Origin of the sequence: Shewanella aestuarii (genome assembly GCF_014647215.1) — a bacterium.
GTDB classification, from domain to species: domain Bacteria; phylum Pseudomonadota; class Gammaproteobacteria; order Enterobacterales; family Shewanellaceae; genus Shewanella; species Shewanella aestuarii.
In genome coordinates this window covers 1-57,671 of the sequence record NZ_BMOT01000014.1, presented here as the reverse complement: position 1 = coordinate 57,671, position 57,671 = coordinate 1, and the positions used below count along the sequence as shown (strand labels likewise).

Annotated in this window: 42 protein-coding genes and 8 tRNA genes (1 of these 50 running past the window's edge); 17 read left to right on the top strand and 33 right to left on the bottom strand. The window is 40.2% G+C overall.

The annotated features are described in order from the left end of the window. Both IEY03_RS16030 and panP read left to right on the top strand, forming a co-directional pair. On the top strand, positions 1 to 267 hold the 3' end of the coding sequence (locus IEY03_RS16030) for a glycerate kinase (protein ID WP_188843537.1). The gene continues 897 nt to the left of window position 1, outside the view; only the last 267 of its 1,164 coding nucleotides appear in the window; the start codon falls outside the window, past its left edge; it ends in the stop codon at positions 265 to 267. Between the two features lie 146 nt (positions 268 to 413). Further along, positions 414 to 2,054 (top strand): pyridoxal-dependent aspartate 1-decarboxylase PanP, encoded by a 1,641-nt coding sequence (panP, locus tag IEY03_RS16025; protein WP_188843535.1) that lies wholly within the window; start codon positions 414 to 416, stop codon positions 2,052 to 2,054. Between the two features lie 579 nt (positions 2,055 to 2,633). Here panP and IEY03_RS16020 read toward each other — a convergent pair. The 7 genes from IEY03_RS16020 to IEY03_RS15990 all read right to left on the bottom strand — a co-directional run bounded on the left by IEY03_RS16020 (position 2,634) and on the right by IEY03_RS15990 (position 6,852). After that, positions 2,634 to 2,719 (bottom strand) — tRNA-Leu (locus IEY03_RS16020). 50 nt (positions 2,720 to 2,769) lie between these two features. Beyond that, positions 2,770 to 2,843, bottom strand: a tRNA-Cys gene (locus tag IEY03_RS16015). 18 nt (positions 2,844 to 2,861) lie between these two features. After that, positions 2,862 to 2,937 (bottom strand) — tRNA-Gly (locus IEY03_RS16010). A gap of 158 nt (positions 2,938 to 3,095) precedes the next feature. After that, complete coding sequence (gene pgsA / locus IEY03_RS16005; protein WP_188843533.1) at positions 3,096 to 3,644, bottom strand: CDP-diacylglycerol--glycerol-3-phosphate 3-phosphatidyltransferase; 549 nt, start codon at positions 3,642 to 3,644, stop codon at positions 3,096 to 3,098. A 44-nt stretch (positions 3,645 to 3,688) separates the two neighbouring features. Then, on the bottom strand, positions 3,689 to 5,521 hold the full coding sequence (uvrC, locus tag IEY03_RS16000; RefSeq protein WP_188843532.1) for an excinuclease ABC subunit UvrC: 1,833 nt from the start codon (positions 5,519 to 5,521) through the stop codon (positions 3,689 to 3,691). Positions 5,522 to 5,594: 73 nt separating this feature from the next. Further along, on the bottom strand, positions 5,595 to 6,239 hold the full coding sequence (uvrY, locus tag IEY03_RS15995) for a UvrY/SirA/GacA family response regulator transcription factor (protein WP_188843530.1): 645 nt from the start codon (positions 6,237 to 6,239) through the stop codon (positions 5,595 to 5,597). A 193-nt stretch (positions 6,240 to 6,432) separates the two neighbouring features. Then, positions 6,433 to 6,852 (bottom strand): secondary thiamine-phosphate synthase enzyme YjbQ, encoded by a 420-nt coding sequence (locus IEY03_RS15990; protein ID WP_188843566.1) that lies wholly within the window; start codon positions 6,850 to 6,852, stop codon positions 6,433 to 6,435. A gap of 220 nt (positions 6,853 to 7,072) precedes the next feature. On the opposite strand from IEY03_RS15990, the gene IEY03_RS15985 reads away from it, so the two are divergent. Next, on the top strand, positions 7,073 to 7,810 hold the full coding sequence (locus IEY03_RS15985; RefSeq protein ID WP_229778367.1) for a substrate-binding periplasmic protein: 738 nt from the start codon (positions 7,073 to 7,075) through the stop codon (positions 7,808 to 7,810). A gap of 145 nt (positions 7,811 to 7,955) precedes the next feature. On the opposite strand, the gene IEY03_RS15980 is transcribed toward IEY03_RS15985, so the two are convergent. From IEY03_RS15980 to IEY03_RS15965, 5 genes are all read right to left on the bottom strand, one after another. Next, positions 7,956 to 8,360, bottom strand: a complete 405-nt coding sequence (locus IEY03_RS15980; RefSeq protein WP_188843528.1) for a hypothetical protein — start codon at positions 8,358 to 8,360, stop codon at positions 7,956 to 7,958. 154 nt (positions 8,361 to 8,514) lie between these two features. Next, positions 8,515 to 9,546 (bottom strand): DUF1996 domain-containing protein, encoded by a 1,032-nt coding sequence (locus IEY03_RS15975; protein ID WP_229778366.1) that lies wholly within the window; start codon positions 9,544 to 9,546, stop codon positions 8,515 to 8,517. A gap of 107 nt (positions 9,547 to 9,653) precedes the next feature. After that, on the bottom strand, positions 9,654 to 9,983 hold the full coding sequence (locus IEY03_RS17105; protein ID WP_229778365.1) for a hypothetical protein: 330 nt from the start codon (positions 9,981 to 9,983) through the stop codon (positions 9,654 to 9,656). 491 nt (positions 9,984 to 10,474) lie between these two features. Beyond that, positions 10,475 to 11,098, bottom strand: coding sequence for a 2OG-Fe(II) oxygenase (locus IEY03_RS15970; RefSeq protein WP_188843527.1), 624 nt, complete (start codon positions 11,096 to 11,098; stop codon positions 10,475 to 10,477). Between the two features lie 429 nt (positions 11,099 to 11,527). Further along, on the bottom strand, positions 11,528 to 13,300 hold the full coding sequence (locus IEY03_RS15965) for a SulP family inorganic anion transporter (protein WP_188843526.1): 1,773 nt from the start codon (positions 13,298 to 13,300) through the stop codon (positions 11,528 to 11,530). A gap of 456 nt (positions 13,301 to 13,756) precedes the next feature. Between IEY03_RS15965 and IEY03_RS15960 the strand changes: the two genes are divergently transcribed. The 3 genes from IEY03_RS15960 (at position 13,757) to ilvN (ending at position 17,505) form a co-directional block, all read left to right on the top strand. After that, entirely contained in the window at positions 13,757 to 14,929 is a 1,173-nt protein-coding gene (locus IEY03_RS15960) for a multidrug effflux MFS transporter (RefSeq protein ID WP_444544455.1), read from the top strand. A gap of 363 nt (positions 14,930 to 15,292) precedes the next feature. Further along, positions 15,293 to 17,011 carry an acetolactate synthase 3 large subunit gene (locus tag IEY03_RS15955; protein WP_188843525.1) on the top strand — a complete coding sequence of 573 codons (1,719 nt, stop codon included), beginning with the start codon at positions 15,293 to 15,295 and terminating at the stop codon, positions 17,009 to 17,011. After that, complete coding sequence (gene ilvN / locus IEY03_RS15950; protein WP_188843524.1) at positions 17,011 to 17,505, top strand: acetolactate synthase small subunit; 495 nt, start codon at positions 17,011 to 17,013, stop codon at positions 17,503 to 17,505. The genes IEY03_RS15955 and ilvN overlap by 1 nt, the downstream gene beginning before the upstream one ends. A 90-nt stretch (positions 17,506 to 17,595) precedes the next feature. Here the strand turns inward: ilvN and IEY03_RS15945 are convergent, their stop codons facing one another. The 4 genes from IEY03_RS15945 to IEY03_RS15930 all read right to left on the bottom strand — a co-directional run bounded on the left by IEY03_RS15945 (position 17,596) and on the right by IEY03_RS15930 (position 22,582). Next, on the bottom strand, positions 17,596 to 19,221 hold the full coding sequence (locus tag IEY03_RS15945; RefSeq protein WP_188843523.1) for a methyl-accepting chemotaxis protein: 1,626 nt from the start codon (positions 19,219 to 19,221) through the stop codon (positions 17,596 to 17,598). A 381-nt stretch (positions 19,222 to 19,602) separates the two neighbouring features. Further along, positions 19,603 to 20,445 carry a sulfotransferase domain-containing protein gene (locus IEY03_RS15940; protein WP_188843522.1) on the bottom strand — a complete coding sequence of 281 codons (843 nt, stop codon included), beginning with the start codon at positions 20,443 to 20,445 and terminating at the stop codon, positions 19,603 to 19,605. A 187-nt stretch (positions 20,446 to 20,632) separates the two neighbouring features. Continuing rightward, entirely contained in the window at positions 20,633 to 21,841 is a 1,209-nt protein-coding gene (locus IEY03_RS15935; protein ID WP_188843521.1) for a class I SAM-dependent methyltransferase, read from the bottom strand. Between the two features lie 255 nt (positions 21,842 to 22,096). Continuing rightward, positions 22,097 to 22,582, bottom strand: a complete 486-nt coding sequence (locus tag IEY03_RS15930; RefSeq protein ID WP_188843520.1) for a VOC family protein — start codon at positions 22,580 to 22,582, stop codon at positions 22,097 to 22,099. 613 nt (positions 22,583 to 23,195) lie between these two features. Between IEY03_RS15930 and IEY03_RS15925 the strand changes: the two genes are divergently transcribed. Next, positions 23,196 to 24,245, top strand: coding sequence for a hypothetical protein (locus tag IEY03_RS15925; RefSeq protein ID WP_188843519.1), 1,050 nt, complete (start codon positions 23,196 to 23,198; stop codon positions 24,243 to 24,245). Between the two features lie 75 nt (positions 24,246 to 24,320). Further along, positions 24,321 to 25,313: a hypothetical protein gene (locus IEY03_RS15920; RefSeq protein ID WP_229778364.1), complete on the top strand. Its 993-nt coding sequence runs from the start codon at positions 24,321 to 24,323 to the stop codon at positions 25,311 to 25,313. Positions 25,314 to 25,928: 615 nt separating this feature from the next. On the opposite strand, the gene IEY03_RS15915 is transcribed toward IEY03_RS15920, so the two are convergent. The 5 genes from IEY03_RS15915 to IEY03_RS15895 form a co-directional block, all read right to left on the bottom strand. Then, a complete protein-coding gene (locus IEY03_RS15915) occupies positions 25,929 to 26,243 on the bottom strand; it encodes a helix-turn-helix domain-containing protein (protein ID WP_188843518.1) in 315 nt (104 codons plus the stop codon). Beyond that, positions 26,240 to 26,635 (bottom strand): type II toxin-antitoxin system RelE/ParE family toxin, encoded by a 396-nt coding sequence (locus IEY03_RS15910; protein ID WP_229778363.1) that lies wholly within the window; start codon positions 26,633 to 26,635, stop codon positions 26,240 to 26,242. Before IEY03_RS15910 ends, IEY03_RS15915 begins: the two co-directional genes overlap by 4 nt. A 162-nt stretch (positions 26,636 to 26,797) precedes the next feature. Continuing rightward, positions 26,798 to 29,077 (bottom strand): carboxypeptidase-like regulatory domain-containing protein, encoded by a 2,280-nt coding sequence (locus tag IEY03_RS15905; RefSeq protein WP_188843517.1) that lies wholly within the window; start codon positions 29,075 to 29,077, stop codon positions 26,798 to 26,800. 1,289 nt (positions 29,078 to 30,366) lie between these two features. Further along, positions 30,367 to 31,782, bottom strand: a complete 1,416-nt coding sequence (locus IEY03_RS15900) for a site-specific integrase (RefSeq protein WP_188843516.1) — start codon at positions 31,780 to 31,782, stop codon at positions 30,367 to 30,369. A 98-nt stretch (positions 31,783 to 31,880) separates the two neighbouring features. Further along, positions 31,881 to 31,970: transfer RNA gene (locus IEY03_RS15895), tRNA-Ser, on the bottom strand. A gap of 242 nt (positions 31,971 to 32,212) precedes the next feature. Here IEY03_RS15895 and IEY03_RS15890 point away from each other — a divergent pair. After that, a complete protein-coding gene (locus IEY03_RS15890; protein WP_188843515.1) occupies positions 32,213 to 33,967 on the top strand; it encodes a S16 family serine protease in 1,755 nt (584 codons plus the stop codon). Between the two features lie 75 nt (positions 33,968 to 34,042). Beyond that, positions 34,043 to 34,558: a bifunctional 3-hydroxydecanoyl-ACP dehydratase/trans-2-decenoyl-ACP isomerase gene (gene fabA / locus IEY03_RS15885; RefSeq protein ID WP_188843513.1), complete on the top strand. Its 516-nt coding sequence runs from the start codon at positions 34,043 to 34,045 to the stop codon at positions 34,556 to 34,558. Between the two features lie 74 nt (positions 34,559 to 34,632). On the opposite strand, the gene rmf is transcribed toward fabA, so the two are convergent. The 5 genes from rmf to rlmKL form a co-directional block, all read right to left on the bottom strand. Beyond that, a complete protein-coding gene (gene rmf / locus IEY03_RS15880) occupies positions 34,633 to 34,809 on the bottom strand; it encodes a ribosome modulation factor (protein ID WP_188843511.1) in 177 nt (58 codons plus the stop codon). Between the two features lie 218 nt (positions 34,810 to 35,027). Continuing rightward, positions 35,028 to 36,935 (bottom strand): DUF3466 family protein, encoded by a 1,908-nt coding sequence (locus tag IEY03_RS15875; protein WP_188843509.1) that lies wholly within the window; start codon positions 36,933 to 36,935, stop codon positions 35,028 to 35,030. A 26-nt stretch (positions 36,936 to 36,961) separates the two neighbouring features. Then, positions 36,962 to 38,878: an ABC transporter ATP-binding protein gene (locus tag IEY03_RS15870; RefSeq protein ID WP_188843507.1), complete on the bottom strand. Its 1,917-nt coding sequence runs from the start codon at positions 38,876 to 38,878 to the stop codon at positions 36,962 to 36,964. A 1-nt stretch (position 38,879) separates the two neighbouring features. Then, on the bottom strand, positions 38,880 to 39,110 hold the full coding sequence (locus tag IEY03_RS15865; protein WP_188843505.1) for a glutaredoxin family protein: 231 nt from the start codon (positions 39,108 to 39,110) through the stop codon (positions 38,880 to 38,882). After that, positions 39,100 to 41,235 carry a bifunctional 23S rRNA (guanine(2069)-N(7))-methyltransferase RlmK/23S rRNA (guanine(2445)-N(2))-methyltransferase RlmL gene (rlmKL, locus tag IEY03_RS15860; RefSeq protein WP_188843503.1) on the bottom strand — a complete coding sequence of 712 codons (2,136 nt, stop codon included), beginning with the start codon at positions 41,233 to 41,235 and terminating at the stop codon, positions 39,100 to 39,102. Before rlmKL ends, IEY03_RS15865 begins: the two co-directional genes overlap by 11 nt. Before the next feature lie 310 nt (positions 41,236 to 41,545). Between rlmKL and IEY03_RS15855 the strand changes: the two genes are divergently transcribed. The 4 genes from IEY03_RS15855 to IEY03_RS15840 all read left to right on the top strand — a co-directional run bounded on the left by IEY03_RS15855 (position 41,546) and on the right by IEY03_RS15840 (position 42,334). Continuing rightward, positions 41,546 to 41,622: transfer RNA gene (locus IEY03_RS15855), tRNA-Met, on the top strand. A 323-nt stretch (positions 41,623 to 41,945) separates the two neighbouring features. Beyond that, positions 41,946 to 42,022, top strand: a tRNA-Met gene (locus IEY03_RS15850). Between the two features lie 33 nt (positions 42,023 to 42,055). Next, positions 42,056 to 42,132 (top strand) — tRNA-Met (locus tag IEY03_RS15845). 125 nt (positions 42,133 to 42,257) lie between these two features. Next, positions 42,258 to 42,334 (top strand) — tRNA-Met (locus IEY03_RS15840). Between the two features lie 960 nt (positions 42,335 to 43,294). Here IEY03_RS15840 and IEY03_RS15835 read toward each other — a convergent pair. The 6 genes from IEY03_RS15835 to prmB all read right to left on the bottom strand — a co-directional run bounded on the left by IEY03_RS15835 (position 43,295) and on the right by prmB (position 48,724). Then, positions 43,295 to 43,906, bottom strand: coding sequence for an RNA methyltransferase (locus IEY03_RS15835; RefSeq protein WP_188843501.1), 612 nt, complete (start codon positions 43,904 to 43,906; stop codon positions 43,295 to 43,297). Between the two features lie 3 nt (positions 43,907 to 43,909). Next, complete coding sequence (locus IEY03_RS15830) at positions 43,910 to 44,188, bottom strand: YfcL family protein (RefSeq protein ID WP_188843499.1); 279 nt, start codon at positions 44,186 to 44,188, stop codon at positions 43,910 to 43,912. Between the two features lie 4 nt (positions 44,189 to 44,192). Then, entirely contained in the window at positions 44,193 to 45,386 is a 1,194-nt protein-coding gene (locus tag IEY03_RS15825; protein WP_188843497.1) for an ATP-NAD kinase family protein, read from the bottom strand. Positions 45,387 to 45,437: 51 nt separating this feature from the next. Continuing rightward, positions 45,438 to 46,622, bottom strand: a complete 1,185-nt coding sequence (locus IEY03_RS15820) for an MFS transporter (RefSeq protein WP_188843495.1) — start codon at positions 46,620 to 46,622, stop codon at positions 45,438 to 45,440. Beyond that, positions 46,623 to 47,717, bottom strand: coding sequence for a chorismate synthase (gene aroC, locus IEY03_RS15815; protein ID WP_188843493.1), 1,095 nt, complete (start codon positions 47,715 to 47,717; stop codon positions 46,623 to 46,625). It abuts the gene before it with no gap. Positions 47,718 to 47,779: 62 nt separating this feature from the next. Next, positions 47,780 to 48,724 (bottom strand): 50S ribosomal protein L3 N(5)-glutamine methyltransferase, encoded by a 945-nt coding sequence (gene prmB, locus IEY03_RS15810; RefSeq protein WP_188843491.1) that lies wholly within the window; start codon positions 48,722 to 48,724, stop codon positions 47,780 to 47,782. Between the two features lie 79 nt (positions 48,725 to 48,803). On the opposite strand from prmB, the gene smrB reads away from it, so the two are divergent. After that, positions 48,804 to 49,331: an endonuclease SmrB gene (gene smrB / locus IEY03_RS15805; RefSeq protein WP_188843489.1), complete on the top strand. Its 528-nt coding sequence runs from the start codon at positions 48,804 to 48,806 to the stop codon at positions 49,329 to 49,331. Between the two features lie 38 nt (positions 49,332 to 49,369). Here the strand turns inward: smrB and sixA are convergent, their stop codons facing one another. Next, on the bottom strand, positions 49,370 to 49,837 hold the full coding sequence (gene sixA, locus IEY03_RS15800) for a phosphohistidine phosphatase SixA (protein ID WP_188843487.1): 468 nt from the start codon (positions 49,835 to 49,837) through the stop codon (positions 49,370 to 49,372). 189 nt (positions 49,838 to 50,026) lie between these two features. Between sixA and IEY03_RS15795 the strand changes: the two genes are divergently transcribed. Next, positions 50,027 to 52,813 (top strand): insulinase family protein, encoded by a 2,787-nt coding sequence (locus IEY03_RS15795; protein WP_188843485.1) that lies wholly within the window; start codon positions 50,027 to 50,029, stop codon positions 52,811 to 52,813. A 281-nt stretch (positions 52,814 to 53,094) separates the two neighbouring features. After that, a complete protein-coding gene (locus tag IEY03_RS15790; RefSeq protein WP_194483537.1) occupies positions 53,095 to 57,417 on the top strand; it encodes an EAL domain-containing protein in 4,323 nt (1,440 codons plus the stop codon). Positions 57,418 to 57,671: the final 254 nt, after the last annotated feature.

Here is a 57,671-nt window from a genome sequence, read left to right as displayed (position 1 = left end):
ATTGATGGCCAAACAATATTTGGCAAAACGCCAATGGGTGTGCTGCAAACAGCGCAGCAATACCATGTACCTGTTATAGGTATAGCGGGGAGTTTAGGTGACAATGCCAATGCCATAATCAATCAAGGAATGACAGCCATATTTGCTATTATTCCCGGCGTTGCACCATTAGAGCAGGTGTTGGCTGATGCCGCGATAAATCTTACAAACACTTCAGCCAATGTTGCCGCCTTAATAAACTTATCCTTACCATTAAAAACGCAGTAGTTAACACTTGCTCTGTGACGATAAAAACTTGAAGCAAACTAAGCCATAAAGTAAAGTTAGCCCCCTTATTTCGCCAATGAGTATAAGTTGTAATTTAAGATACACTTTACTCATTGGGGCGCTTTTTATTATTACGGCAAGCCTAAATGACCTCAAATACACCCCGTCAAGCTGATGCATCTGAGCAAAGTTTACTGCGCATTTTTACTGTGCCAGAAGACAGTAATTCAACGTTAAGCATCATTGAACAAAAGCTTTCGCAAGATCTGGCTGGTTTTTTGGGAAACAGCATTGCCGCATTAGAAAAACCCCTATCTGAAATTGAAACAGATTTTCAAGCATTTGAAATTCCTGCAGCGCCACGTTTTGTATCTGATTACACAGATGAAATCATGCAAAACTTAGTGGCTCACTCAGTGCATACCTCAGCACCAAGCTTTATTGGTCACATGACCTCAGCACTGCCCTATTTTGTATTACCCCTATCCAAAATGATGGTGGGCTTGAATCAAAATTTAGTCAAAATTGAAACATCAAAAGCCTTTACCCCGCTAGAACGCCAAGTATTAGGCATGATGCACCATTTGACCTACGGCCAAAATGACCATTTTTATCAGCAGTGGATGCACAGTGCGAATCACTCATTAGGGGCATTTTGCTCGGGTGGTACTGTGGCAAACATCACTGCGCTGTGGATAGCTCGTAATCGAGTTCTTCAAGCCGATGGCGACTTTAAAGGTGTAGGCCGAGAAGGCATGCTTAAAGCCCTACGTCATTATGGTTATGATGATTTAGCAATTTTAGTCTCTGAACGGGGCCACTATTCATTAGGTAAAGCCGCCGATTTACTCAGCATAGGCCGAGATAATATTGTCAGTATTGCTACCGATGAAAACAACAAAGTCGATGTAAATGCGATGCGTGATACTGCATTAGCGCTACAACAAAAAAACATTAAAGTGATGGCTATTGTTGGGGTTGCGGGTACAACTGAAACCGGTAGTGTTGATCCTCTCAGTGAGTTAGCCACACTCGCCGCAGAACTTGATTGCCATTTCCACGTTGATGCTGCATGGGGCGGAGCAAGTTTATTGTCGAATAAATATCGTCATTTACTTAAAGGCATTGAATTAGCCGATTCGGTGACTATCGACGCTCACAAGCAAATGTATGTGCCTATGGGTGCTGGCATGGTGTTGTTTAAAGATCCTGAATTGGCCCATACCATAGCGCACCATGCGGAATATATTTTACGTGTTGGGTCAAAAGATTTAGGCAGTCAAACCCTTGAAGGCTCTCGCCCTGGCATGGCGATGCTAGTCCACGCTTGCCTACAAATTATTGGCCGTGAAGGCTATGAAATACTGATAAATAACAGCTTAGAAAAAGCCCGTTACTTTGCCGAGTTAATTGAACAACATTCAGAGTTTGAATTAGTCACTTATCCAGAGTTGTGCTTACTCACTTATCGATATGTGCCTAACTCAGTACAGTTAAAGCTGGCTGAAGCGATTGCCAGCAACAACTTTACTCTGGTTGCCAGAATAAATGAGCTTTTAGACGGTTTAACCCAGTTCATTCAAAAGCATCAGCGTGAACAAGGTAAGTCATTCGTATCACGTACCCGTATTCGTCCTGCAAGGTATCGAAGACAGCACACAACCGTATTTAGAGTGGTGTTAGCCAACCCATTAACCAGCCACGAGATCTTGGCAGAGGTGCTAACCGAGCAAACCCAAATAGCCCAATTGGATAATGAGTTTTATCCGCAGTTAATGACGTTATAGTTACTATCGCACACACGAAAGCCTCAACAGATTGTTGAGGCTTTTTTTTGAAAAAAACTGGAAATAACAATATTCAGACATAAAAAAGCCCCGACGCAATGTCGAGGCTGGTTTATCCATCACTTGCAAGCAAGTTTAATAATGGTACCCGAAGCCAGACTTACTCTTGTAGATAAAGAGTGGCACGCCTTTTTATCAAGAGCGCGAGGGATGTTAATAATTCAGTACCTCGTAAAAAAACAAGGTGTTTTTCAGACATAAAAAAGCCCCGACGCAATGTCGAGGCTGGTTTATCCATCACTTGCAAGCAAGTTTAATAATGGTACCCGAGGCCAGACTTACTCTTGTAGATAAAGAGTGGCACGCCTTTTTTATCAAGAGCGCGAGGGATGTTAATAATACCAATCGTAATAAATAACTGATCATTCTAGCTTGTGAAAATACCTGATAACTGCGTTAGATTTTTTGATTGTAGAATAACTACTTATCAAAAAAATCTGCCTTGTTTTTTCAGACATAAAAAAGCCCCGAAGCAATGTCGAGGCTTGTTTATCCATCACTTGCAAGCAAGTTTAATAATGGTACCCGAGGCCAGACTTGAACTGGCACGCTTATTCAGCGAGGGATTTTAAATCCCTTGTGTCTACCGATTCCACCACTCGGGCAAAGTGTTGTTTTAACCGCTTTAATATCAAAGCCATTAAACGCAATTTAGTGGAGGCGCGACCCGGAGTCGAACCGAGGTCGACGGATTTGCAATCCGCAGCATAGCCATTCTGCCATCGCGCCACAATGTAAATAAGGATTTGGAGCGACATATCGGGTTCGAACCGATGACCTATACCTTGGCAAGGTATCGCTCTACCAACTGAGCTAATGTCGCGTAAATGTGATTAACTCGCTTTAAGCACCAAGGCTGTATGGCTGTTAGTCTCTTGTCTACGGGGGTGCATTTTACCGATTTCATCCCCGGTGTCAATTGCTGTTTTTATTAAAACTTATCGTTTGCGCACTAAATAATCTTATTGAAGTATTTATGTGCTATTCCGCGGTTAAATCTTTCCAAGCCGCTGAAATGTAACTTATCATCGACCAAAAAGTCAGTAAAGCGGCCACATAGAACAATACATAAGCCACATCGGTTAAGAATGGCGTGGGCTGCCAAATTAAGCCGACTATCGCAACCATTTGCGCTGCGGTTTTATATTTTCCGATCCATGACACGGCGACAACACCACGTTTACCTATCTCTGCCATCCATTCACGTAATGCAGAAATAACAATCTCACGGCCAATCATAAATAGCGCAGCTAAGGTTAAATAAATATTATCATTCTGCTGAACCAGTAGCACTAAGGCGGTAGAAACCATCACTTTATCTGCAACCGGATCTAAAAACGCACCAAAACGGGTTAGTTGGCCAAGTTTTCTTGCGGCATAGCCATCTAAAGCATCAGTTACCGCGGCTAACCAAAATACGAATGCTGCAGCAAAAGGCGCCCAAGTGTAAGGAAGATAAAAGAAAAATATAAATACTGGCAGTAGCACTAAACGAAATAGTGTTAATGCGATAGGTAAATTAAACGGCATAAATAGACCAATTATTCAGAAGCAGCGCCAATCTTGCCTTAATTTTAGCCCCCTCGCAATGAGTCATGGATCGTTTGTGCCATTTCTAAGCTAATTCCGGGTACTTTTGCCAATTCTGCTACGCTGGCATTGTTAACTTCCTGCAATCCACCTAAATGTTGCAACAAAGCTTTACGTCTTTTAGGGCCAATGCCATCAATCGACTCTAAGGTTGAGGTATTGCGCGTTTTCTGACGTTTATTACGATGCCCGGTAATAGCAAAACGATGTGACTCGTCTCGAATATGCAGTATTAAGTGAAATGCTGGTGAGTCACTGGCGATATTTATGGTTTCTTCAGCGCCGCCAAGCACAAAGGTTTCAAGCCCCGCTTTACGCCCTTCACCTTTCGTCACCCCAACAAGCAGTGGCTGTTTCGTTAAATGGGCACACTTGTCATCCACAATGCGCTGTGCAATCCGTAATTGACCTAATCCACCATCGATAAACAAAATATCTGGCACTTTACCGCTGTCATCAATTTTATCAAATCGACGGCTTATGGCCTGCTCCATGGCGGCATAGTCATCTCCACCGGTGATATCGGTAATATTGTAGCGACGATAATCCGCTTTATGTGGACCATCACGATTAAAGACTACGCAAGATGCAACTGTGCTTTCTCCCATGGTATGGCTGATATCAAAACATTCCATACGATTAATCGTAAAAGATAACTCAAGTGCTTCTTCTAGCAGAGTAAAACGTTGCTCAATGGTATTTTTATGCGACAGCCTAGTAGCAACCGCGTTGGTGGCATTTGTTAGGGCTAAACGTAAAAAACTGGCGCGCTCACCACGTACTTGGGTTTTAATCGAAAATTTCTTTTGTAATGCTTGTGCTATTGATGCCGCCGTGATGTCCATTCCACCAAATTCATGGCTGAGAATAACTTCTTTAGGTATGGTGCGTTGCACATCTGCATTTAAGTAAAACTGTCCCAAAAACGATGATAATACTTCATCAAGTTCAGTGGCCAGCGGCACGCTAGGATAATAGCTACGACTGCCAAAAATTTTACCATCGCGAATAAACAGCAAATGAAAACAGGCGATACCTGATGCAAAGTGAACCCCAATCACGTCCATATCGCCTTTCGCGTTTGAGACTTCTTGTTGCTCACTGACTTTACGCAATGCACTAATTTGGTCGCGATATTGCGCGGCCTGTTCATAGGCCATGTTAATGGCTGCTTGCTCCATTTTATCCACTAATGTACTAATAACTTGCTGATCTTTACCCCGTAAAAATAGCGTTGCTAATTTAACTTGTTCTTGATAATCCTCATCCGAGACAATACCGACACAAGGTGCGCTACAGCGTGATAATTGATATTGCAAACAAGGGCGTGAACGAGATTTATAATACACATCATCACATTGGCGAATGGGAAACAATTTTTGCATCAAATTCAAACTTTCACGCACCGCCCCGCCATTAGGGTAAGGCCCGAAATAATGGCCTTTTTCACGTTTCGTACCGCGATGATATGCTAATCGAGGATGCTGATGATGACTCAATAATATGTAGGGGTAGGACTTATCATCACGCAGCAATACATTGTATTTAGGCATGTATTGCTTGATGTAGTCATTTTCAAGAATAAGTGCATCGGTTTCACTGTGGGTGACGGTAACATCAATATGGTGAATGTTGCTGACCAATGCTTGGGTTTTCACATTGGGTAAATTTGAACGAAAATACGACGTTAAACGTTTTTTAAGATCTTTTGCTTTACCCACATAAATCACTTCATTTTGTTTATCATACATACGATAAACACCTGGCGCTGAAGTGACTGTTTTTAGAAATGATTTGGCTTGAAACGCTTCAGTCATAATGATTTACAGTGTGACGAAAATTGATTTAACCCCATCAAGCAATAATGCAACATCATGGGGTAAAACTTGATTAAAATGATCCTGTGTCGAGCATTTTGTAACGAATCGCTAAACGGGTTAATTCCACATCACCGTTAATCCCTAATTTGGCAAATAGGCGGTAACGATAGCTATTGACGGTTTTAGGGCTTAAATTGAGCTTATCTGAAATGTCATTCACTTTTTCACCATTGGTGATCATCATCATGATCTGCAGCTCACGTTCAGACAAATTGCTAAAAGGATTCTCATCAGAACTGTTAAATTGACTTAACGCCATCTGCTGGGCAATTTCAGGTGAAAGGTAGCGTTGGCCACGTGAAACTTGACTTATGGCTCTAATAACCTCAGGCGATGTTGAACCTTTAGTTAAATAACCCGACGCGCCAGCTTGCATCACTTTCGTTGGAAATGGGTCTTCTGTTTGTACTGTTAGCACAATGATTTTCGCATCGGGTTGATAGCGTAAAATCTTACGAGTAGCCTCTAAGCCACCCATTCCAGGCATATTCATATCCATTAAAATAACATCAGCTTCATTATGACGAGACCACTGTACAGCAGTTTCACCATCATGGGCTTCACCAACAACTTTAATACCGCGTTCATCTTCTAAAAGGCGACGGATCCCAGTGCGAACTAATTCGTGATCATCTACTAAATATACTGAAATCAACTTCAACCACCCTTTTTATTATTAGCCATTCATCCTGAATTAATAGGCTTTTTTATTTCTAAATCATCAACATAAAAAACACATTGTGCTTTTGTTATGCCTAAGGAGTAAATTTATCACTAATCGTTTCACTCACACAAGCAAGACAAGCTCGATCTTCGAAATAAAAAGCCGATTTACACCCTAGTTATCGTCATTGGCCATTTATCGTCACTATAATAGTGCGTTCAAAGGCTTTATCGCGATGTTCACATAAATAAATACCCTGCCAGGTTCCCAGATTAAGGCGACCATGACTAATAGGTATGGTTAATTCAGCCCCGATTATTGTCGATTTTAGGTGCGCAGGCATATCATCTGAGCCTTCATAGGTATGCTGATAATAAGCGGCATTTTCAGGCACCATGACATTGAAATGTCGCTCAAAATCGCCTCGTACTGTGGGATCTGCATTTTCATTTAACGTTAACGAAGCCGATGTATGCTGAATAAAAAAGTGGGCTAAACCAATCTCAAGCGTTTTCAATTCAGGTAGCTGCTGCAGTAACTCTTTATCAATAAGGTGAAAACCTCGTTTTTTAGCTGATAGCTGAATGCGCTTTTGGAACCACATATTTTTCTCGCCTTGGATATTCAATGCAACAATCACAATATTATCTAGCACGATGGTCTGGGTATCAACCAGCCTCAAATAGATTCAAATTGTAAAGTCGCTTATCAGTGCTAATCTAGAGTATTTATCCACCAACCTTTATGCTACATTTTGGTTACACAAACAATAATCCCAAACTAGCCATATGATGAATCGACTGTTGTTAAGTTTACTTTTTTTTATGTCTATTGCTGTCAATGCACAGCCAAATAAGCCGGTAGTTAAAGTCGCTGGGTACCCCTTTTCTCCCTATGTCACTCAATTGAGTGATGGGCGTTATACTGGTTTGTCTATCGATTTAGTCAATGCGCTTAATGGTATTCAATCACAAGTGCAATTTGAGTTTGTGGCAACCAGCATAACCAATCGTTATAAAGCCTATGAAATGAAACGCTATGACATGATGCTGTTTGAAAGCCCGGTATGGGGTTGGAGCAATATTAGACATGAATTTGTGCCATTAAATATTCATGATGGTGAGTTATTTATTTCATTAAAAGATAAAGCGATAGACCAAGCTTATTTTGAGGACTTTAGCGGTAAAGCGCTCAGCTTAGTCAAAGGCTATCACTACAAATTTGCTGATTGGCAAGCTGAACCACAACAGTTAAAAACTCAATTCGATATTCAATTTGTGAACTCTAACGAAGCGTCGATCATCAGTATATTACGCGGCAGAGCAGAAATCGCTCCGGTAACTTGGTCTTATTTGCAGTTTTATTTATCGCAATATCCAGAAATTTCGCCGCAACTACTGGTATCAACAAAATGGGACCAACAATATCATCATGGTATTTTGTTAAATCCTAATGCACCAATCAGTAAGCAAGAGTTATCTGAGTGGGTAGGTTTACTTAAAAAACAACAAATACTCACCCGTTTAGCAGCGCATTATGGGTTAGAGATCATAGCCAATTAAGTTCTGTCGCCGTTACCTACAACCAATAAAGTTAAAGATGCTTAGATGATTGAAAATTCATTGTAAAATTAATCTTTATAGCGTGTTTGTAACCATAAAAAAACGCACCCATGGAGTGCGTTTTTTATGCCAAAAACAAAAGCCATTACATGGTAGCCATTGCCCAATAATCTAAACGCTTTTGAGGTTCATAAACGACTGTTTTACATAAATCTTTATATTGCCCCATTAAAGCCCCCAAATTAGTTGACCCACCTAACTTGGCTTTTTGTTTGTCTTTTTCTACTGCTATATCGGTTACCACTTGAGCCGCTGGGCGATATTTTTCGGCTAATGTTGTCGCATCCAACGCTGACACTTTTAATCGTTCGCCAACGGCCTGCATCTGTGGAGCATTCATCGCACCAATGGCTTCTGAAGCAATTTGGTAATAAGCTGCACACTGAATAACTTCATTTGTAAAAGCCGCTTCTGCAGCATCTTGAGCATTAACACTCTGGCTAAAACACACGAATGAAGCAGCTAAAATCCACGTTTTTCTTATACTCATTTCCAGTCCTATTCAATGTATTACATCCAAATATTCAATGAAGTTAATCATAAACCTGAATAAAACAAAAGGTAAGCACTTAATTAAACATCGAAATTGTACCTGCTTCATCCACATTAATTGTCACATCAAAGAAAACACGGGTAACAGGCAGTTAAAAACCTAAGCCAGCATTGATGATCTGGGGCTCAAATTGACTACCAGGACGCGTTCCCGAAAGCCGAAAACCATTTGCGAGATTACCATCATGACAATCCAACCCCTGTTTAATACAGTTATCTAATAATGCCTGCATAGCTTGAGGATGCCATGCATTAAACCAATCACCATGCAATGACATACCACCAGCTTGTTCGGCGGTGCTGTACATATCTGACGCAAGTTTCCAGCCTCGACTACTTTGAGTTTGCGGTTCAAACACATCAGGCTTAACACCAAATGCATAGTGATAACTTGGGCGAACAATTGGGACGGGGTGACTTGCTGGACAATAACTGCCATTCGGCCCACCTTCATTGACGGGGTATGTCATATGACTTTTGTGATCAAAAGAGTCCAAATCAATACCATTCCAACAACTCGGAAAAAAGATATCTAGCCGTACTCTATCGGGAGCTAAACACTCAGGAATACTGCTACTGAAACGCGGGTTGCTACTATCATCAGAACCCCATGACTGACAATGCCAGCGTACTATCGATGTGTCCTGTTCTTGGCCTGGTTGTGACATAGCATTCCCCGCAATAATTCTAAGCCCGACAGGAATGGTTTGGATCGATTCCAAATCATCGACTCCAGCTGAATAATAAAAAATCTCATGCGCCTCATCATCGTTTCCTACGACTGCTGGCACAACTTTCCAAGCAGGCTCGCCTTGCGAGTCAATCAACCTATCACCATTTGTAGGATCATAAGATGGCGCAAGTAAAGCAGGCAACCAATAGGAAGATAGGTTTAATTTATTTCCCTGGCAACTAGACTCACCTTGCATAAATAATGATGCCGCCGTACTGGTGTGGTCGGTTAAGGTATTGCCATAAAAACGATGCAAATGTGCGGCATTTTCTTGCAAAGGAAATACAATTGGATCGTTATAACTTGAATGAGCAAAATCACAGTTAATTCTGAAGATACCTCGCCAACTATTGGGTTCTGCCCTGTCAGGATGAATTGATGTTTTAATCAAATCAGAATGAGTTTCGATACCTTCAACAGAAGTAAATAAAGGTAAAACTGTCCAGTTATAAACAACTTGAGAGCCTAGATTTCCTGCTGAATCAAGCGCGCCAATACTCAGCTGATGGCACCTTCATCTAATGGCATCAGAGACAGTGGACTCTGGCAATCATTGATCACCTGCTCATCAAGCAGACAATCATAGGCTTGCGCGCCCTCTGCAGTAAATGTGAACACCGCATAAGGGTCGTGTGTTTGACTCTCTGGCGTTTGTGTTAAGAGGATATTCAATGATGAAGCTGCTGTATCAGAGCTACCATTTTGATTATTATTTTCTGTCACAGCAATAATGCCATCACTGCTGCCACTGTCACACCCCGTCATACAGGCAAAGCATAAGATGCTTAGAAGCAATGACGCGCGCTGTTTACTCATATCAATATACATATTTTTATCCTTTAAGTTGAAGAGCTAATTCAAGCGACGACATCGAAAATCATGCTGTACTATGGATAGCGTACACAGTGCAAAACTGGTTATGTTTTCGATAGTTGATACAGCTGCTAACTGGTTTACTCGCTGAGCGGGTTAGCCGTTAGTATTCAGTCACTGACAATCAGTATAAAGAGCGCTAGGTAAACGGGTGTTACGAGAAGGTAAAGTAAGGTAAAGAGGTTAATTTTAGTCAATGACAAAGTGTCAATCGACAAGCCTTTTAGCACGCTAACCAAATATGCTTTGAGACTTTTACGGGACGGGTTTAAACGAGCCTAAAACGAATTATCTCTTATCAATAGCACTTTAGTGCGAGGAGCACTGTGTGGAGTTTATGTTGAGTGAGAAAATGAACGGGTAATTGCGATGTTTTGTATCGCGAAGGGTCAGTAAAGTAAAAACGCCACAAGGGTGGCGTTTAATTAACAGTAAATTAGTCGATACTAGAAACCATGATTGGCATGGCTAACCCTAAACCAGCCAGCAATACTGTTACGGGTTTTTAATGTAGGTAATACTTCATGGGGAAAACGTTCACTCAAAAATATCGCTAAGGTGCCCATTTGAGGTTGAACTGTCTCTAAAGCAACATCACATTCATCATATATAACCAACTGACCACCGTCTTCTAGTTGCCATAATGGATTTAAAAAGAACACCGTTGTTAAGATACGATTTTGGCTACCTTTTAATGCATCAACGTGCTTTTTATAATGCGCTCCAGGCTCGTAAACCGCATAATGACTTTCATAATCAAATAGTCCCATAAATAGACGTCGATTAATGCCATCTTTAAGCTGTTCCATAATAGATAAGTATTCCCTATCTGTATGATCTTGCTTATCAAGCCAACTAATTTTATCCGAGCGGATCTCAGTATTAATTTGCTGCTCTATCCCACGACCAATAGCCGCAGATTTAAAATCAATATCATGCGAAGCCTGCATTTTTTCAAGCAAGGCTAAGCTGACATAATCAGGAATGATATCTGATAAAAGAATGTACCCTTTATCGACTAACGCATCTGCGATCACATCCAGCACTGCTTCACTTACTTGCGAAACCATACATGCTACATCCAAAGAGACGACGCTTTTACTTTACTTTAGGACTCAAATAGTGATTTTGAATCTGAATTTCGAGGAGGCGTAGTGTTGCTAAATAAATAAGAGAAATATCGATTATCTCTCAACCTTCCCAATGAGATTTACAACTCATTTAGTAAGCGAATATTAGTGCAACAACGACCGGATGACAACTAATATTAAACCTCTATAAATCATAAACTTAAGCTAGCCATTCTCTATGAATATATAATCAATCGACGCGTAGAGATATTAAACAAAAAGGCTTATTAAGAAAAAACCTTCTTTATATTGTAAGTACCAGCAACCTCAAGCGTTTTTATTCAACAGTGCTAGCCTCTTAGCCAGCAATGAAGTTATTCCAAAAAACGAAAGACCCCATTTACGTTAATGGTTAAATCTGACTATAGCTTAAATCTGACTATGGCTTAGTACCTGCTGTTTTTGTTCCTGTTTACCTTGATCTGTTTCTTCCGCATCTTGCATGTGAAGAACATCATCTGCCGCTTGTTTGCTTTGATTCATTTTTAAGGCTAAATACAAATCTGAACGAATATAAATCCCTGAATCACCCGATTTCATTCCAGCCTGTTCAAACCAAGACAATAGTTGCCGTTTACGACCTGCCAGTTCCAATCTAATTCCGCGCTTTTTAAAGATGACATCGACATCCGCGAGCATTGCCATAACGCTTAAATCTAAATGAGTAAAACAAGGTACGGCATCAATAATCACACAGTTTATATCGCCTTTTTGCTTGGCATATTGCTCAAATAAACGACGTTTAAAGTAGCCCGAATTGAAATACGTCAGTGGCGAATTAAACCGATAGATGAAAATTCCCGCTACAGGTTTAGCTTTATCACTACTGTCTAGGCTTCGGATAATACCTTTCGAATCGACCCCAAGCACTTGATCGGTTGGACGCATAACGGTGCGGATAAACTGGAATAAACCCAGTAAAACCGCCAAGGTAATGCCTGGAATAACGCCGATGAATAACACGGCAAATAAGGTTGTTAACGCTAAATAAAAGGCTTGTCTGTCTCTGAATCTGAGTTGCCAAACGGCTTTTAAATCTAATAAATGAACCGATGCTATCACTAACACAACACCTAATGCCGCACTTGGAATAAACTCAAGTGGCGCAGTTAAGAAAATGGCGATGACTGCAATAATGGCCGCGGCAACAATTGAAACTAACTGGGTTTTCCCGCCGTTAGCATCGTTGACGGCGGTGCGAGAATCGGCACCACTCACAGCAAAACCTTGAGACAAAGCTGATGCGATATTGGCAATACCTAATGCCCTGAACTCTTTGTCGGCATCGATGTCATAACCATTTTTAGCAGCAAAACTGCGCGCGGTTAGCATCATGCTCACAAAGCTGACAACCGCTAAGTTAAGCGCAGGCATCACCAACTCACGTATTATACCAACACTAAACTCTGGCGTTTGAAACAAAGGCAAACCACCAGCGACGGAACCAATTGTTTTTACGTCAAATTGCTCTAAATTAAACACCCAAACTAAAATGGCCCCAAAGGCTATGGCAAACATTGAGGCAGGCCAACTCGGTTTAAGTCGTTTCATGCCAAAATAAACGCCGACGGTTAAAATCGCCATCAACAATGTCGGGATATGCGTTTTCGATAAATATGTCGGTGCCCCACCTAATCGCTCAAGTAGATAACGTTCATCAAATGTAAAACCGAATATTTTTGAAAATTGACCGACAATAATGGTAATGGCAACACCATTTAATAATCCCATTAAAATGGGTTTTGATAAAAAATCGGCTAATACACCTAACTTAAATCGGCTGGCAATTAAACACCAAAAGCCCGTCATGGCTGTCATGGTCATCACTAATTGCCAGTGTTTGACACTATCACCTGCAGCAAGAGGGGTCACTACGGCGGCGATGACCGCACAGGTTGCGGCATCAGGGCCGACTATTAGCTGCTTAGAGGTACCAAATAACGCATAGACCATCATTGGCAGCACACATGAGTACAAGCCAACTGCAGCATTAACACCCGTTAACTGTGCATACGCAATCGCCACAGGAAGTGCCACCGCTGCAACAGACAGCGCCGCCTTCATATCATCGGCAAACCACTTGCGCTCATAATTAACGAGGGTATTTAAACCGGGCATAAACTCATACAAACGTGACAACACAGCACTTTCCTTGTCAACAAAGCCAAAAAGGTATCATAGGTTTTTATTAAAAAAATTACAGCCACTCAAATGTAATATTTTTGCAATATTAACGATAAATCATTAAATTCAGTTTAGTGTCATTCTAATGAATGACGTGAATACTCCCCACCAAATAAAAAGTGAAATCATCAATTAGCAGTCAATCGATACAAAAGGGTATCATTTCTTCCCCCTAGCAAAGTGTTAATCTTGATTTACAGGTGAAACAATTGCCTGCATCGATGAGAAAAATTGATACTTTTGATTACAAAATCTCAAATCAACAAACCCGATTGCGTGTTAGACTAAGCCGATAAAATGCTTGGCCGTTTCTCGTTTGTTTTCCTACAACGGATTATCACATTTTTCAGCTTTGAGGTTTTTGTGTCTCGTTCTCAAAATATAACGCCACAAAGTGCATTTCCGCACTTAGCCATGTTGATCCCGATGCTAGCAGCCATTGTTGCCATCACCCCTTTAGCTATTGATATGTATTTACCGGCAATGTCGACACTGGCTAAGAGTTTTGGTACTGATGTCACCATGGTGCAGCAATCGTTAAGTATTTACTTAGCGGGTTATGCCTTGGGAATGCTAACGTTTGGACCGATTGCTGACAAAATTGGCAGAAGACCACTCGTGATCATCGGTTTAATTGGTTTTAGTGTAGTGAGTTTATTGCTGGCACTTACACAGACCATTGAACAATTTCTTGTACTGCGTTTTTTACAGGCGTTTATTGGTGCAGCTGCTACGGTCGTTGTTCCGGGGTACATCAAAGAAATTTACGGTGAAAATACCGCTAAAGGCATGTCTTACGTCAGTTTAATTATGATGTTAGCACCTCTTATTGCCCCTACCATTGGCAGCTTTATATTAGAACTTGGCGATTGGCATTTAATCTTTTTTGTATTGAGCTTTTATGCTGCCTTGCTGTTAGTGCTTATACTGCTAAAACTAAAAATGCCCAGTGACACAGACAAACTTCAACGTAGTCAAAAGTCATTTTTTAGATCCTACTACACGGTATTTTCACGCCAAGGGGTAAAACTGCATATTGCGAGTGGTGTATTAACTTCTTTTGCTTTTTTCTGTTATCTCACAGCTTCACCTTTTATCTACATGGAAGTGTTTGGATTAGATAAATCACTGTTTGCCATCTTATTTAGCTCCAACGTTGGCGCACTAATGTTAGCCAACATAGTTAACTCACGCATTGTCAGTCGTTATGGCTCTAAACGTATGCTGCATGCAGGTACTTTTTTTGCCACCCTGGCGGCCATCGGATTAGTGTTAGTTAATGTGTTTGATTTAAGTTATCACTTTACCGTGATGATGCTTATCCCACTCATGGGGGCGTTAGGGATAATGTCAGTTAATGCCGATGCGATTGTACTCATGAAGTTTAAGCAGGAGACAGGCACAGCAACAGCGGTCATTGGCACACTTAGATTTGGTTTTGGTGCCACTGCTGGGCCATTATTAGCCTACTTTTATACTGGAACCGCAGTGCCATTTGCCAGTTTAATGCTTTTTGCGATTGTTATAGTGGCGTTGTGTCAAACATTGCAAAACTATCAAAGTAAGTCGCATACCTTTACGGACTAATGTTAAAACAATCAGTATTATTGTTTATAACCAAGCCATTACATAAAAGTAATGGCTTTTTTTATGACAAAAAAAACCTATACGTTGTCACTTGGTCGGCTTAAATCGCCTTAGATTGCAATTTCTTTAGATTAAATATGAATTATTTTCAAATAGTTTAAAAAAATAAATAAAAGACTTGCAGTAAATATTGATTTACATATGATGAATCTATCGCGTTCTCCTGAGCGGATAATGGCACTAAGACACGACTTAGGCCCTTAACAAGTTTAGATAACCATTTAAACTTATTTTTTAGAACGATTACCGTCGTTGTATGCAAGATACTGTTTACCATAACGGTAACTTAAGAGGATTCATTTCATGGAAAAGCTTTCTGGCGCAAGTATGATTGTGCGCTCCTTAATAGATGAAGGTGTAAGCCACATTTTTGGTTACCCCGGTGGTTCTGTTTTAGATATCTATGATGCCCTCCACAAAATTGCTGGTGTTGAACACATTTTAGTTCGCCATGAGCAAGCAGCCGTTCATATGGCCGATGGTTATGCTCGTGCCACAGGTAAGGTTGGGGTGGTATTAGTCACCTCTGGCCCAGGAGCAACCAATGCCATCACAGGTATTGCGACAGCCTACATGGACTCTATTCCACTGGTAGTATTATCCGGTCAAGTACCGAGTTCGCTGATTGGTAACGATGCTTTCCAAGAATGCGATATGATTGGTATCTCACGCCCTATCGTCAAGCACAGCTTTTTAGTTAAAAATCCAGCTGATATACCTGAAATTGTCAAAAAAGCATTCTTCATTGCTTCGACGGGCCGCCCGGGCCCTGTTGTTATAGACTTACCTAAAGACTGTTTAAACCCAGATATTCTGCATGATTACGTCTATCCAGAAAGCGTAAAAATGCGTTCATATAATCCTACAACCACAGGGCATAAAGGCCAAATACGTCGTGGTTTACAAGCATTATTAACCGCGAAAAAGCCTGTGCTTTATGTAGGCGGTGGAGCAATTATTTCTGAATGCGATCAACAAATTTTATCGCTTGCAGAACAACTTAATATTCCGGTGATTTGTACATTAATGGGCTTAGGTGCATTTCCTGGCACGCATAGACAAAGTTTAGGTATGTTAGGCATGCATGGCACATTTGAAGCCAACAATGCTATGCATAACTGTGATCTTATTTTTGGTATTGGGGTTCGTTTTGATGATCGTACCACCAATAATGTTGAAAAATACTGTCCAAATGCGACCATTTTACATATCGATATTGATCCTGCCTCCATTTCAAAAACCGTCAGAGTCGATATACCTATTGTTGGTTCAGCTGACAATATCTTAGATACTATGCTTGAGTTGCTTGCTGAATCTGATGAAAAAAATGATACCGCAGCATTAGATGCCTGGTGGCAGGACATTACTGATTGGCGCGCACAAAAGTGCCTAGAGTTTGATAGAACCACTGATCGTATAAAGCCACAGCAGGTGATCGAAACACTACATAAGTTAACAAATGGCGATGCTTATGTGGCATCTGATGTAGGCCAACACCAGATGTTTGCAGCGCTATATTACCCCTTTGATAAACCCCGTCGCTGGATAAATTCTGGCGGTTTAGGCACCATGGGCTTTGGTTTGCCAGCCGCTATGGGCGTTAAGATGGCGTTTCCTGAAGAAACGGTTGTATGCGTTACCGGTGATGGTTCAATTCAAATGAATATTCAAGAGCTTTCTACCGCACTTCAATATGATACGCCTGTAAAAATCATCAACTTAAACAACCGTTTCTTAGGTATGGTGAAGCAATGGCAAGACATGATTTATTCTGGCCGTCACTCACACTCTTATATGGATTCGGTACCTAACTTTGCCAAAATTGCCGAAGCTTACGGCCATGTGGGTATGACTATCAGTGATCCTAAAGAATTAGAGTCAAAATTAGCAGAAGCATTAGCAATGAAAGACCGCTTAGTTTTTGTCGATATCAGTGTAGATGAAACAGAACATGTCTACCCAATGCTGATTCGAGGCGGAGCAATGAATGAAATGTGGTTAAGCAAAACGGAGAAAAGCTAATGCGTCGTATTATTTCAGTATTACTTGAAAACCAACCCGGTGCCCTTTCTCGCGTTGTCGGCTTGTTTTCACAGCGCGGTTATAACATTGAAAGCTTGACGGTTGCCCCAACAGAGGACAACACCCTTTCTCGTTTAAATATCACAGTGATTGCCGACGAAAAAGTGCTAGAGCAAATTGAAAAGCAACTGCATAAATTGATTGATATTTTAAAAGTTGCCAACATCACTGAAGCGGCCCACATCGAGCGCGAACTCGCACTTGTAAAAGTGAAAGCCCAAGGTGAAACACGCGAGGAAATAAAACGCACAGCGGATATTTTTCGCGGTCAGATTGTAGATGTAACAGCAAGCCTCTATACCATTCAAATGGCGGGTCCAAGTGAAAAGATTGATGCCTTTATTGGTGCACTTGCTGAGGTGACTAAAGTGATAGAAGTATCTCGATCAGGGGTAGTCGGCCTGTCTCGCGGTGAAAAGTGTATGCGAGCCTAGTAAATCATGCATCGCAAACAAAAAAGAGCCTTAGAAAACTAATGGCTCTTTTTTATTGCGGTAAACTCGATTAAATGGGTCGCATTTAAATCATTGTAATTTAAAGGTACTAACTTGTGTCCGCATAGCGTTAGCTAACTTTGATAGCTCATCAACTGAAAAACTCAACTCCTCTGCCGCCTTAGTTGAATGTTTTGAAATATCGCTGATAGTAATAATACTGCGATTAATGCTTTCCGCGACACTAGATTGCTCTTCTGCAGCTGTCGCGATATGGGTATTTAATTCGGTAATATTATCAACTGTAGCTACAATTTCTTTTAAGGCATCTCCTGCTAAATTGGTATTTTTATTAGCGTCATCAACTTGAGCCATGCCTGACTCCATAGAAACCACTGCTTTTTTAACGCCTTGTTGCAAGCTATCAATCATAGTTTCAATTTGCAATGTAGACTCCTGAGTTCGCTTAGCCAAAGTTCGCACTTCATCAGCCACAACGGCAAATCCTCGGCCTTGTTCTCCTGCCCTTGCGGCTTCAATAGCCGCATTTAACGCCAGAAGATTGGTTTGCTCAGCAATGCTTTTAATCACATCCAACACTTTTCCAATATTTAAACTCTCACTCGCTAATAACGATATGACTTCAGAGGTTTCTTGAATTTTCAACGAAAGCAGAGACATACTTTGTATTGATTGCTGCACAATTAAGTCGCCATTGGCAGCATGAATATCGGCATTTTTAGCTGAATCTGCGGCTGCGGTAGTACTTTGTGCCACTTCAGCAACAGTCGCCGTCATTTGATTCATTGCCGCAGCCGTTTGCTCTGTTTCACATTGCTGATTTTGCATTCTTGTATTCGTTTCACGTGTAAAGTTATTAAGGTTTTCTGTCGAACTATTAATCGTAACCGCAGCCTCAGAGATCGACTCTAAAATACTTCTTAAATGCTCAATTACACCTGTTAAATCATTCGATATTTGACCTAACTCATCATTATTCAATGGTTTAAAAACCAAAGTTAAATCTGAATCTCTTTTGATTATTTTTAATTTACCAAGAATATCAATAATCGGTGTCATAACACTGCGTTTTACCCAAACACTTAAAACAACACTGGCAATAATGGCGCAAATAGCGAGGAGTAAAAATAACTTAACCGACTCACTTGCAGAATCAGTAACCGCTTGTTTTTCATCACCAGCCACCCTAATTTGCAAAGCAACTAACTCAGAGATTTTTCCACTAATCGGATCAATAACTTGATATAAAGGTATGATCTCGTCAGCCAACTGACCTTTAATATTTCCAGAAAAATTATCCAGCTTTTTAATAAGTTGTTCTATTTGATTGTCAGCAGGACCAAACATCGCACTGGCCTGTTTAGCTAATAAGGCCTCTTCTGTCGTTAATTCCGTGGCCATGTATTTGGCCCAAAGAGTACTGATGTTGCTATTGGCATTTTTGAGCGCGGTTGCTGCTTCCTGGGCCGTAAAATCACCAGCATTAGCTTTGTTCACAGCATCAATTACATACACAGCATAATCGTCACCAATAATTTTCAAATCCTCTAATGGCACAACTCTGTCGTTATATATTCGAATCACACCTTGCTCAATTTTTCCCATCATATTGATTGCGACAGCACAGATACAAATCAGCAGTGCAAGAGGAATTAAAGAGCTTAAAAGCATCTTCTGTTTAATTTGCAAATTCATCTTAGCCACCCTTTAGAAATGATAAAGTTATCCTTCTACAGGTTCTGTCAGTCCATTAGTGGAACCAAAATAATTGTCAGTGTGAAAGGAGGAAAGATTTAACGGCGTATGAAAAACAGCCACATTGACTAAATAAAAGTATTACACAAATTGATGGGATAGCGAGTTAGCAAGGTAGATTTATGAAATATGACTCTATAAGGCTTCAAGAGCACTTAATCTTGAATAAAACATTTAAATTACAATATTATGCTTTATAATCAATAGGTTGTAGGTTGTTACGATAAAAAGAGCTTTAGAACTTAATAGCTCTTTTTATCTCAAATGCACTGTTTTCGATTAATCACATTAACATTATAGAGTTAATGTTCTTACGCATAACTAGTTAGTATTAGGTAAATACTTAAACTTTTTCATAAGCTCATAATGACTGCTTACGACTCTTTGAACTTGTTCATCTGTTAATTTTTCCTTCCATTGATGTTTCCCCCCTTTGCGGAAAAAAGCATTCGCATTTTCATGTTTCTCAACAAAACCTGATTTAGCTTCTTGAGATTTTAGCTGTAAGAAAGACGAGTGTTTAATTGCATTCTTTAGTCTTTTGGGGTCTTTCTTTAGTCCTAAAAAAGACTCCACCTTTCTAAAGGCTTTTTTGGGATCATCCAACATATCCTCATATCTCAATATTATTTTTGCATTTGTATCGCTCGTCCAACTTGAAACATGCATTGACCATGAAGTGATAATTTGAGGCACATGAAAACTTTCATTTGGTGTGCCAGTCATTTCTTCAGCTAGATAATCAATTGCTTCATCAATGCTGTAACCAAAATAATTAGCCATCGAAATGACAACATCTAAAGGGTTTCTTACTACATAAATAGCACCAGAAGTCACTGCAGAATTATGCAGAGGATAACCATTATATTCACCAAGATAGTTATGGGTTTTTACAAAAGTAGTGCCATGAGCTTGTTGGGCAATATCTGACTGAACTGAAGGACGGATTTTACAAATTTCTTCCAACGATAGTTCGGTAGTGCTTGTTTTATCCGTGGGAAGATAAGGTTGATATCGATGAGCGGCTGATTCAGCGGTCGAGATACGGTGCATGGTATTTATGTCTACAGCATTATCCTGATCTTGAATGTAATTTTCGATAAAAGCACGCACCCATGTATTACCAGATTTTGGGTATGAGGCAACCCAGACAATATTTCCCATCACTACTCCTTCCATGACTTAAATTTAAACTTTGTAAAACTAACTATAAATGTCTTCAATGGCAAGATTGAACAAGCTTAACCACCATTATTCAATACATTATTAATCGACGGTTTAATAAACCGAAACTAATCGTTCAAACGGCAAACCATTTACATAAAATCAAATTATTGTAATGACTCTAAAGCTAACCTAATAAAGTTTCTAGGCATTGCTCTTCAATACCATAAAAGTCTTTGATGGAGGCTATTTGTTGTAAAATAGCGCTGTTGTCACGCGGCTGCTTTCGTTTTTGAGCCAAAATCATTTTGTTTTTGCTTGTGTGTTCAAGAGAAATAAATTCAAACACTTGGGTATCGTATCCATTTGCTTCAAGTAGCAATGCACGTAAACCATCGGTCACCATTTCTGCTTCTTGCCCCATATGGATCCCATGTTGTAATAAGGGGGCTAATAACTGGGGACTTTTCATTTGCGGGCGAATTTGTTTGTGACAGCATGGTGAGCACATAATAATTTCTGCGCCAGTTCTTATCCCCATATGCAATGCATAATCGGTAGCTATATCACAGGCATGTAAAGCGATCATGATGTTGATCCCCTGAGCTTTAAAGTGCTGAACATCGCCTTGTTCAAATTTTATGCCCGTTAATGCTAACTTGGTAGCCGTTTGGTTGCATAAATCCACTAAACCCTGACGAAGCTCAACGCCCGTAACCTGATTTTTTACTTGAAGTTTATCTACAAAATAATCATGCACAGCAAAAGTTAAATAAGCCTTGCCCGAACCAAAGTCTGCAATATGAACCTCATTACTATTAGCCAAACCAGTTTGGTCTATGGCACGCGATAACACTTCAATAAACTTGTTTATTTGTTTCCACTTACGTGACATTGACGGAATGATTTCACCATTAGCATCAGTAATTCCGAGTTCTCGTAAATATGGGCGATGCTGCTCAACAAAACGTTTTTTGGCGCGGTTATGAGACACGGCTTCGGTTGTGCTGAGGATATCAGTCCCTTTGTTCTTTGGGGCATTTTTATTACGATACTTATTAATGAGCACCTTGCCTTTCTTACTGATACTTAATTGAATTTCCCACTCAAGCGTGATTAAGTGTGCACTTAGAAAGTCATTTTCAAGCCATTGTTGGCAAAGCTTGGTGAGATCGCCCAGCTCAATATTCTTGGTAATATGGTTAGTACGATATTCATATAAACAAGACGCAAGTCGCTGACCTTTTAACTCAATAGCACGCACTGCTATGCGTTTAAGCTCTTTGTCATCACCACGATATTTTGAAAACACTAAACGCTGCAGTGTGTTATCAATTAATGCGTAGCTACATTCTTGGACAAAGCTGTTAAGTTCTGAGGGGGTGGCATTTGACATTCAATTCTCGTTTACAGTAAATAATTTAAAGCTGCCGACACAAATCCAAAAGATAACTAGCGGCGATTCAATCCGCCTATTCTACACCATCTGTGCTAGGTATTTCCTAACTGGATGACATGTTTATTACAACTACAAGCGAATCTGGCCAATAAAACATATCCGTCTAAACACAGAATTAGTTTTTGAGATAACTTTTTCTAGAATTGAATAAAAAAGGATTAGTACTAACCAACCCTTTTGATCTTGTCTCTATTACTCATACTCAGTTGCATAGGTTTCTGCATAAGTGTGTGAGTAAAGCTCAAAGAGATTTCCAAACGGGTCTTCTAAGTAAACCATTTTTGCAGGCTTGCTATCATCTTCAGGGTGATAACGCATAATGTCCATTCTTACTTTTCCACCAAATTCTTTGGTTTTCGCGATCACTCCGTCAAAGTCATCCGTTTGTAGACAGAAGTGGAAAATCCCGATTTTCGAAAAATCAACAACATGACGTTCCGCTCGTACATTCATTTCAAACAACTCAACACCAATACCATCAGAGGTCATTAAATGGGCAATATTAAACCCCTTAAAACCTTCACCAAAAACAGCAATACACATTCTGCCAATCGCTGATTCACGTTCTTCTAGCACTTTGCTGTTTCCCATCACTATGCTCAGTCCCAAAGCTTTAGTATAAAACTCAACAGCTTTATCCATATCACCGACCATAATACCAACGTGATTCATTTTCATAATCTGCTCCAAATTCAAATATCGTGTGGGTTTTACTCATGGACTAAGTATATAGAGAATATTGATTATTAAAAATTATCATAAATTATCATAAACATAATTTTAATTTATCAATGTGTTTACACTGGTGTTGTTATTTTTTATGTGAACGATAATAAACCCAGCCACGCTAAAGGAAACTGGGACGATAATTACCACGATATTTTAACTTAAATGAAATAAAGCAAAACCAGATTGAGGTTTACAGGAAGAATGCTGTGTTTAATTAAAATAAAATCAGCTTAAGGTCTGCTATAAATTTTTTTGAAAAATTGGAGTAAATACTTAAAACAATAGTGTTAATTTTTTAACAACCATCATGTTAATAGATTGTTACACACAGTCCCAACTAACTTCCCCTCTATTGTTATTCTTATGCTAATTGGATTTAACACATTCAAACAAACGCAGCTTGATTGCCATAAAATAGCAATTTTTAACGGTTGCAATCTTTTATTTCTGCTCTATTTTGATGGGGGGAAATAAAAAACATTCCTAATGTTTGACAGAAAATTATAACAATAATGCTAGCGCCTCTATGGCCGTAGTCGCAAACAATAGACAAGGATTTCAAATGAAAAAATCACTTTTGTTACTCTTAACCGGATTAATAACTGGGGCTGCACAAGCCGCTGTTGGGGGATATCCGGTAGTGTTAATCCACGGCTTTCAACCTGATAATTTACAAAGCAAACCGACAGGGGAAGAGGTTAGCAGTAATGGAGAACAATACTGGGCACAATATTGGCTAGACCGTGCTGATGAGCGTATCGATTGGCCATCACAAGAGAGAATTGCCAATAAAATCACCAGTGATTATGTTTGGCCCAAATTACAACAAATGTCACGAGAAGGCACCTGCGCCAGTGGTTGCGTATTTGTAACCCACTCCACAGGTGACTTAGTCACACGTTATATTATTGATAATCAAGCATTATGGTTACAAAATGCTGGCATGCAGCCATTAAACATTGTCGCCACCTTCGATTTTGCCGGTGCTGGCGGTGGTGTAGAATTAGCTGATCTTGCTGTCAATGTGGCCAATGGAACAGGACTTATCGATGCCACATTAAAATTTGCTGTATCTTTATGGCTAGGTAATACCCCTACCCCCTCAACAATCGGTGTTCTCAATGACTTACGCGTCAATAGCGCTCGCAAGCTTGCAGCTTTTCCAGATAGCCGAGTCCCTAGATTACGTTTTGCAGGAGCGGGGTCAGATTTCTTGGGGGCAACAGGTGCGTTTTTACCTGGTGAAGATGATGGCGTAGTTGCCAGTCATTCGAGTTGCGGAGCAGCGTCGGTAGGCAGCTATAACAGTTGCTCACGCAGTGTTGCATTTGATGGTAATCTTACTTCTGTGAGTGCCCCTAGCCAGTTTATGCCAAATCATTACCCTATGTTAATGAGTGAGGGTTACAGCCACGCAGATACTATTTTAAACAACGCCAAAGATGAAGTCACCACAGCTAATAGTAGCGCCAGTTATCTTAATGGTGATAATTTACAATTTAATACCTATGAAGAAAAACGTGGTTGGTGGATATTTAGCTCTCGTTATAGATTAGTCAGAAACTCGGCTAACACCAGTATGTCATCTCTCATCTATCAGGCGGCAAATTAACCCTTGAAGAAAAAACAGCACAAAAAAATGTTCAGCTTAATCACCCTGCTAGCGTGTCTAGCAGGGTACTGGTATTTGAGCCCAGAACCAACTAACACCCAGCCTCAGGTTTTGCCGTTAGTTAAACAAGAACCTGCAATTGCAAAACAAGTAACTGAAGCATCGCTAAAAAAACCTCAAATTAAACATCAGATAGACATAATTCCAGAATCTATCAGCGAGAGTTTCTCTATATTAGCTGAAGCTTATGCTACCGAATTAACGATCCCTTCTTATTCAGTTCCAATCACGCCTGAGGATACCCATTTACTCAACCCCAACAATTATCTGCCCCAGCAAGTGCCATTACAAAATGGAGGCAGCGCCAGCATAGTCCTAACTAAATACCGCTATAGTTATCCTGAGCCTATTCTAGTCAAACTAGTTGTTAATGGTATGGTTGTGACCGCCGCTGTGGCCTCGATTAAAAGCGAACTTGGCTTAGCAGAAAATATATTAGCTAAAGCGGACATGTCAGAAGAACAGGGAGAATGGACTGTAAACCTCAAAGCCAAAGAAGAATGGGATGAACCAGTGCAAATCAGTGTGACGTTTGATGCCAACGGTAAAAAGCAGACCCTATCGACAGGCATTGAATATAGCCACCCTACAGCCACGATTACTGGTGTAGGTTCCGTGCGAGCTGAAGGTAGTGATATGGTTATACCAGTTAAGCTTACCGTAGAAAAAGCAGGACATTATCGTTTGCGGGCGAATTTATTCACAACAAACGACCAGCCAATCGCATTGCTAACCCAATCTAAAAACCTGAGCGAAGGTGATGTCACAATGGAGCTTAAAGCCTATAAAGCGGTGCTATCCTCACACTCTGCTGGCTTCAAGTTAAGTTCTTTTGTAGTAGAACTACGTCCAGGCGTCCCCGGAGAGCTAACTCGATATGGTCATAGCAAGCAGCCTAGTTTTGATCTGGGGGATTTTGCCGTTGAGCAGCTATCAGATGAGCTATGGCAACCCAATGAACAAGAGCAACAACGCTTGGAGTTTCTGCAGAAAATGAGTGGCAGCTAAAAAGAGTGGAATATACCTTGTTGGATGCTTTGTTTATGTAAAAAACAGATACATTGTCTGAGTCAATCATTATGGAGAGCTCTTCAAATCCCAAACAACAAAAAAGCCTCATCGTTTCTGATAAGGCTTTTTCGATAAATATGGCGCAGGGATAGCTTGCTTGTTATTAAAGAGGAACCCTGGCTTTGAATCTTTACAATTCGCCAAACAAAAAGGCCTTATCTTTCGATAAGGCCTCTTCATTAGAATGTGGCGGAGGGATAGGGATTTGAACCCAAGAAACCAGCCACAAAATAAAACTAAAATTCATTATAATCAATAACTAATCGAAAAATCACACCTCAGAAAGTGAACATTCGTAGTCGATATATGACATTTAAATATTTATTGGTTAGATTGTCAATGATTGAAATTATCAGGCTGCATTCAGATTTTAAAGAAATCGCACGAAGAGAGCCACTAAGTGTGTTTGCCTGCTGTAGTGGCTAAGAACACGAGGATTTGACAGCTAAATGACAGACAAAGTAGATGAATTTGTTGATTGATTTTAATTTGACTGCAAAAGCAGTCAAATAAGTTAGGCTCGCCTATTGACTGGCGGGAGGCTCATATGTGTTATAGCTCTGCTATGTGCGTGAGAGTTTCTGGATAACGTTGCACTAATTTCAAAAGCGTAATTGCTTGCCCATTTGGCGCCCTACGTCCTTGCTCCCAGTTCTCTAATGTACGGGGTGATGCATGAAGTAAGCTAGCAAACACACCACGTGACATATGAAATTTTTCTCTAATATGTACAATTTCATTAGGTGAGATATCAAGTTCACTTACATCATTAACCTGATGTGTTTTAAGGGTAAGCTTTCCCTCTGAATGCTCTTTTTCCTCAACAAGAGCCGAGCTTAATTCTGTAAATAAATCACGATTGCTCATTGCGCCATACCTCCATAAAGGACTTTAACTGTTTCTTTTGATCTGCGGTTAAATCCGACATTTAATTTTTTCATAAATAATAAATAGAAACGTCGTTTTTCATCAAGGAAGTAATAAATAACTCGTGAACCCCCACGTTTTCCTTCACCCATACTTGCAACTCTAACCTTTCGCAAACCGACTGTACCTTTAATCACATCACCCTGCTTCGGGTTTGACATTAACTCAAATTGAAACAGCCTAAACTCTTCGTCACTGAGGTGTTCATCTCGGTATTTCTCAAATATTTTTGATTCTACAAATATACATTTCATAAATGAAGTGCACGCAAATAGCGTATAGAAAGCAAGAAGGGATACGAATGAGCTATAACGGGGAAACATGCCACCCATTGTTAATCTTATGCTTAACACACGCTTAGGTAAAGGCGACGTTATGCGCAATTAACTATGGGTGTCAGGATTTTTTGTATACCTTTCAAATAAAAAGCCGAGTATCAGAGTAACTCGGCTTGAAAAAGATATGCTTATGCAGTTCTGAGGTTAGTTAACGGTTTAGCGCACTACGTTCAGATAATCATTTTTGTCGCGCTCTCGTTCAATATTCATTCGTGATGGAATATAGGTGTTAAACCCAGGTTCGCCGCCAAACCAGAGCTCTGCATTACGTTCTTCACGTTCGATGATATAGAACATGCGTTCACCGTTAATAGTGGTACTGGCAACTGGATACCAGTAGCGTTTAGCAAACACAGACCTTTCGATAATGACATAGTCTGGCGTGACGCTATAACTTACCGGTGCGTTTTCACCAAATTCCATCGAGCTTAGTCCATTAGCGTCTGGTGCGCTCCATGCGACACCAAAAGTATTGGTTACATCAGTGGTACTGAAATCCCATCCCCATAATTGTCCTGGTTCTAGATAACCAAACTCATCATATAGGCTAGGGATCCAAGCGTTAATTTCGCCAGCCCAAAATTGTGAGTCAGTTACGTGGGTTAAGTAGTTAGCATCGAGAGTGAATCCTGACTGGCCTTTGACCCAAATATTATAAGTTGCGAACCGATCGACTCCGTTATCAAAGGTTGAAAAAACACCAAACTCGATACCTGATTGATCAATAATTTGGTTGGTTTGCACCATACCGTTAGCATAGGTAATGACAAGTTTTCCTTCACCATCGACCATCCAGTTAGCATCGACTAGTGAAATGGCACCTGAGGTTTGATTTGAGGCTGAAAACGTTATCAGCTCCGCATAAGCACTCTCGGGAAAGATAAAATCGTCATAGGCCCGCTTACCTTCGGAGTAATGGTATATGCCACCCCAGTCTCCCTGAACACACGTTGCTCCAGATGAACAAACTCCATCAAATGGGATAGGTGTAACATCAGAACTTGATCGTAACGTCTGGTTAGTGGTGTTGAACGCATATTTAGGTAGGGCGATGGTCAAGGTTGAGCCATCAAGTAATAAAATATCGGGAGTCACAATTTCACTACGTGACTCTACAGATACAATATCGACCAAGTTGCCATCGACGACTCTTGTATAGTTACGTTGTAATTCAGTGCTGAAATAGTGAAAACCGTTTTCTGTCCCACCACCGGCATAAAAAGCATCAATTTCTGCTTGATTATCGGTGACATCCTCAATATTAAATCCAAGTTGCTCTAATTGCATAGGAAAACTGAGAATGATATTCAGACGACCATTATCTACTTGCCAAGTAAATGCTTCGTTCACAGCTATGCCATTGTTACCTTGGAAGCCCAAAGTATTACCTGTATTGTTAGATAAATTAAATTCTAAGGCCGAACCGCTACGAGACATATAGCCTGGCTGAGCTTTATCAACAACATAGTAAAGTTCAGGAATGTCATTTATGTTAAATCCTGCCACTAAGTTACTGTCCGATAAAATTTGTGCAACTGCATTATCAAGATCTTCAGCAGGGGTTGCTTGCACAAAACTATCCACAGCAGTTTCATCACTAATAAAATCTAACACACTGTCAAAACCATCGGGCAAGCTATAGCTTGGGTTATCTACAATCAATTTGATTACCGCAGCAAGCTTAAATAGCTGGGTAGCATCTATTGCCGTTTCGGCTGCTTGCAGCTCTGCACTGGTTGTGGGTGCAATGCCGCCATTGGCTTCAACCGCTAACACATAGCTTGCTGTGGTAACGTTGGTAACATTAACGGGATCGGCTTCTGATAGCACTTTTTCAAAGCTGCCAACCATATTCACGAAATTAATTTCATCGCCGCTGCCTGCTTGTGTAGCACTCGACTCAACGACCAATAACTGGTCAATGTTGGTGGTCAGAATATCTAAACTATAGGCACCATTGGCATCTGCGACTGTGGTAAACCTTTGTCCGTTTAATGTAACAGACACGGTGGAAAATGGGATAGGTTCATCAGTGACAAGTCCTGTGATAGTTGCACTGTACCCCCCGCATAGCTCCGGTGCTTTGTGAACATACGCAGTCGTCATACTATCTATGTCATCGTTAACGATTACGCCTACTTCGCAGGGGATATATCCTAATTCTTGCGCGCCTATTTTGGCTTTAAATTCACGCCTTTCTTGCAGCTGTGCAACAATAAAGCTCGGGTTATTAGCATCGACGATGGTGATGCTATTTGCAGTGTGTTTATCATGATGTGATTTGTGGTACTTGTCAGGCTTGATAACGCCTTTAACCATTAACTCATTTTGGTGCTGGTGGTATTTCGCTTTGGTGATTTTTGCAGAGTCTGCTATTGCTGCCGGACTGAAGAGTAAATTTAGGGCAATAATAGCCGCGCCGATTTTGAGGTACATAATTAATTCCTTTTTGTATTTGTCTCAGCGAGACTCTCCCTCACTGAGCATTTGTTAAAAGGAGTCATACTCCATGATTGGCTCCTTATATCCATGGATTTCAGTATCGAATTGTAGCTAGAATCCATAAATTGGCTATAAAAGTAGCACAACATCGAGAAATTGCTATAAAACCGTGGCCAATTTTGCTTGACCCCTACAAGTCCAGATTTTTTAGAAGTTCAGTTTGGCCTTTAGCATTTATGCCAAATACGCAAAGCTCTCCTAAGCTCGTTTCAATGCAAGCATATGCTTCTTGTTTGAGTAACTTTCCTAGATCTAGTGCCATATTCTCTATCTACGCCTAACAGCTTATTGAACGGACAAATAAATTTAAAGTCGACCGTTTAAGTTATTGATTAATAACATCCTACATTTGCTATATTATTGAAGTAAAACAAATAATTGTGCCTAACAGACAATAACAAACCGAGCTTGCACGTAAAGTAGAATTTTGCGCACTGTACTAAAAATTAAAGACAACAAAATCAGATCTTTATGATTTCTCTATTTTAAAGTGATACAACTAAAGAACAATTTTCAATCGATTTTTAGCGTAAATCGATGGAACACAATTACACCTGTACATAAAATCAGTACATGACACATAAAAGTGTGCATATTGATTTTATCTTTCACGCTTTTGATTTTTTCACATGCGTAGCATGTGGTTGTTGGGGTTAAGGGGTTTCCCCTTGCCCGAGCTTGTATCCGACCTTTTTGGAACAAAAAGTGGGATACAAGCGTACCGGGTTACGTTGTAGTCCCACATAATTGTGGGCTGCTTTGGCTTCGCACTCACGGAGTGCGAAGCGGTTTAAATTGCATTCTTTAAGTGAAAAGTGACGTGAAATGAGCGTGAAATGAGCGTGAAATTAACGCAAAAAAGGTGAAAAATCGATTTCTCAGCAAGATTTATTATCGATTTACGCCCGTAGGATTTGATAAGCGTTGCTGAGAAATGATGCAGCGGGTACGTTTCATCATTCCTCAGACTCATTATTGGCTCTGAGAGAGTAAATTGTTGGCGTATAAAGTCACTCAGATTTGACTGATTGTTGTCATTTATTTCATCTTACAGTCACCAATTAAGTCAAAAAATCGCTCATATAAATCAGTTTACTCAATCCTACGAGCAAAAATTGGCGCAAAAAGTATCAAACAATACAGCTAGTGACCGACTAAGCGGTATGTCGTGCCTAATACCGCATCGGCAAGTGTTCCCCTTGACCCCTTTTCAATCAAACGCTTTATATGGGTTGTAACAAATTCAGCGCGTACTCGACTTTATCTACCACTGGCTTGAGTGTTTTGACATCATATTGCTTACCGTATCGCCCATAAGTGATGTTGTGATAAACGTGTCCAACAAGCTGTGCCACCATCGATTCTTCTGTTTGCAGTTGTTTAAGCTCATCAATAAAGGTGTGACGGAATGAATAGGCTGTAGGTCGTTTACCTGCGATAAAGTGTAGTTGGTCGAGTAATTTGCCAAACTCACGACAGAACTTGTGTGACCAAACACCATCGCTACTGGGTTGATAATGAAATAACGGGCTGCTTGTTAAATGACTGTTTTTTAGCTGACTGTTTTTTGATGTTCGGTCATTAATGGTTTGAACGAAATCAATAAAACCGAGTTCAATGAGCTTTTGATGCAGTGGAACGGTTCGTTTTGACTGTGCGGTCTTGAGTTGTTGGCTCATGCCCTCATTGGTGACGTGAATGACGTTGATGCCATCGATGACGGTTATATCATTACTGTGTAGCTGACAGGCTTCTGAAGGTCGTAAACCGTGATAGAGCATCAATAGCGTTATCCATTTAAAGTCTTGGCTTTTGTCGATAAAGTCTTGTGATTGCAGTACGTGTTTTAATTGCTTAGGTTGCCAGCGCTGACGCGCTAAATCATGTCCAGCTTGATTACTTGGCTTGGACAGTTTTACTTCATCAAACGGGTTAGCGGTGGTGTAGCGCATCAGTTTGCACCATTTAAAAAACTGCGATACCGCCGCTAGGTAGTCTTTATTACTTTTATGGCTTCGCCCTTCTTCGAGCAAGCAATCCTTGTATTCCATCGCCTCAGCGCTAGTAATGTCGAATACATCATCTAAGTGAGTTCGCTCAATAAAGTGGCCTATACGTTGATTTAGCTGCTTTACCGTTAAGACTGAGACAGACTGCTTTTGTTTAGACGCAATAAATTTAATTAGTGCATCAATTAATGTGACGTTAGCGACTGAATTTGTTTGTTTTTTACTACCCGAACTATTTGACAATGCCAAGTTTGTTGATGAGGGATAATTGTCATATGTCGCACTATTATGGGCTAATTGCGTTGGCCGAGTGGGAATAAACTGGATGATTTCCCGCACTGGCTTGGCATTTTCATCAAGCGTTTCTGTTACCCCAACAAAGCCTTCACGGGCATCATTAATCAATTGATTAACGTGTGCTTTAAACGCATCAGGCTGTGATTGTGGCGTTAAGTTACTGATTAATGGTCGTAAGATACCTGCAACAACAAGGTTACGGCCAATAGCGATTGAGCGCTGTTTAGTGAGCAAAGATACTTTGATGTCGGCAGCGAAGCCTTTATCGCGCAGAGAAGCTGGCAACACCATGCGGGTGTAATAGGTACAATTTGTGGCTCTGAATAGGTACATATGTCTCAGTCATCCGTTTTGGGTCTGAGAATATGATTTTTCAAATGCTAGAAAGCAAAAAAGCCATTGATTATCAATGGCTTTTTCACTTTATAATATGGCGGAGGGATAGGGATTTGAACCCTAGAACGGGGTAAACCGTTGCCGGTTTTCAAGACCGGTGCATTCGACCACTCTGCCATCCCTCCGAACGCGGCAAATAATATAAGTATCTCGGGTGCTTGTAAACTATAAATTTAAAAAAAAACACCAAATGTTCAGCATTTAACCGTAAAGAGGTGTTTTTATCCAAAACGATTAAACACTGTACACATAATAGCGGCTTGATAATCTAATTGCCTACCGAGTGTTGGATTCATTTAAAGACTTTGCAGCTCATTATGCTACTATTTGAGTCATTATCTTTTGGTTATTGTCCATTTATCACTTTATGAATTCAACATTACTCCCTAGTGCCAAACTTGCGCCGCAATTCCATGTGCCTAAAGAGGTGCCAAGCACTTTTTATCCTAGCCATTTATTATTAGGGCAAGACAGGGTCGTTAATAGTTTTAAATTAATGAGCAAACTCAGTGGGCAACACTTTTTTTTAGCTGACTTTCCTGGCATTGATAGAGTCGATTTTATCGAAGCACTATGCTCACAAGTTGATACGCCAACTGATCAATTTCTGGTCGCGACTAAACCTGCTGAAGAGACAGCCATAACATTCAAATGGCAGCCTCAACGCCCTCCAGAAAATGTAGGCACGATTGCAAAGCAACAATCACTTTTTTGTTATTTACAGGGTCAGATTAAAAGAAATGACTTACTCGGCAAAATGCAAAAAACGGACAAAAGCAGTCAATATAAAGCTGGCGCGTTAGCATCAAACCATTTTGTGTTTATTTGTTTGCATTCAATTTGGAAACGCGAGGGACTTTGGGAGCTGCTGCTACAAATATTATCTGATGGCGAATATCGCATAAACCAGGAATTAGCCCACATTCCAGTGAATTGCAAAATTATTCTTGTCGGTTCTGGATTGTCTTATAGTCACTTAAAGAATGAAGATCGATTCTTTAGTCAGCATTTTCCATTGCTTGGCGAAGTAAGCTATGAGTTAGATTTAACCAAGCACTCTGAAAGTCAATATGTGCAATGGTTGGCGACCCTGGCTAACAAGCAAGGAATAGAACTTGAGCCATCAAGCATTTTGCCTTTACTTTGGTACAGTGCCAGGTTAGTGGAACACCAGCAAAGATTAAGTTTAAGCATGCAAGATATGCGATTATTAATCACTCAAGCTAAAGCCTTATCACCCATTTCGTCGTTAATGCCAAAAAGTAATAGCATTAATAGCAATGCTGTTGCCAATGCGCTTGCACAGTTGAAATACCGACATAATAGTTCTGAAATCTATTCTGCACAGAGTTTTGATGACAACTTTATTAATTTGCCAACTGAAGGGGCAATGGTTGGGCAAATTAATGGCTTAACAGTCATTGATACCAGTGATTATTCTTATGGTGAGCCTGCACGTATTACCACATCAGTACACTATGGTGATGGCGAAGTTGCTGATATTGAAAGAAAGTCAGAGCTTGGTGGGAATATTCACACCAAAGGTATGATGATTTTATCTGCCTGTTTATATCGAATATTTGGACGTGACGCCCCACTTCATTTAAATGCCAATATTGTATTTGAACAATCCTACCAAGAAATTGATGGCGACAGTGCATCACTTGCAGAATATTGCTGCTTAATGTCTGCCATTGCTGAACAACCTATTTTGCAATCTTTAGCACTCACAGGTGCGTTAGATCAATTCGGTAATGTACAGGCCATTGGTGGCGTCAATGAGAAAATTGAAGGGTTCTTTAACCTTTGTGCTCGCCGAGGATTGACCGGTGAACAGGGAGTGATTATCCCTAAAGCCAATGTACTGCAATTGAACCTTGAACCAGAAGTCATTACAGCTGTATCTGACGGAAAATTCCACATTTATGCGATAGAACATATGGATGAAGCTGTTGAACTATTAATGGCATTACCAGCTGGCGTCGCGAATGAAGACAATGATTTTCCACCAGATACACTTTATGGCATGGTCCAACAACGTCTTGATCGATTAGCAGGGCAAGATGATGACGTAGAGCTAGGCTTTATTGCTAAATTATTAGCAAAGTTGAGAATTATATAGTGATCGGAGTTGTTTAGCGTACACGTGTTCGCTATCTTGTTGCCATCAAAAGTCATTCTAGTGGTATTGAGATAAATGGAAAGAGCAAATAGTTTCACCAAAGAACAACTCGTCGCCTGTGGTCATGGCAATCTTTTAGGGCCAAACCGCCCGCGTTTACCAGTCGACAACATGTTAATGATGGATAGAATTATCACCATTAATGACAATGGCGGTGAATTTGGTAAAGGTGAAATTGTTGCTGAACTCGATATCAACCCAGATTTATGGTTTTTCGATTGTCACTTTATTACTGATCCTGTCATGCCTGGCTGTTTAGGTTTGGATGCTATGTGGCAATTAGTGGGTTTCTATTTAGGCTGGGAAGGCGCTGAGGGCAAAGGCCGCGCTTTAGGCGTTGGTGAAGTTAAGTTTACTGGTCAAGTATTACCTAATGCTAAAAAAGTGACCTACAAGCTTAATATTAAGCGCACAATTCATCGCAAACTGGTGATGGGTATTGCTGATGCCACTATGGAAGTTGATGGTCGTCAGATATACTCAGCGACTGATTTAAAAGTGGGTGTGTTTAGCGATACTTCAACATTTTAAATTCGCCACGTTTTAAAACAGAAATGCCCTCTTTTTGAGGGCATTTCTGTTTATTAAAGAACAAGTCGTTCAGATCACTTATTAAATAGCCCACTCATTCTTCCATCAACGCCTTCGCGCCAACCACCAAGCCACTGCGAACGAGAGTCTAATCCAGCGTAGGGGCACAATTCCTTGGAGCGCCCTCCTACTCCAGCTTGGAATCCTTTTGAAAAAGCTCTATCTAAACGATCTCTTTTTTGTCTTTTCATGCAAGCGTCCTCGTTTATTAATCAAACAGACTTGGCTTCACTGCGTCAAGTCGGACTATAGAGATAGCTGTTTTTTTAAGCTAGATCAACTCAAAAAAATATCGATTTTGCTGAGTTTTGATTAACATATTGAGAATAAAAATAAAAAAAAATCGAGAAAATTTTCTCGATTTTTTTGGTGTCATGGTCTACGAACTTCGTAAACTAATTCATAGAAGCTACTTTAATGCACGTCTTCTTAACCACAGTAATGGTAATGCAAATAACCATGCAAAACTGGCTGCACCTTTACGTTCATATGGTTTTTCTTCTGGTACGTCTGTGTAAGTACAGGCTTCACCAGCAGTAGGTTTTAGCACAACCATACGCGGTAAATAGGATGTAACTGGGTCACCATTGCCACTCAATTGGAACAACGGCTGCTTAGTATTCTCATCCAAAATAAGGTTGCCATTAATATCAAACTGATAACGCGGTTTACGAATAAATGCAGTCCCTACAATGGTACCATCTTCATTGATGCTGTTAGCTTCAACAACATAAATTTCCGAGTCGTAGGTTAAGGTCTCACCTGTACCATCTTGAATAGTGATTTTCTTGCGCTCCCAGGTATTATCACCTGTCGCTACATAACCTTTAGACTCACAGACTAAACGATCGTTTAGGTTAGAAAACTCTTTATCGTTGTAGTTATATAAAAAACCTGCTTTAGGGCGAGGTCTTTCTTTGTCATAAGTGACTTCAATATAGCCAACGACCTGACCTTGGCTATTGATATCTTTAGCTTTACTGCTTAAGTCAGAAATACCAGGAGTAAAATCTTCTGGTGTGACAGGTGTCTCACCGGCGGTATTGGTATCTAAAGTGAAGAATTTGTCACGTAGATAACCACCAATGTATTTACGGTAATTACCAATTAAAATGCCATTATCATTGATATCGTAAGCCATTGAAGAATAGACTTCGTCATCATTAAAATTAACCCAATTGTATTTATAGTCACCATTGGTATCTTTTTTCCAATATGCGGCATCTTGGCGTAATCTATCTGTATCACCATTACGATATACGTGCGAGCGACCAGCAACATCAGCGTTGCTGTTGATGCCTAACCCCTGCGCTGTAAATACCAAAGTTGAATCGGTAGGCGGCGTCAGTCCTAAAGGCAACTCTGTCACTAATGGATTACCGGCACTATCGATATTATTCAAGTCCCACACTAGAGCGCGGGTTTGATATTGAATATTACGACGATTGCTATTTACATCTGGGTATTGTTGAGCTTGAACACAGACATCGATAGGTACAGGGAATTCTGGTTGTGCATTAAAATCATCAATACACTTGTTGATTCTATCTTTACTAAATGATGCTAAATCGGTACTACCATAACCCACAGCAATATTACTTTCGTTTACTGATGCGGCGGCTGACCACCCCCCTAACTCAACGGTGGCTGCAGGTTTATCACCCTCGGCTACTCTGGTAAAAGTAGTATACGGCGGCACTAAAGGTAATTCTAAAGCTGGCTCAGTCGCGGTACTTACGGCAACACCACGCAATTCAAATTCACGGTAATACCAAAAGTCCTGATCGGTTAAAGCACCAACATATGCCAACTTTTTTTCTGGCGCAGAATAAGATCCAACCTTAACATTATTACTATTTAAACCATAAAAGAAGGTATCAATTGAGTTAACAATGACTTCGCCTTCACTATCAGTAGAGCCCGGCGCGGTAGTGCCTGCAATACTGAAAAATTCTGGTTTCCAAGATTCCGCAGCATTGGCTGCAGCAGTAAAGGTAAAGTTATTTGCTTCAATAGGCTTGAAAATGGAATAAGAGATCTTTTCTTCAGGTGCGATACCGTCTTCAACATCAACAATACCATCATCGACATCATCGACATCGAGTTTCTTTTTCCCCTTTGAAATGCCGACTAATTGATCATTAGCATCAACGCCCATTGCATAACCATTGCGGGTGCCATCAAGCGTGCCAAGTAAATCATATGTTGCTTCATCTAGGTTAACAATTTCATATACGGGTGCGGCTTGAGTGCTACCAATTACGCCCAATACACCGATAGCAACAAGTGATAAGGCTTTGTCTAACTTTAACTTCATGAAAACTATTCCTGTTTTATTATTCTTTATTTTAATGACTCAAGCTCTTCCCAACGCTCAAAACATCTTTCTAAATCGTGTTCAGTTGACGCTAATAATTGCAATGTGGTGTTCACCGCCTCTTGCGGCTGATTATAAAAATCGCCTTCACTCACTTTTGCTTGTAACACTTCAATCTCTTGCTCTAATTGTTCCATACGAGCGGGCAGCTCGTCTAATTCACGTTGCATTTTATAAGACAGTTTTTTGGCTGGCTTTTCAGCAATCTTTACAGGCTTCACTTCTTTTACTGCTGGAGCTTCGACAACAGTTTGGACTGCAGGTTCCTCAGAATAAAATTTAGCTCCTTGAGAAACCGCATCTTGGTAGCCGCCAACATACTCGCTCCAATGGCCGTTGCCCGCAAACCACCAGCTACTGGTAACCGTGTTATCGATGAAGGCTCTGTCATGGCTTACAATAAGCAAAGTGCCTTCAAAATCGGTAAGTAGAGACTCTAACAACTCTAGTGTCTCAATATCAAGATCGTTTGTTGGTTCATCGAGAATGATTAAATTAGCTGGACGCAATAATAGTCGAGCCAGCAATAATCGGTTTTTCTCCCCACCAGATAAGGCTTTAACTGGGGTTCTGGCGCGCATTGGCGAAAACAAAAAGTCTTGTAGATAACTCAAAATATGGCGATCTTGGCCGTTTACCGTGACGGTACTTTTTCCTTCACCCACGTTTTCTTCAACGGTCTTTTCAGGGTCAAGTGCTTCGCGATATTGGTCAAAATAAGCCACTTCCAGTTTAGTGCCAACTTTAATTTCACCGGCTTGTGGTTGTAGTTGGTCAATTAACAACTTAATTAATGTTGATTTACCGCAACCATTGGGGCCAATTAATGCAATTCTATCGCCACGCATAACGGTTGAGCTGAAGTTTTTAACCAGATTTTTTTCTGGAATATTGTAATCAACATTTTGAATATCGAAAACTAACTTACCAGAACGTTGGCCATCTGAAACCACCATTTTGGCATTACCTTGTCGATTTAAGCGCGCCATACGCTCTTGACGTAATGCTTGTAAGGCTCTAACACGCCCTTCGTTACGGGTACGACGAGCTTTAACGCCCTGTCTGATCCAGGTTTCTTCTTCTGCTAACTTTTTATCAAACTGGGCATTTTTCTCGGCTTCAACTCTGAGCCATTCTTGTTTGCCGTCAAGGTAAGCTTGATAGTTGCCAGGCCATGAGGTAACTACACCACGATCTAAATCAACAATTCGCGTCGCCATACGTTGAATGAAGCCACGGTCATGACTAACAAACACAATTGCGCCTTTGAAGCTCATTAGAAATTGTTCAAGCCATTCGATGGTATCTATGTCTAAATGGTTGGTGGGTTCATCGAGTAATAGTAAATCCGGCTCGCTAACTAACGCACGCGCAAGTGCCACTTTACGCTGCCAACCGCCAGATAGTTCTGATAGTGGTTTATCCGCATCAAGGCTCAATAATTCGCATGTTTGTATGATGCGAGAGTCTAATTGCCAGCCATTGTTATGATCGAGTATGTCCTGAAGAGGTTGCATTTGCTTTAACATGCGCTCCATTTCTTCAGGTGATGCATCGGCGATGTCATGTGACAATTGATGATACTTCTCTAAGGCTTCGCCAATTTCTTGAAGGCCAGCGGCAATATAAGCGTATACGGTACCCGTTTCAGCTTTAGGAGGATCTTGTTGTAAACGACTGACATTAACATCATTTGAAATGTTAAATTCACCGTCATCGAGTAGTACGTCACCCGACAAAATTTTCATTAAACTTGATTTACCCGCCCCGTTGCGACCAACGATACACACTCGCTCACCTGGTTCAATGGTAAAGTCGGCATTTTGTAATAACGGCGTATAACCATAGGCTAATGAGCCATTAGTAATTCGAACAAGACTCACACTACTCTCCTAAAAATTGCGTCAACGCTGACGCATCAAATGGCCAGCATAACTCGCGCTGACCACAAGCAAAAACCGGTATAGATGTGCCATAACGCGCAGCTAATTCTGCTGTTTCACAAATATCGACATGCTTAAAATCTACGTTTGACTGTTCAACCAAGGCCAGTGCTAATTCGCATAAATGGCAGCCATCGGTATGATACAAGACATATTCAATTTCATTTTGCATGGGTAATTAGCCACACATTATGAATATGAGGGTTACGTTTATAATCAAGCGGTAGGCATTGATCATCTATGTTAACCACCTTCATACCCATCTTGGTTAGTAATTCGATATCCATTTTGAATTTACGTTTGTTATTGGAGAAGATGATCTCACCTTCAACGGCCAATAACTTAATCAAGTCACCCAGCATATTGACGTGATCACGTTGAACATCCCAGCTGTCTTCCATGCGTTTCGAGTTAGAAAATGTTGGTGGGTCGATAAAAATCAATTGGTATTTTTTATGACTATTTTCTTTTATCCACTGTAAGCAATCTGCCTGAACAAATTGATATTGCTTACCGGATAAGCGGTTTAACTCAAAGTTTTCTTTGGCCCAGCTGATATAGGTATTTGACATATCAACCGTGGTCACTGATTTAGCACCACCCAGTGCGGCGTGCACGGACGCTGAGCCAGTATAAGAGAATAAATTCAGTACATCGCGGTCACGGGATTTTTCACCGACGAGTTTACGAGTCACTCGGTGATCGAGAAACAGTCCCGTATCTAAATAGCCAGTTAAGTTCAGTTTAAAGCGTGCGCCATATTCTTTGGTGATCACTTCTAACTTTTTATCATCCAACTTTTCATATTGGCGTGTGCCTTTTTGACGTTCACGGGTTTTAAGAGTGATTCTGTCTGGGCTAATACCTAATGCATTAGGTAAGGACAACAATACATCACTGACACGACGCTTAGTCACGGCTTCAGGAATCGTTGCTGGCGCTGAATACTCTTGAATAACAACGTAATCAACGTATTTATCGATCGCTACGTTATATTCAGGCAAATCAGCATCATAAAGGCGGTAACTGTCGATATTTTCTTTCTTTGCCCATTTTTCTAATTGCTTAACATTCTTTTTAATGCGGTTAGCAAATGCAGGAGCGATATCAGCAATATCCACACCTTCTGGTAACTCAGGCGCGGTGCGACGAGTACTGTTAGCATGCAAGGTATAGAGGTTAAACACACACTCAAGTGCACCGTTAAACATTTTCATTTGCTTATCGGCTTTGAGTTTCAATGACGAAATAAGCTCAACATCACTACATAACATCGCTACTTTCCAGCCTCCAAACTCTTTTTTAAGTTTGTCACCAAGCTGGTAATAAAGCTGTAATAGTTCAGTTACGCTTCCAAGGCGCTCACCATATGGTGGGTTAGAGATCAAAAAGCCTTCTGCTGCTGGCGGCTCAATGTTCAGCACATCGCTGACATTAAACTCAATAAGATCATCGACACCGGCATTTTCAGCATTGCGTTTTGCTAATGCGACTAAGCGAGAATCAATATCTGAACCATAAAACTTAATGTTACAACGGCTTTTGCCTAGCGTTGCGCGTGCTTTGGCTTCGTCTAATATGGCTGTCCACATGGTTTTATTGTGACTACGCCAAAACTCAAAACCAAATCGCTCGCGTTTAAGTCCAGGAGCGATATCCGATGCCATTAACGCGGCTTCAATTAGCACTGTGCCACTACCACAAAATGGGTCTAGCAAAGTAATGGGCTGTTGTTGCCAACCAGAACGGACCAACATATTAGCCGCTAAGTTTTCTTTTAACGGCGCTTCGCCAGTGGTTGAACGATACCCACGCTGGTGCAATGACGAACCCGAAAAGTTCATCGCAATCGTGATTTGACCATTACGGAAATGCGCATCAATTTTAAAGTCAGGATTAACACGTTCAACATCTGGACGGTTATCACCATCATCACGGAAACGGTCTACAACGGCATCTTTAATTTTTAACGCACCAAACTGGGTGTTATTAATAAAACCGCCCGTACCGTGAAAATCGATACTAAAGGTATTTTTATTCGAAAAATGCGATGGCCAATCGATACAGTAAGCGGCGTTATATAACTGCTCTGCTGATTCACAGGCACCTTTATAGATAACCAATACAATTCGACTTGCTAGCCTTGTCCACAAAGTGATCCGATAGGCAAGTTCAAGCGGCGCAGAAAAATACACGCCCGCAACGCTTTCCTTTACTTCAAAAGCGCCAAACTCTTTCAGTTCACAGGCAAGGCTATATTCAAACCCTTTCGGGGAGGCAGCAAAAAAATTAAACATAGGTTAGCTAGTCATCTTTACTCAATAAATTCTGACGCGCATTATACCTGTTCAAACCGATATCCCCAACGACTTATCGACTAAGCCTATGCTTCATTTGACTCAGTTTCACATGTTAAGCACTGCAATTTACCTATTGATAACAATTATCGCTAGTTAAACAGGCAAACAGACTGCTTTATCAGCAAACAGGCTTTCATTTCAAAAATACGCTTGCAAACCGACAAGTCAGTCGTTATAGTTCGCCCCGCTTCGAAGAGGACCACAATCTTACAACAGAATGTGACTCGTCAAAGCAGCGTTTATCGGACGCGGGATGGAGCAGTATGGTAGCTCGTCGGGCTCATAACCCGAAGGTCGTCGGTTCAAATCCGGCTCCCGCAACCAATTAACAAGTATTGCATTGGTTAAAAGATAATATCGGGCTCAGCTCTTATTATCCGCAAAGGTCGTCGGTTCAAATCCGGCTCCCGCAACCAATTAACAAGTATCGCATTGGTTAAAAGATAATATCGGGCTCAGCTCTTGTTATCCGCAAAGGTAGTAGGTTCAAATCCGACTGCCGCAACCAATTGATAAGTATCATATTTGTAAAAAATAATATCGGGCATAGCTCTTATTATTTGCAAAGTTTTAAGCTCCAGTTTGGAACTAAAAATCATTTGATACTGTTTAAATACTTTAGATAAACGCAGCGATTCAAATACAGTCGCGGGATGGAGCAGTATGGTAGCTCGTCGGGCTCATAACCCGAAGGTCGTCGGTTCAAATCCGGCTCCCGCAACCAATTTGATGAACAAATACTAGTAATAAATACAGTCGCGGGATGGAGCAGTATGGTAGCTCGTCGGGCTCATAACCCGAAGGTCGTCGGTTCAAATCCGGCTCCCGCAACCAATTTATAATTATCACATTGGTGAAAAGATAATATCGGGCTCAGCTCTTATTATTCGCAAAGGTCGTAAGTTAAAATCCGACTCCTGCAATCAATTTGATGAACAAATACTAGTAATAAATACAGTCGCGGGATGGAGCAGTATGGTAGCTCGTCGGGCTCATAACCCGAAGGTCGTCGGTTCAAATCCGGCTCCCGCAACCAATTTATAAATATCATATCCAGTTGAAAGATAATATCGGACTCAGCTCTTATTATCCGCAAAGCTCATCAGTTCAAACCCAGTTCCCGCAACCAATTTATATTTCTGATTTACTTTATAACTTCTGTACTCAAATCCCCCCCCCTTGCAACTTATTTTATCAATCTAGTTTTACTTGTAGATAATATCGGACTCAGCTCTTATTATCCACAAAGCTCATCAATTCAAATCCGGCTCCCGCAACCAATTTATAAATACCATATCCAGTTGAAAGATAATATCGGACTCAGTTCTTATTATCCGCAAAGCTCATCAGTTCAAACCCAGTTCCCGCAACCAATTTATAAATACCATATCCAGTTGAAAGATAATATCGGACTCAGCTCTTATTATCCGCAAAGCTCATCAGTTCAAACCCAGTTCCCGCAACCAATTTTTATTTCTGATTTACTTTATAACTTCTGTACTCAAATCCCCCCTCTTGCAACTTATTTTATCAATCTAGTTTTACTTGTAGATAATATCGGACTCAGCTCTTATTATCCGCAAAGCTCATCGGTTCAAATCCGGCTCCCGCCACCCTCTTATACGCGCAAAGTTACCCCTAAATAATACCAATCATAATAAATAACTGATCATTCTATCTTGTGAAAATACCTGATAACTGCGTTAGATTTTTTGATTGTAGAATAACTACTTATCAAAAAAAATCTGCCTTGTTATCACGCATTTTTCCTACGCAATTTCTGGACACCTATTTACTGTGATTGGTATAACCACAAAATACCTTAGGGTAAATTTATATTCGGCGCATAAACTCGTGAATGCTTTGAATGATGGAAATGCATCAATGACAATCCACTAAAAAGTAAATAAGGATGGGTATCAAAAACTTGGAATAACAAATTCGGCGCGGCTTACTGCAGTGATTCAGCCGTAAAGATATGAAATAAAACCTGCTGTTACACAGTTTTTTTTAGCCAATGCTTCACTCGAGTGCGATTATTATTATCGCGACTTTTCATGATGAGTTTATCATCGGTTTGGTGTTCAGTTGATTTAGCAAGTCGGTCGTATAGCAGTACATTCACTGATGCAGCTAGATTCATACAACCTTTTGTTGGTACATAAACGACATCATCGGCAGCATCGATAATGTGCTGCGGAATAGAACCATCTTCAGGGCCAAAGATATAAAAAGCCTTTTCTGGATGAGTAAATTGAGGTAACGGTATCGCCCCTACCACTAAGTCCACACAAATAATCTTACTGTTTGCCGGTACTTGCTCTAATAATGACTCAACCCCCTGCAACGGGATGGTTCTCGCAGCTTGCTTCTTATCAACTTCATATTGTGCTTCAGCTTTAACGGCTAAATCATAACGTCTTCCAGTATAAAATACCTGATTTACGCCATAGCAACCTGAAGCTCGCATAATCCCGCCAACATTAACTGGCGTTTTAGGATTAACAAGCCCGATAGCGACATGTGGCTCATTCGGGACAACACACTGGACAGACTCTTGCTCAGTTTGGCTAACTAAGCATGAGTCTACTACTTGATTATCAGGCATCGACTAAGATACTGCTTCAACAATTCGACTGCGTAATTGCTGCCAGGCTTTTGCTACTAGCACATAATCAGCATCATTAAGCTCTTCATTGGCCAGTGCTAGACACTGAATAACTTCATGATCTAATGCATCAAGACCTTGATCAGCTTGGGCTTCTAATTTAGCCAATACTACGGCGATATGGCCTTGTAAGTAACCACTAGCAAAAAGTGAATCGTCATCACCATTACTGACGGTTTCTTCTATCCAAGATTCCATCGCTGCATCATACTTTTCTAACATGGGTTTATTCCACCAAATCTGGGTTAGCCACTTGATACATTACATAATCATGGTAACCAGTAATAACTTTATAATAACCCGTAAGGGCTTTATCTAATTCAGGGTCGCCACTATCCACAATTAATGGGCGTCCATCAAGTGCTTTTAGCTTAGTTTTTGTGGCAACGATTAAAATATTGTCTTTACCCAGCTGTTTTATTAATGCTGGCGATAATTGCTGATTACCTCTTCCCAATACATGGCCCTGACCACCAATTAAGGTGATCACCAATTTTGTCGGCTTGTCTTGGGTAATATCAAGTAGTTGTTGGGCGGTCACATCACTGGCTATTAATTGTTTATCTTGAATAACATCAACACCAAGCAACGTGTTGGCTAGATATAAGTCATCCATGATCGCCGCAACTGTGCTGCCAGAGCCCATAATATAGATTTCATCTTCCATTGACTCAATCACATCGGCAGCGATATCGGCTAGCACTAATTCATCAACTTCCTTGCCACCCATTTTTACCGCTTGTACATACCTAGGTTCAGCAGGCACTAGCATTTCTCCAAAACGTTTTGCTTTTACAGTGCCCTGCCTGAATGCTGTTTCATCTATGTCCATCACATCAGCAGACATTAAGCTAACTAACTCGCCATCAAGCAGCATTTTAACCACCAAGCCTGATGCTTTAGGGGTTATGCCATAAACACCTGAATGAATTTTAACGCCAGCCGGTACACCTAATACCACAGTAGCATCATCTACAACAGAATAGACATCTCTTGCAGTGCCATCTCCACCAGCAAATAACAGTAAATCGAGAGTTTCATTCATCAAAGCCTCAACCGCATTACAGGTATCTTGATGAGTAGTGCTCACACTTGCCTGATCCATTGATTTAGAGATTGATTGAGTGGCTGACGATTCATTTGCATAATCAACATTTGAGTGATGTTGATAGACAACATGGGTATCAAAGCCCATTTTTCGGGCGAGATCCTCACCCATGCAGCCTGAAGCCGTAATCACTTGAATACGGTTCCGATAGGGTAACACTACCTCTAATGCTTGCTGCATGCGTAAGTGTGCTTTTGGCTCGGCACCTTTGGCTAATGCTTCTTCCGCTACACCGTCAGAGCCCTTTAGACCAACACTGCCACCTAAACCCGCTAATGGGTTAATAAGTAAACCTAAACGAAACGGTTTCACATTGGCTCCTTTTTATTTCATGCATTTAAATGTATGTTAGAACGCTGATGGTTAAGCCAATTCAACATCTTGGCGCAGTGCTTTACCGTTCATGTTGGGAATAAAAAGCACCAAGATGGCCGAAGAAAAAGCACACGCAGCAGCAAATAGCCACACATGCATCGCACAGCTTCCATCTCCCCAAATATGACCACTAATCCAAGTACCTAGCGCACCACCTACACCAAAACTAATGCTGGCATACATGGCCTGCCCTTTACTGCGGTGATGAATGCCAAAATGTCGATGGATAAACTGAATCGATACCGCGTGGGTTAAGCCAAACGTAAACGCATGTAATGCTTGGCTCAATAACAGTAAAAGTAAATTATCGGGATAGTACCCTAAAAGTAACCATCTTATCGCGGTTAACAGTGTGCTTATGACTAACAACTGACGTAAACCATATTTGCCAATTAACTTAGATGCGTATAAAAATATGGCAATTTCAGCCACCACACCAATAGCCACCATAATGCCCGCTAAGGTTTCGGAGTAACCAATTTGTTTAAGGTAAAGTACAAAGAAACCATAAAAAGGGCCGACACTCATTTGCAGTAATAAAGCAGAGAGCAAAAATAATACAATGGATTTATCTAACTGTAACTTAGGACGTTCAGCGGCACTTAAAACCACCGCCCTTGTGGATGGGAGAGGCAAAGCACATACAAGCAACCCCATAAACAGCATCATGCCAATATAAGGCAGCACTTCAGCACCAAAGCGTTCAATACCCATTCCTGCTGCCACAACCAAAACAATATAGCCGACACTACCCCAACTGCGGATAGCGCCATATTGATTAGCTTTGTCACCTAAGGTTTCAAGGGTGATCACCTCAAGCTGAGCTAAAATCGCATTCCAAAAGAAGGTATATATAGTCAAACTGATGGCCAGATACCAAAAACCACCGTCAAAGAAAAAGCTGATAAAAGTCAGTGCAGCACAAAAAGCCCCAATTTTGATTAAGCCAGCCCTCATTCCGGTTCTATCGGCTACGATTGCCCATAGATTAGGCGCCACAATCCGCGTTGCCATTAAAATCGCTAATAAGGATCCTATTTCTTGTGCATCAAAGCCGCGAGCGTCAAAGAACACGCCCAGATACGGTACTAACACACCTAAAATAGCAAAGAAGAAGAAATAACAAGCCCTGAGCCAGCGAAGCTGCAACTCAGGGCTAGAGGTGATTGGCATTTAACGCATTCCGATTACGGGAGTTTCACTGTGTACATCTTGGTTTTGTGCACGATGGCGTAATAGATGATCCATTAACACAATGGCTAACATCGCTTCAGCAATAGGTACCGCACGGATGCCGACACAGGGATCATGTCGTCCTTTAGTGACAACGTCGGCAACCTCGCCTTGAGCAGTCATGCTTTTACCCGGCACGCTAATACTCGATGTCGGCTTTAAGGCAATATTGGCAACAATAGGTTGACCTGAAGATATACCACCTAAAACACCACCAGCGTGATTTGATTCAAAGCCTTGTGGTGACATTAAATCACGCCCTTCTGAGCCTTTTTGAGTAACCACACCGAAGCCATCACCAATCTCAACACCTTTTACCGCATTAATCCCCATTAAGGCATGGGCAATATCGGCATCTAAGCGATCAAATACTGGCTCACCCAATCCCACTGGAACACCTGTGGCTGCTACGGTAATTTTAGCGCCAATCGAGTCGCCAGATTTTTTCAGTTCACGCATGTATTCATCCAGCGCATCCAATTTGGTTGCATCTGGAAAGAAAAAGGCATTTTGCTCTACTTGTGCTAAATCGATTAGCTCAGCACAAATAGGGCCAAGTTGAGATAAATAGCCATGAATATCGATACCATGAACGGCTTTCAAATACTTTTTAGCAACCGCACCGGCGGCAACACGCATAGCTGTTTCACGAGCAGATGAGCGCCCACCACCACGGTAATCGCGTAAACCATATTTTTGTTGGTAGGTATAATCGGCATGGCCAGGACGGAACAAATCTTTAATATTTGAATAATCTTGACTACGTTGATCGGTATTTTCAATCAACAAACCAATAGACGTCCCAGTCGTTTTACCTTCAAACACCCCAGATAAAATACGCACTTCATCGGCTTCACGACGCGCGGTGGTATATCGCGATGTGCCAGGACGTCGACGGTCTAAGTCATGTTGCATATCTTCAACGGTTAATGCTAGCCCAGGAGGACAGCCGTCAATAATACATCCAAGCGCCACACCATGGCTTTCACCAAATGTGGTCACTACAAAATTTTGCCCGATACTGTTTCCTGACATGCGCCCTTTATCCCTTCACAAGTAAACACTGAGTAGTGTAATGGTACACTAATACAAGGTTCTTATTCACTATCTTTATAGATGGCAAAAAGTGATTCATTTTCAACTAGCTGATCACGGGTTAATACAAACACACCGTCTCCGCCAAATTCAAAATCTACCCAGGTAAATGGCACATCAGGGAATTGTTCCATTAAGTGCACCATTGAATTCCCCACCTCAACCACTAAAAGACCACTGTCGGTCAAATAATCTGCGGCATTGGCTAAAATCCGCTTGGTTAAATCCAACCCATCACGACCGGAAGCTAAGCCAATCGCAGGTTCGTGATGATACTCGTTTGGCATATCGCCAATGTCATCCTCATCTACGTAAGGCGGGTTTGATACGATCAAATCGTAGTGGGGGCCTTTAGGAATAGCCGAGAATAAATCAGACTGGATCGGGAACACTCGTTCTAATACGCCAAGTGTTTCAATATTAATTTGAGCCACTTCAAGCGCATCTTCACTAATGTCAAGCGCATCAACTTCAGCATCTTCAAAAGCATAAGCACATGCAATAGCAATACAGGCGCTACCGGTACACAAATCCATAATTCTATGAACAGGCTTGTTATATAGCCATGGACTGAAATGATTATTGATCATTTCAGCAATTGGCGAACGTGGCACTAATACGCGCTCATCAACAAAAAATTCTAATCCAGCAAAACGCGCTTTATTGGTTAAATAAGGTACAGGCAAACGTTCACGTACTCGGCGAATGATCAACTCAACAATTTTATGCTTTTCACTGCTGGTTAAGTTTGAATGAATCACTTGCTGACCAATTTCTTCTGGTAGGTGTAATGCATGAAAAACTAATGCAATGGCTTCATCCCAAGCATTATCAGTACCATGGCCATAATAAATACCGGCATCGTTAAAACGGCTCACAGCCCAACGTAGCATATCGCCAATGGTGCGCAGTTCCGTGACCGCTTCATCTACAAAAATTTTATCCAAAACACACTCCTACAAAATAGTTCTGCTGCATTGTAACTGATGTCTATTAAGATGGCCTAGAATTCAATACAATATCGCCATGAATGACAAAAATATCACTGATTTCGAGTCGTTTAGTGATCTTGTTGCTGGCATCAAACCGATAAAGCAACAAGCCCATCACTTCAAACAACCCGTAAAAGCCAAGCAACAAGTAGAAATTAAAGCGCAGCAAATTCATGCTAGCAGCTACTTTTCTGACACTTATCAACCTTTACTTCCGGTAACGGGCCCAATGCGCTGGGCCAACGAAAATGTTGATAATATAGAACTTAAACGTTTACGTCGTGGTGATTATGTTCCTGACTTATTACTGGATTTACATGGTTTAAGACAGTCAGAAGCCAAACTAGAACTTGCTGCCTTAATTCAAGCTTGCGTGAAACAAAACAGTATTTGCTGTAGCGTGATGCATGGATATGGAATGGGTATTTTGAAGCAACAAATACCAATGTGGCTAGCTCAACACCCCAAAGTAAAAGCGTTTCATCAAGCTCCTAAAGAATGGGGTGGCGATGCTGCGCTATTGGTATTAATTGATATTGGCGAACAGCCACATAGAAGATAATAACGAACCTGCGAGTTTATTGAATGACCCATTACCGATTAACCCGCTAACGGATAATTCATCCCGACTAAACTAGCGACTTCCATATGCTTATCAATTTGTACGAAAGCAGATGTGGCAAAAATCGGAGGTTCAGCACCCGCAACAAGTTCGCTGACTAAAAAACCGACAATCGGCATGTGAGTAATCACTAACACGGTATCGGCTTTATATTGTTCGGCATAAGCTAAAATAACATCGGCAGCTTTTCTTGGATCGCCTGAAGGCGTAATGTCATCCAATACCACACATTTACGAGCTTTAGGTAAGTGTTTACTAACTACCTGCCAAGTTTGCTGAGCGCGTAGATAAGGACTGACTAAAACCAAATCTAGCTGAGAAATATGGTTATTGAGCAAACCAGCCATTTGGCCAGTTTGGTATCTCCCGTTATGCGTTAACATCCTTTCGCGATCCGATGGCGCATCAAAACTGGCTTCACCATGACGCATCAAAAACAACTGCATACTACACTCGATTTCAATCTTATTTACTCGTGAACCAATTGTAGCCTCATTAAGACGCAGACGAAACCGTCCACCAACAAAAATTAACTCAACTTTAGTCGATAAACAAAATAAAAGTATCGCGAGTTATTTGCTAAAAACTGATAACAATATCAATATATAACTAGAACCGTTACCTGGAGCCTTCACTTGTCCGATTTTCCAGCAATACATAAAAGTCAAAATGATCATCGCTTATATCGTTATATCCGTCTCTCAAATAAACTTCGGGTATTATTGGTTGAAGATGTTCAATCTAATCAAGCTGCTGCCTCAATGGCCGTTCAAGTGGGACACTTTGACGACCCAGTTGAGCGACCTGGTATGGCGCACTTTTTAGAACACATGCTGTTTTTAGGCACAGAGAAATACCCAGATCCTGGTGAATACCATGCTTTTATTAATCAACATGGTGGCAATAACAATGCTTGGACAGGTACCGAGCAAACCAATTTTTTCTATACTATCAATGCCGACGTGTTTGAAGAGTCCCTCGACAGATTTAGCCAGTTTTTTATTGCGCCAAAATTTGATATCGAATTAGTCGATAGAGAACGTCATGCGATTGAATCGGAATATAGTCTTAAGCTAAAAGATGACATTCGCCGCGTTTATCAAGTACAAAAAGAAACCACTAATCAGGCGCATCCTTTCTCAAAATTTTCAGTAGGTAATTTAACCACCCTAGATGGTCCGGAATCGGTTTTACGTGAAGAGTTACTAGCATTTTATCAACAACAATATTGTGCCAACATCATGACATTATGTTTGGTCGCACCGGACTCTTTAGACCAATTAGAAACTTGGGCAAAAACCTATTTTGAATCGATAGTTAATCGCGGAGTAAGTAAACACTATCCTGAAGCATTACTGGTCACCGATGCCGAGCGCCTGAAACAAATTGCAATCGTGCCGCTAAAGCAACAAAAACGAATCAGTGTGAACTTCGCCCTTCCAGGTATTGACCAATTTTATAAACGTAAACCTTTAACCTTCATCAGCCATTTATTAGGTAACGAAAGTCCAGGCAGCTTGCTGTCATATTTAAAAGAACAAGGCCTGGCGAATAATTTATCCGCGGGCGGTGGCATTAATGGTTTTAACTTTAAAGATTACTCAGTGAGCGTGCAATTAACCGACAAAGGTTATAAAGCTATCGATGATGTTGTGAAGTGTATTTTTGAATACATTCACTTAATAAAGCTCACAGGATTAGAAGAATGGCGCTATCAAGAACGCGCAAACCTGTTGAATACTGCTTTTCGGTTTCAAGAACAAATTAAAGCATTAGATCTTGCCAGCCATCTCAGCATTAATATGCATCATTATGCCATTGAGGATGTGGTTTACGGTGACTACCGTATGGACAAGCTAGATATTGCTGAAGCACGTTCATTGCTGGACCTCATGCACCCGCTCAATATGCGTCTTCAGGTTGTTGCACAAGATCAAGATACCAATAAACAAGCCGCCTGGTACCACACCCCCTATAAAGTATCGGATATTGCGCCCTCAAGATTGGATTATTGGCAACAATCAGAAATCAGATCTGAACTAGCACTGCCTAAAGCTAATCCCTTTATTGTGCCTAACCCACAATCTAGATCAGAATTAAGCCAAACAAAGGTTCCGGTGATTGTTGCAGAGGGTGAAGGTTATCGCCTTTGGCATAGAAAGGATGATGAATTCAATGTCCCAAAAGGCCATTTGTACTTATCACTTGATTCACAAAAAGCCAGTCTGTCACCTCGCCATGCGACACTGACACGACTTTACGTTGAGCTGCTACTCGATTATTTAACCGAATCAACCTATCAAGCTGAAGTGGCTGGTCTAAATTATAATATTTATCCGCATCAAGGCGGAATTACCTTACATCTCACAGGCTTTACTGGTAATCAAGAAAGTTTATTATCGTTAATCATTCACAAAGCGCGTGAACGTAATTTTACCCAAGACAGATTTGACATGATCCGTAAACAAATTTTGCGGAGTTGGCATAATGTTGCTCAAGCGAAACCCATTTCACAACTGTTTACCAGTTTGACCGTTACCCTACAGAAGCGCAGTTTTGAACCAGCAAGAATGGCAGAAGAACTCGAAACGATTTCCTTAGATGAGTTGCATCAACATGTGAGCGACTTTTTTGAAAAGGTTTATCTAGAAGGACTGGTTTACGGTGATTGGTTAGTATCTGAAGCGCAAGCATTAGGCAAACGTTTAGAACATCTATTGTCTCTGGTTTCAAAACCCAGCAATGAGTCATCAAGAGAGCTTGTTGATTTGCAGGGTGTTGGTACCCTGTTAAGAGAAAAATCTATTCAACATCAAGATAGTGCCATCATTGTTTATTATCAATCGACCAAGGCAACGACTGAGAAAATGGCGCTGTTTAGCCTATTGAACCATACAATGTCATCAACGTTTTTTCATGAGTTACGCACAAGACAACAGCTAGGCTATATGGTTGGCACCGGATATTTACCCCTCAATCGCCACCCTGGAATGATTTTTTATATTCAATCCCCTTCCACCGGGCCGAGGGTTTTACTTGAAGCCATTGACGAATTTATTGCAGATTTTAGTTATGCCGTTATGCAAATCACCAATGAGCAATGGGAAAGCACCAAACAAGGTTTAATTAGCCAAATAATGGAGCATGACTCAAACCTCAAAACCCGAGGCCAACGTTATTGGGTCAGCTTGGGTAATAGAGACTATCAGTTTGACCAACGTGAAAGTGTTGCCGCTAAAGTTGAAACATTAACCAGAGCAGATTTAATTAAGTTTATGATGCAGCGAATGCGCAGTAAGCACTGTGACCGCCTAGTCTTATTCAGCTGTGGAGAACAACACTCAAAACAGCAGCTTACGTCTGACAATATGATTTCAGATCTAAGAGCATTCAAACAAGCAGCTGAAAAATTTAACTTTTAGACTAAGTGCACTGTTGTAAAAATATTAATTTAAATTTCTACAACAGTGCTATCGACATAAACAGCTAAATTTATGTTTTCTATTAGCGTAAATCGCTAATTAAGCATATGTATTATCGGTAAAATACTGTTATCTAAGAATAACAAGGGTTTGAACTTGGTACATAAAAACAACATTCAAACCAATTTACTTAACAGACTTTTGACAAACACCCTGGATTCTGAAAAAGTAGGCAACTAACTGCTTCTACTTGGCATCTACGAGAACAAGAAAAATAAATTATGCCTAAAATTTTACCTTTTCTACTGCTGATCTTTACTTTTTTTCAAGCATCATTCGCGTTTGCCATGTCTTTTTCTGACTTCAATGAAGAACAACTAGATATTATCCTCAATTATGAGTCTTATACTGTTGCTAATGGCCTATCTCAAAACACAGTAACCAGCATTGTAGAAGACAGCGAGGGATATGTTTGGATAGGAACGGTTAATGGCCTAAATCGATTTGACGGAACTGAGTTCACCCATTTTTACGCTGAAGATAATGGCAGCGGATTACCCAGCTCATTTATTCGTAATCTCATTATAGACGATCAAGATAGATTATTAGTAGGCACGGATAAAGGCTTGGCAATATTTGATAAATATACGGAAACCTTCTCTTTAGCAAAAGATAATCATCCTATATCAAATTCTGTTATTTGGGCATTACATAGTGAAAATAATCTTACATATGTAGGATTAAACAATGAAATCTATATTTTTAATACAAAATTCACAAATGAAAAAAGACATGTAGAAAATGAAAAGTTCAAAGAAATAAAAAAAATAAGAACACTCAATGATGACATATATATCAGGAACTTTAACGGCGAAATATACTTAACAAGTAAAGAAGGCCTAACTCAAATAAAATCAAATGAATCAACCGACTTTGAAATATTCAACAGAAAAATACTAACATCTACACTTTCAGGGCTATTTTATGATGGAAAACAAATATTAAAAAATCAAGTTTCATCAATAGCCTTTAATAAGAAAAAGAATTCAATATTAATATTTAGTTTAAGCGAAATATTATCTGTCGACATCGAGGGGGTAAATAATAAAATAAAAAAAATTGGAAAATTAAACATCGAGTTGGCAAAAAATAGTTCTACCATAAGTTATCTAACTGAAAATGCTTTATTCCTATCCGATTACACTAATGGAATTCAACACGTTTCAATAAATGGTAATTTAGCCTCAAAAATCAACCTCAACATAGAAAAAATTTGGTCCATAAGCCAGAACAGAAATAATATTGTAATCGCAAATAATGATAAGAATATAATTGTTTTAAACGAAAACCTAATAAGCAAAGATCAAAAAAGAGGCATATTAGTTGCCAATGAGGGATATAAATCTGTTTTAGCAATGGGTGATAATATTTTTATCGGTTCCTCTTCAGGATTGATAAAACGAAGCCTTTTTGATAAAAGCTTAATTACACAAATCACCCCCAAATATACAGTTAAGCTCAAAAAGATCAGTGACAATCAATTTCTGGCAGGTACTTTTGATGGAGAAATTCTGCTTTATAATATTGATAATGAATCAATAATAACAATTGATACAGGAACAAACCATCCTGTATTTGATTTAGAATATATTGATGGAGACATATACATTGCTACACAAAAAGGCTTACTTGTTTACACTAAGGGAGAAGTTATTAAATTATATGAAAAAGAACTTGTCGCTAGTCTAGTCAGCTATAAAAATCAAATTTATTTTGGTTCAAGAACTGCCATTATGGCTTATAACAAAATAGATAAAAAAATAATTGAATTACTTAAAACCAATAAAATAACGTATTCCTTAAGCGTAATAGATGATGTATTAATTGCGCCATCTAACATGGAAATAAACCTTTTAGATATAAAAAATAAAAAACAACTTAAACTTACAACTGAAAATGGAATACTTTCAGATTATAGCACTCAATCAACGATAGATACTGATTCAGGAATAATAATTGGTGGTCCCTATGGATTAACATATGTTTCGCCTAAAGAAGTATTGAATTCTTTAAATAATAAGATGCTGTACTCATTATCAATAAAAAACATTTCAATCTTTAACGAAAAGGTATCTATTGGCTCAAAAATACTTGATCAAGCAGTCAAGTACAAAAAATCCATTACTTTAAAGCATTCTGATTACCCCTTTACTTTTGATTTTAATATAATTGGTTCAAATATAAACAAGTTCGACTTCTATTATAAACTTGAAGGTATAGATATAGATTGGCTACCAAACAAGAATTTTAATTCCGCAACCTATACGAATGTACCACATGGAACATATAAATTTAGTGTTTTTGCTGTAGAAAGAACAACTGGTTCAAAATCTACAATAAAAAATATAGAAGTTGTGATTTCTCCGCCATGGTGGCTTTCTATGAGAGCGAAAATCATTTATAGCTTCATATCACTTGTAATCTTACTGTTAATAACAAAAGCGATATTGCGCCGAAGAGAAATTCAAAAACAAATCGCTCTAAGTGAAGAACGTCTTAAGCTTTCCCTTTGGGGCAGCGGCGATGAAATGTGGGACTGGGATATTGAAACTGGTAAAATATTTCGATCCAATATTTGGGGGACGTTGGACTTTCCGCAAGATGGTCACCGTTCAGGAAAAATTGGTGAAGAGAGCAATATCCACCCAATAGATCAACCCAGAGTTCAAAAAGCACTCAATGATCATTTCAGCAATATCACAGATCACTTCGAAATAGCCTACCGAGTGAAAGGGAGAAATAATCAATGGATGTGGATTCTAGACAGAGCCAAAATTGTAGAGCGCGATCAGAAAGATCATCCTGTGCGTATGACGGGCACAATTAAAGATATCAACAACATAAAACAAGTTGAAGAGCAGCTTAAACTTTTTGCCCGTGCAATTGAGAACATCTCTGAGGGGATGTTCATTTTGAATCAAGATTATGTTTTTGTGGAAGTCAATGATGCTTGCTGTGAAATAGCATCCTGCTCTCGTGATAACTTTATGAATCAGAAACTCGCATTTACCCGTTACCCAGATTCTTATTCAGAGCAAATTAGAACGGCTTTACGTCAACAAGGACGTTGGAATGGTGAAATTGAAGCGAAAAAGGGTGATGAAAGCTTCTTTTTAATGGAATTAACCATTGATGCTATTTATAACGAGCAAGGTGAAACAAGCCACTATGTTGGTGTTTTTTCTGATATTACTCGGCGTAAACAGCAAGAAGAAGAATTACGTAAATTAACCAACAATGACTTATTAACCGGTTTACCTAACCGTTCTAGCTTACAAGTTACCTTAAGTAATTTAGTCAAAAAAGATATCCACCATACTTTAATGGTATTAGACCTGGATAACTTTAAGCGCATTAATGACTCCCTTGGTCATCAAATCGGTGATGAGTTATTGATAAACGTTGCTGAGCGGATTAAAAAAACAATTCCAAATCATGCCAGTTTATATCGATTAGGCGGTGATGAGTTCGCATTATTGATTGATCAAAACCCAGATATCGGCTCAAGTGCCATGATTGCATCAAATATTATTCAATCCCTCAAACCTGCATTTGAACTTAATGATGAAAGTTTGGTATTAGGGATCAGCATTGGCGTAGTACTTTATCCAGAAGATGAGCAAAATGAACAAGCGTTACTTCGAAAAGCAGACATTGCTATGTATCACGCAAAATCAGCTGGCGGTAACCGCTATCAATTCTATTCAGAATCTCTTAATCAAAATGCGTTACGACAATTAGAGGTTGAAAATTTAATTCGAGAAGCCTTAAAAGAAGACTATTTTGAAGTTTATTACCAGCCCAAAGTCGATCTCAAAAATGACTGCTTAGCAGGAATGGAAGCATTAGTTAGGTTAAATCACCCCAAACATGGAATTATTCCGCCTAATGATTTTATTCCACTTGCTGAAGAAAATGGTTTAATTGTCGAAATAGGCGACGTTGTAATGCGTAAAGCCTGTTTTGCTGCACATAAGTGGTTAGAGCAAGGTCTGTTTAATGGCCGCGTTGCCGTCAATTTATCGTCACGTCAATTCGCGCTAGCTGATTTACAGCAAAGAATAGAGTCAATTTTACGACTAACTAAGTTACCAGCAAAACATCTAGAGCTAGAAATCACTGAAGGCACTGTGATTAAAAACCCTGAAAAGGCGATTAAAGTCATGCAACAACTTGCAAAAATGGGGGTTAGCCTTGCATTAGATGACTTTGGTACAGGTTATTCATCATTATCTTACCTTAAACGTTTTCCAATCAATTGTTTAAAAATTGATAAATCATTTGTGGATGATATTGATAAGTCTGATCGCGATTTAAAGATGGTCGACTCAATCATCACTATTGCACACAATATGGGTTTAACTGTGGTAGGAGAAGGTGTTGAGGATAATGCCCAACTCAATATTTTAAAAGCGTTAAATTGTGAAGAAATTCAAGGCTATATATTTAGCAAGCCCGTTCCAGAGCAAGATTTCGAGCGACTTTTAACAGTAGATAGAAACAACAAAGCAAAATTTAAACCGCAATTACCAAACAAAAACTAAACTATTTATCAACATTGGCACGGAAACTGCTTTTAGATTGTTAGTTGTCAAAAATAACAATTTAATAATTACCCTGAGCTAAGAGAGATAAAAAATGATTAAAGGAATAATTGCGTTATCAGTAGTAACCATTCTGTCAGCTGCTACAGTTACGCCGTCAAATACTCTAGAAACGCAAACTGCTGGATTACCTGTTATTAAAGTTCTAGACACACAAACTGCTGGCTTACCTGTTATTAAAGTTCTAGACACAC

Coding starts and splice junctions, on each gene's coding strand:
- IEY03_RS15915 (WP_188843518.1), bottom strand. CDS start 26,243: ATGAGCAATCGTGATTTATTTACAGAATTAAGCTCGGCTCTTGTTGAG.
- IEY03_RS17105 (WP_229778365.1), bottom strand. CDS start 9,983: ATGTATATTGATATGAGTAAACAGCGCGCGTCATTGCTTCTAAGCATC.
- rlmKL (WP_188843503.1), bottom strand. CDS start 41,235: ATGTTTAATTTTTTTGCTGCCTCCCCGAAAGGGTTTGAATATAGCCTT.
- pgsA (WP_188843533.1), bottom strand. CDS start 3,644: ATGCCGTTTAATTTACCTATCGCATTAACACTATTTCGTTTAGTGCTA.
- IEY03_RS15830 (WP_188843499.1), bottom strand. CDS start 44,188: ATGTTAGAAAAGTATGATGCAGCGATGGAATCTTGGATAGAAGAAACC.
- IEY03_RS15940 (WP_188843522.1), bottom strand. CDS start 20,445: ATGGGAAATATTGTCTGGGTTGCCTCATACCCAAAATCTGGTAATACA.
- IEY03_RS15910 (WP_229778363.1), bottom strand. CDS start 26,635: ATGGGTGGCATGTTTCCCCGTTATAGCTCATTCGTATCCCTTCTTGCT.
- uvrC (WP_188843532.1), bottom strand. CDS start 5,521: ATGACTGAAGCGTTTCAAGCCAAATCATTTCTAAAAACAGTCACTTCA.
- panP (WP_188843535.1), top strand. CDS start 414: ATGACCTCAAATACACCCCGTCAAGCTGATGCATCTGAGCAAAGTTTA.
- IEY03_RS15970 (WP_188843527.1), bottom strand. CDS start 11,098: ATGGTTTCGCAAGTAAGTGAAGCAGTGCTGGATGTGATCGCAGATGCG.
- IEY03_RS15980 (WP_188843528.1), bottom strand. CDS start 8,360: ATGAGTATAAGAAAAACGTGGATTTTAGCTGCTTCATTCGTGTGTTTT.
- fabA (WP_188843513.1), top strand. CDS start 34,043: ATGGAAAGAGCAAATAGTTTCACCAAAGAACAACTCGTCGCCTGTGGT.
- IEY03_RS15790 (WP_194483537.1), top strand. CDS start 53,095: ATGCCTAAAATTTTACCTTTTCTACTGCTGATCTTTACTTTTTTTCAA.
- IEY03_RS15955 (WP_188843525.1), top strand. CDS start 15,293: ATGGAAAAGCTTTCTGGCGCAAGTATGATTGTGCGCTCCTTAATAGAT.
- aroC (WP_188843493.1), bottom strand. CDS start 47,717: ATGTCAGGAAACAGTATCGGGCAAAATTTTGTAGTGACCACATTTGGT.
- sixA (WP_188843487.1), bottom strand. CDS start 49,837: ATGCAGTTGTTTTTGATGCGTCATGGTGAAGCCAGTTTTGATGCGCCA.
- IEY03_RS15935 (WP_188843521.1), bottom strand. CDS start 21,841: ATGTCAAATGCCACCCCCTCAGAACTTAACAGCTTTGTCCAAGAATGT.
- IEY03_RS15985 (WP_229778367.1), top strand. CDS start 7,073: ATGTCTATTGCTGTCAATGCACAGCCAAATAAGCCGGTAGTTAAAGTC.
- IEY03_RS15875 (WP_188843509.1), bottom strand. CDS start 36,935: ATGAAGTTAAAGTTAGACAAAGCCTTATCACTTGTTGCTATCGGTGTA.
- IEY03_RS15900 (WP_188843516.1), bottom strand. CDS start 31,782: ATGTACCTATTCAGAGCCACAAATTGTACCTATTACACCCGCATGGTG.
- IEY03_RS15990 (WP_188843566.1), bottom strand. CDS start 6,852: ATGTGGTTCCAAAAGCGCATTCAGCTATCAGCTAAAAAACGAGGTTTT.
- rmf (WP_188843511.1), bottom strand. CDS start 34,809: ATGAAAAGACAAAAAAGAGATCGTTTAGATAGAGCTTTTTCAAAAGGA.
- IEY03_RS15890 (WP_188843515.1), top strand. CDS start 32,213: ATGAATTCAACATTACTCCCTAGTGCCAAACTTGCGCCGCAATTCCAT.
- IEY03_RS15820 (WP_188843495.1), bottom strand. CDS start 46,622: ATGCCAATCACCTCTAGCCCTGAGTTGCAGCTTCGCTGGCTCAGGGCT.
- ilvN (WP_188843524.1), top strand. CDS start 17,011: ATGCGTCGTATTATTTCAGTATTACTTGAAAACCAACCCGGTGCCCTT.
- IEY03_RS15905 (WP_188843517.1), bottom strand. CDS start 29,077: ATGTACCTCAAAATCGGCGCGGCTATTATTGCCCTAAATTTACTCTTC.
- IEY03_RS15960 (WP_444544455.1), top strand. CDS start 13,757: ATGTTGATCCCGATGCTAGCAGCCATTGTTGCCATCACCCCTTTAGCT.
- IEY03_RS15945 (WP_188843523.1), bottom strand. CDS start 19,221: ATGAATTTGCAAATTAAACAGAAGATGCTTTTAAGCTCTTTAATTCCT.
- IEY03_RS15865 (WP_188843505.1), bottom strand. CDS start 39,110: ATGCAAAATGAAATTGAATATGTCTTGTATCATACCGATGGCTGCCAT.
- IEY03_RS15930 (WP_188843520.1), bottom strand. CDS start 22,582: ATGAAAATGAATCACGTTGGTATTATGGTCGGTGATATGGATAAAGCT.
- IEY03_RS15925 (WP_188843519.1), top strand. CDS start 23,196: ATGAAAAAATCACTTTTGTTACTCTTAACCGGATTAATAACTGGGGCT.
- IEY03_RS15835 (WP_188843501.1), bottom strand. CDS start 43,906: ATGCCTGATAATCAAGTAGTAGACTCATGCTTAGTTAGCCAAACTGAG.
- smrB (WP_188843489.1), top strand. CDS start 48,804: ATGAATGACAAAAATATCACTGATTTCGAGTCGTTTAGTGATCTTGTT.